Origin of the sequence: Coleofasciculus sp. FACHB-542, from assembly GCF_014695825.1 — a bacterium.
Classification (GTDB): Bacteria; Cyanobacteriota; Cyanobacteriia; order Cyanobacteriales; family FACHB-T130; genus FACHB-T130.
The window spans coordinates 115343-173013 of record NZ_JACJPB010000023.1; the positions used below are offsets into that span (position 1 = coordinate 115343).

Sequence of the window (57671 nt, forward strand, 5' to 3'; positions counted from 1 at the left end):
TTGCAGTGTTTCAGCAATCTCCAAACGCTGGGATAAAAATCTTTCGGTACTCGATTGAGTGCCCCATCTAGTTGTCGCTGTCGCAACCAACCCCCAGCAGTGGGTGCCTCTTCCTCATCGGGTTCCACCGGCACCACCCACTCAATCTCCTGTTCCTGCTGTTTGACGTGTAAGGATTCTTGCTGACGCAGCACTTGATTCATCCCCTCATACCCAGCCAATACTTGGCGCAGCCGCATTCTCACTTCAAAAGGACTTAACTGCATCAAGTGTTCGTAAGCTTCATCCTGAGTCAGGCGCAACTCGTGCGCTAATTCGCTAGTCAATAGCAGGATCAAATATCCCACCCGCAGCGTCAGCAAACCATCAAATAGCTGAGGTTCCCCCTTGATCAGCAGACCTAGGTAAATTAGGATTTCTTGAGTGAAGACGCGATCGCGAATATCCTCCCCACAGAACTCGCGGATCTTGTCCATAATTTCTGTATAAGACATCGGGCGTGCCATCAGCGACGCCTCAGTATACGCCTTGCCCACCGTAATCTGCTTGCCCCGCACCAGGATATCCGTCACCGCATCCGATAAGCCAATATCAACCTTATTCAGTAACCCAGCGGCATGACGTACCACCGTCCAGTGGGGGGACGCTTCGCTGGTGCCTGCCTTGGTGTAAACTTCATCCAGCAAATCCGCCACTGTCACTCGCTGTCCTGGACCTCCAAAGCCGGTATCAAAATCCAATCCCTGCAACCGCACCAAGGTATGCAACAACTCGATTTGTTCGTAGATGTTTTCCGACTCCCGCAGGCTAGAGAGCAATAACCCCAAATTGGTTTCGCACTCCAGCATAAATTCTTGAGTATTACCCAGCGGCCAATTTTTATCGGGATGGCTGGTCAGGTAGTACCGTCGTGTCGCGGCATCTTGAACCGGCGATTGGGTAAACTCAAAGTCGTGTAGAAAATCAATTCGTTGTGTCCCAGATGTCAGCATCAGCTGATTCAGCCGCCCCAATTTCACTCGAACCCCATTGCATAAACCATCTTTTAGCTCCTGCATCAGTTCTAGAAGCGCCTCTGAGCCGGTTTCCAGCATTGCGTGGGTCAGCAACAACGTCATCGTAGGACGCCCTAGCTCAAACCAATTGCGCTGAATATAAGCAAGTTCGCTCTGAATTTCAGCAACTAAGAAATGGTAGTCAAGGGTCAGGTAAAACTGCTGTTGATCCAAAAATGACGGTAAGAAGACAATCGTCTCGCTCCGGATGCGAAAAATCCTCGATGTTGTTAAAGTCCGCAACCGGCGCACGGGTCTGCCCGTGAGTCCCAGCTTATCGTTCCGCCCAATTTGGGTATAAACCGCCGAAAGTTCTGTTGCTTGACGCACCTGAATCGGCTCCAGTTGTTGCGGCGTCTGCGTTGCAATGCCGTGGACTGCTAATTCAGCCTGTAACTTTTCATCTTCTGCCAGCAGCGCAATTTGTACCATCGGGTTTCCTTCCCGACCCACACTCAGGTGCCGTCCCAGCGGGTCAATATCTCCCACCGCGATTAACTTTTCACTCAGCATTTCTCCTAGCAGGTACAAGCTTTGCGCCCACACCAAGGGGATATTTTCATTCGGCAGGCGCGGTTGGGTGTGGGGGTTCTGTCTCTCCGCCTCAATCTTTTCCGCCGGGACATAATAAAGCTCCGGTAGCAGCCGCAAACCGTCCTGCTCAATCAGCAGAAACTCCAGGCACTCTTGATAGTCCTTAACTTGTTCCATGTCTCCTCGAAACAAGCCATCCAGAACCAGGTAGGTGAAAAATAAAGGCCATTCGCACTCAATATGCTCAAATTGCTGCAATTCCCAAGGTTCGTAGTGCAAGCGGCTGGTATCTTCCAAAACAGTTTGGTGTCCATCTCGCAAAAAGCGTTTGCACCCGTAGCGTCCCTCCAGCTTGTCGATGATTTTCTGTCGAGTGCGTTCCATCAGCTCCATATTTTCCACCGCAAAGGCTGGGAAACTAATGACGCTTAAGCTAGCCGCATCCACTTCTTTGGAGCTAGATTCTCTTGGTAACAGGGATTTCAGGGTCATGCGGGCGCGAGCAATTTCATCCGGCAGCACGTGAATTACAGAAGCCTGAGAACCTCGCACTCCAAATAAATCCAGTCCGCTAATTGCTTCTAAAGCGGCTTTTGCCATCCCGACCGAACTGGCATTTAGTTCTGGATTCCCCCGGTTTATCTTATTTCCTCGCTCCCAAATCCCATAATCGGGGGTTCGGTAAGTTCTGCCAATGTAATAGACCAGATTTTGGACAAAGTTGACTTCGTCAATGGCGTAGATGATATGTAACCCCGATGCCGTCATCTGAGCCAGCATCAGCAGAAATAGCGAAGTCGCATCCAACTGCAAGTGTCCCCAAGCGTCATCGCCGACTACGACATCACCGCTGCTGGTGTTGTATTTGGCGTGCAGGCAGTCTAGGAGGGATTGGCTTTGTTTAAATTGCTCAACTTTGTGGCTCTGTCGCATCATACAGAACAACAGCCCGCGCATCAGCTTGACGACGCTTTGTTCTAGCTCGTAGGTGCGCCCTTTGTCTTCATCGACTTTGCGGTAAGCTAGCGCCAATCCCCAAACGGCGAGAATGCTGTAAACGTTGTCGCGTACCCAGGCATCGGTGTAGTCGCCGTGGGCGTTAATTGCAGTACTGGCGGGCAACAGACCCGTAATCGGATTTTGACGGTTGAGAATGACAGCCTTGATCTGGTGGTAGTAATCGTCTAGGCGATCGCTTAGCGGTTGTGAGGCGTTTAGCAACATATCATTCTCCTAAAGAGCGGGGGTGCTGGGGGGTCGTCCCTGGCAAAACGAAGAGAGTGTCAGAAATCCAGCCCAAGTGCTTTTTATTTTCGCACCAAAGCTAAAATTCATCTGCCTCGCGAAGCAGATTGTTGCACGTTTACAATTCTTTATTTACATTGTTTTACTGATGGTAACAAAAGTTTATTTTACAGAGTTAAGACTATGCAAACTCAAGACCGCAACGATGCAACCAAGATTGGCTTTACGCCCCAAGCTAAAAATTGGAATGGGCGTTTTGCCAGGATCGGCTTTTTCATTGCCATGATGATTGAACTCACCACAGGTCAAGGCGTGCTTCACTTCTGGGGTCTGATGTAATATATTTCAATTTTATAAATTTGGTCAATTTCAAAAGCTCGCTGGGAGTTTATCTAGGAACTCCCAGTTTTTTGTTTCCCAAATAATAGTAGGGGCAGGTAAAGAAACCCGCCCCTACTATTATTTATCTCGCTAAAAAGGATTGTCTAGCGAATGTATTCTTTGAGAATACTGTTGCGATTGGGATGCCGCAACTTGCGGAGAGCTTTCGCTTCAATTTGACGAATCCGTTCGCGGGTAACGTTGAAGATTTGACCGATTTCTTCAAGAGTTTTCATGCGTCCATCATCCAAACCGTAGCGCAGACGCAGCACATCCCGTTCGCGGGGGCTGAGGGTGTCGAGGACGCTTTCTAGATCTTCCCGGAGGAGGTTTTTAGAAACTTGATCTTCGGGGGTTTCACCATCTGCTTCGATGAAGTCACCCAGACGGGAGTCTTCTTCTTTACCGATGGGAGTTTCTAGAGAAATGGGTAACTGAGCTGATTTAGCAATGAATCGCAGTTTCTCGATGGTCATTTCCATACGAGTAGCGATTTCTTCTTCAGTGGGTTTGCGACCCATTTCTTGAGATAGAAGCTTCGTTGTTTTCTTGATCCGAGAAATGGTTTCGTACAGGTGAACGGGTAGTCGAATGGTGCGAGATTGATCTGCGATCGCTCTCGTGATTGCCTGACGAATCCACCACGTTGCATAGGTGGAGAATTTGTAACCTTTTTCGTGGTCAAATTTTTCAGCGGCTCGAATTAAGCCTAGACTGCCTTCCTGAATCAAGTCTTGGAAGGATAAGCCGCGATTCATATATTTTTTGGCAATCGAAACCACCAAACGCAGGTTTGACTGCACCATTTTGTCTTTAGCGCGGCGACCTACATAGAGGCGATGTCGGAACGCTGGTAGGCGCTTCTTCACCTCTTTAGACCACTCTTCTTGTTGGGGTTCTCGCCCTAGCTGAGTAGCGAGTTGTTCCCAGACTCGCTCAGATTTCAGCACTCCCTCAGCCCACTCTATATCCTGCGGTTCCCGCTCTAGATTTTCGATCAGTTGCTCGCGCAAACGCTCTAATTCTAATAAGTCGGCTATCTTGCGTGCGAGTTCAATTTCTTCATCGGCTCTTAAGAGACGAATCCGACCAATTTCTTGTAAATAGAGACGAATCGAATCCTCAGTGTAGTGTTTCTTTTTCGTTTGCACCCGACGACGGGATCTACTGACCTTACCAGGCTTACCTTCGTCTTCATCGGGCGTTACGTCTACAAAGTCGTCTTGATCCGCGTCTTCATCAATTAAGAGATCCAACTCGCTCTCAGGCGGAGTGATGATTTCGAGTACGTCGTTGGCCTGGGTCATGCCGAATTCCTCATGCTCCTTCAGTTAAAGACCAGAAGATGGTGTTAGTTAATCTACAAAACAAGTTAGCCAGTCGTTTACCTTGCCAGCTTTCAACGCTTGCTGACTGGCTCAATGAGAGAAAAGGGAGAATGCGCTTGCGTGCAACGCCAGCGTTTGATAACCGCGTTGAAATAGGTGTTAATGCTGGTAGTGTTCAAAACCTTTCCGATTGTAGCCTTTCTCACAAAACTTGCACGCTTTTGGTTTATTTAAACCTTCAAATATGAAGTTAATGTCAAGGCGGCTTTTCCCAATGGATAATCCGATTGGAATTGATACACCCACTCCGATCTCATCTCCTTCAACTAGCTTGTACAGGATTTACCAGCAACACTCGCTGGTTGATTTGGTGATGCCTCCAGCCAGTTGAGCGCTGTCTTTCTATAAATAGCCTATAGTTAAGCGTCAAAGGTTTGGGGAGAGTAGCACTAAGCAGTAATGAACGTTTAGGCAAAACTAGAGAAAATATTGCTTAATTTCGCATTTTGCTTAAATGCAACTCTATCCTACTGACGCTTGATGGGCGATGGGTTGCGACAAATGGCTGAATTCTATTCCGTCATTCTAATCAACAAGAGCCAAAATGTGACAGAGAAAACATCAATATATTTCCCTTTTAGGTTAAAGAGGTCAACTGACTTTGCTGCCACAGCGCATCGATGGTAACAAATTGATATCCTTGCTGCAATAGTTTAGGCACTAGCTGGGCGGTCGTTTCAGCCACATCTTGACCTCCATAATAGCCATCATGCAAAACAATGACCGAACCATTTTGGACTTGCCGCAAAACTCGCTGTACGACGACGCTAACCCCAGGCTGTACCCAGTCTTCCGGCACCACGCTCCACATGACAGGTCGATAGTTCCACTGCTGCAATAAATCTAAAGTCTGGGGTGTAAACAAACCATTGGGAGGTCGAACGTCACGAACAAATTGTGGATCGAGTTGACAGGCGTGTTGGATCGCCTGCTGTGTCTGTTCCATACTTTGTTTGAGGTCAGCTGGACTCAGCTTGGGAAAAGCGCGATGATCGTACCCATGTAGCCCAAGCCAGTGACCCCGCCGGTAGACTTCTTTCGCAGTCGCTGGTGCGCGGTTAACGCAAACACCCAGCCAAAAAAAGCTGGCGGGTATGCCGTAGTGGTCTAGCACTTTCAAGAGTTCGGGAGTGTATTGGGGATGGGGACCATCATCAAACGTGAGAGCGATCGCTCGTGAATTTCCAGTACCCGACCACAGACAACGGGGAAAGGCAGGCTGAAGAATTCGGTACACAATAGGAAATAGCGGAGCTAGCTGCATTTGCTCTTTGATGTCGTTTTTCTAATGGGTGTCAACAGACGGTGAGTCTCAAAGGTCAATTTAAACAACAAAGCCCATGTTTTGCCATACTGGCGGGAGCTTCTCTTTTATTTGCTCTCTCTGGGTGCAGCACCGTAACCACTAACCAGTATGAAGCAACCGCCCGGACAACTTTAACTTGGAAAGTCGGTTACTCGACTAATCCGGGTCGCAATCAAGAGCGAATCGAAACTTTTGGCTCTACTTCCTTACTCAACCGCAATGGGGAGAAGCCAGAAGGCGCGGTAATTGGCCCCGACGAACGGGAACTTTGGTGGTCTGCACTGCCACCACGACCCACGCTTGATGAAATTGAACAGCGGCTGCAACCTGCCGAAAAGGCAAGCCAGCCAGAGATTTTGCGAGATGTGAATTACCAAATTACTTATCGCAGCAACGGGCAGAGTGTTACCTTGCCGACGAATTACGATGTCTATCGAGAGGTTGTCAAGGCATATCCTTCCCAAACGCCTTTAGAGCTGACGCTAGGAGTCAATGATTCCTCTGTGGAGAAAGCGGAACCCAAGTTTGAGAATTAAAAGAGATATTAATAAGCAAAAATTAAGGCGGGGGGCGATCGCTTCCCTGTCTCTCGGCTCCGCTGCCCCCTGCTTAATTCTTCCTGCGGACTTTAGCCACAGAGCGTTTCAAAACAACAGGTGTCTTTAACGGTTGACTACCCTTAATTAACGGCTGGTTACTCTCCAATGCTTGCAGACCATCGAGAACCGCATCTCGAATCGCCGCTTCCGGTTCTTGATTCAGCATCAGCCGAAAGTATTCGGCAACACTACGTCGATGCTCCCGCTCTAACCGAGCCTCTGTAACTAAGGCACAAAGTCGGCGAACCGCAATCAGACGCTTCAGGGGGTCTACCTGCGTCAGCTCCGTTAACCAATGGTTCAGGTTAGCTTCATCCCGATTTAGTTGACGGCTAATAATTTGCCAGAGCAAGAGAATCAGGGTTGCCAGAGTGCCCAGACCTTGAAGAATTGCACCGGCAGCAATCCAGGGACTGTCAGAGTCTACCCAGATGGAAACTGCCATATAGGTGCTAAGGCTGGCAATGCCGCCACTGCCAACGGCAAGCGTTAATTGCCGGTTGGAACCACTAAAAAACCGTTGCAGGCTCGACCAGTGTACTTGCCAGTCCCACTCCTGCATTAGGTAACCCAGCAACATTACCAACACACCAGCGCCGGTAGCCAGTAGGAGCTTCCAGTTCCAGAACAGCATCACCACCACAACGGCGCTCACCACCAGCCAGCTGCCCGACCCCTGACCTGGGTACCGGGTAAACAGCTTGAGGACTGGCATTTTTAATTGTTTCTGCGACAGAGCCAATTGGATCTGGTTTACGAGTTGTTGTCGCCAAGACGACGCCTGTGCCACGAAAGTTTCCTGCTTAAGTCAGATAGATTATACCTAACGAGTTCACTATCGTAATACCTTTTAGTCTTTAGCCGGTAGCCCGTAGTCATTCGTTCTTCGTTTTAGCAAGTTGACCAATGACTACGAACCAATGACCGATGACCGCTCACAAACCAAAGCTCAAGTCATCGACGGTCAGACAGCCATCAAAAGCGTAGAAGGTGATCCGATAGATATTTGCTACTGCGACGCTCAGCTGACTGTTCGGAGGAATATTGGAATCCGTTCCGGCGAGATTTGGCTCTGTCAACTCCGAGCGCCCTAGGAGTTGGTTTTGCTGGTCGTAGGCAGATAAAATTGTTCGCTGAGAACTGGTGACAAAGCCACTGACAAAGCGAACCGGAAACTCAAAGGAAATTTCTATCAAGCCGTTTTTAGGGGCACCCATGAGGACGGTGGTGCCAGATCGAGGGGGGAAAGCGGGGTTGGAGGGATGGAGAGCGATCGCGTTTCTAAACGTGAGACCCCATTGCTGAAACTGGCGCTCCACCACGTCAAAGCATTTCAAGTCTTCCATGTTGAGGCGAACGCAGGTTCCCTTATTTAAGGGGAAGCCGGAGTCAGCGCTAGCTGGCTCTTCGCTAGGAGTAGCGACAACGGTGGACGCATCGATCGACTCAATTGTTGGTGCGGATGCGGATGCGTTAAAGTCGCTGATTTCATCCCACGGAAGACTGCATTGCTTTGCCATAACGTTCTGTGAATGTACTTTTTCAAGAACTGGATCGCCGTTTATTACTCCGACACAGATATCTCCAGACTTGACGGAGCTATCACTTGGGAGTGACGACCTGAAGCTACTAATCCCCCCTCTGTTCATTCAGCCTCCTTGACTTATGGGGCATCTTTTACGATCTGATTCCGAGTAATGCTTCTTCCCTCAGGCAAAAAATTCCGCATTTTTAATTTCTTGTGAGGGAAGTTTTAGAAGAAATGTTCCAGTCATCAACATTGGCTGATGACTGATTGCCATCGCGATCGTACACACCCTGTTACTTATATACGCAAAAACCCGGTGAGGGGTTTCACCCCCTACCGTTTGGATTATCTCTGATTTTTTCTAATTTGGCGGAAAAAAACCAGCGGCTGGATTAGCATAGCGGAAAGTCTTATCAACCGGCTGACGTACTTTTACCTTAATTTACATCTGCCTTTAGGGATAACTATTTGCAAAATCTTTAATTTCAAGACGGTTGTTTTATCGTTCCTTTAAATTGCGGATAAATTACAGGATCGTTGCTCCAGTTAGGCTGGGCGCATTTGGTGCTAGATCGTTTGGTCTGATGCTACCCGATGAAAAATTCTGAAACCACCGACATGTAAGCGTTTCATCGTTCAAAATCTAAAGCAAAAATCTAAAATAGTATCAGTCACCAGCTCAACTGAGCATCGCCGATTGAAACTGGGTGTTAGGAATCAACCAGTAGTCAGACGTTCTAACACTCAACAATTCGCGACAATGAGCGCTTGTGGCGATAACAATGAGGTTTATTCATGATTCAGCCACCCGGCTTTGAGATGCAATCGATTGTCACTTCCTTGGGAAGAATGGTGTACTACACCCCCAAGGGGGCACCTTGGCGCTCGGCGGATGCAGCCATGTCAGAGAATCTGCCCACGTTGGTTTTCCTACATGGCTTTGGTGGCGGGTCATCCGCCTACGAATGGTCGAAAGTCTATCCAGCTTTTGCAACCGATTATCGAGTGATTGCACCCGACCTAATTGGTTGGGGTCGGTCTGACCACCCCGCACGCAATTACCAGATAGATGACTACATCAACACAATTATTGAGTTCATCGAGCAGACTTGTAACGAGCCAGTACCCGTCGTGGCATCTTCTCTCACGGCTGCTTTTACAATTAGAGCTGCGATCGCTCGCCCCGATCTCTTTAAGTCCCTGATTCTCACCACACCGGCGGGTCTGTCTGACTTTGGGGAAAATTACACCCGTAGCTTTTTTGCCCAACTCGTTGCTACGCCCATTCTGGATCGCTTGCTCTATAGCACGGGCGTTGCTACGGAGGGTGGCATCCGTAGTTTCCTAGAACAGCGACAATTTGCTCGTAGCCGTCGCGTATATCAGGAAATCGTAGACGCTTATTTGCAATCTGCCCAACAACCCAATGCGGAATATGCAGCGCTCTCTTTTGTTCGGGGAGATTTATGCTTCGATCTATCCCTTTACATAACTCAGCTAAACGTGCCTACTGCCATAATGTGGGGGGAAAAGTCCGAGTTTACGGGTCCGGAAGTTGGCAGGCGGCTGGCAGCTTTAAATCCGCAAGCTGTCCGGGTTTTTCAGGCGCTTGATGATGTGGGATTGACGCCCCAACTGGAACTGCCTGCGGTGACAATCGGCTTCATCCGGCGATTTTTAGACTTGCTGGACTAGAAATGTCAAAGAAACCCATTATTTTAGAAAATAGTGGGTTTCTCTACCGCAAGATTAGTCTGGGAACCGGATATCAATGACTGTGGAATTGAAGTTATAACCTGAGCCGTCTAGTTCTACTGGAATGCCAATTTTGAGTTTGGTACCGCCGACAACCGGCCCATCTTTTGTGATTTGGGCTTTAGTACCGAAAGTCATCAGCATATCGGTACTGAAAGAATCAGGTCTAGGATCGGGGAGCGCTTTGACAGAACCATCCGGTTGCGGGACGGTCACGCTTCGGGGCAGGATCTTGATGGATTTAATCTCCATCTGTCCGGCGGGTTGATTGCGGATAATAATATTCGTTTTTTTGTCCTTCTGGAACTGGTCGATTAAAGCCTGGGGATCTCGCACATTTAAACCCCGGACAATCAAATCCATTTCTACGGGTTTTGTGGTAACGCCGACTTGGGCAACCGAACCGGAAGTGCCGGGAAAAAAGAAGATTCCTACAATAACTGAGAGAATCACTAAGGCAGCACCCACATCTAAGATGCTCACCTTGCCGAATAAGCGACCTTGAGAATCCAAAATCTTCATGCAGAATTGTCCTGGCTCTAGCTAAAAAACTGGGGAGATTCAGTAACCTCTAACTCTACAAATCACAAGGTAGATGATACTTAATCCGGCAGTCTTTTGTCAGAGTACCATGAGTGTCGCCTAGAGAGTGCTGGCAGATGGCTGGTTGTAAAGCCTTCCTGAAAAGACTGCCTAACTTAGTCTACGACACGGATGTAGCCTTGTTTCAGGCTGTCAAATACTCGGTTGACTTGGATCTGCTCTTCGGAGCTGAGAGCCGTCTTCGATAACAGCGCCGCCATCAGCCGTTGTTGGTCATGGCGAGTAATTCTGCGCGTAGTTAATAATTGCTCGACTAATTGAGCGATCGTTAGGGAGAGGCTTTGAGCTTGCATCTGGTTATCGGGGCACAGGATTCTATTTAAATTTTCGGTAAACTTGCCCTCCAGTTCATCAGGACATTCACCGAATCTGGTGATGAAAAATGGCTAAATTTTCAGGAGTACCGAATCAGTATTGTACGGGGGAGCGATCTTAGTTGGAGGCTCTGCCCAGGCTTGAGCGATCGCAAAATCTCTCGATTGTGGTTGAAGCTGCAACTTAGAATTCTCAAATCACGTCTGTTTGTTTCAGACTAATGAAAGTTGTTGTCACATTTACGGGGAGATGCGATCGCATTCTATAAGATTCTCTTTCTCTGGGCTGATGCTTGGGAAGAAGAACAAGAATCCGAAATTGTGACTTTTAAAATGTGGTGTTGCCTCGCCTGCTTTCAGGGTAGGGAGTGTTGAAATTGTCAAGACTGGTCGCCGATCGCAACTGTCGATTTGATTATCACTCGTATTCGCTATGAAGTTGAACCCCTTGTCATTTTTTTCTCGTCGTTCCTCCCGCCGCTGGTTCTATCCGTTCCTCTCATCTGTAGTGGCGCTGTTTATTTGTGTCGGTTTGCCTCAGTCTGGGCAAGCAATCTCGTTGTTTGACTTGATTTTGCGCGGCGTTCAGGTAATTCAGCTGTCGAGTATTTCTGATAAACAGGAAGTCCAAATTGGTCGGGCAATTAATAACCAGCTAGTCAGTCGGGAGATTCGGCTGTATCGCAATCCCCAAATTGTTCGCTACGTTGAAGAGATTGGTCAGCGGTTGGTGGCGAAGAGCGATCGCCCTGATATTCCTTATACGTTTCAAGTCGTTAACGATAAGGGTCTCAATGCCTTTGCAACAATGGGAGGCTTTGTCTACGTCAACACTGGCTTGCTCACAGCAGCAGAGAATGAAGCTCAGTTGGCGAGTGTCATGAGCCATGAAATCGGTCATATTGCCGGTCGTCATGCAATTGAGCAGATGCGGAAAAGTGCGCTAGCTCGCGGCGTAGCGGCAGCAGCAGGGTTGGATCGCAACCTAGCCGTTCAAATTGGCGTGGATTTGGCTCTACGGCGTCCGAACAGTCGGCAAGATGAATTCGAGGCGGATCAAAAGGGACTGCAAACCATGATTAGGGCAGGTTATGCTCCCTCTGGAATGGTGGCTTTCATGGAAAAGCTGCTCAGGGCAAATTCGGTGCCTACATTCTTAAGTACCCATCCGGCAACCTCGGATCGGATTAAAGCTTTGGAACGTGCCATTGACCCGGAAGATGCCAATGTCGGCGATGGGTTGGATGAGCAGGCGTATAAAGCAAAAATTCGCCCTCTGATTTAAGGTCTGAGCATCTGGCGGCGCATCCGACTCACCTGAGATGGATCGATTTGCGTCACTGCTTCTTTCAGGGGTAGTTTGCGAACACGACGCCGCGCCACATTGACTTGATAAACCAAACTGTTGGTGATGTCCAAGCCAGTCAACCAGCCACTTTTCTGGTGATAGGCACCCGTATCGATGTCAAGCCAGCCGTTGCCTTGAGCAAGTTTTCCTGGTGCAACTCCAGGCAGGGTAAAGGTGATGGTGTGACCTGTAACGATCAGTTTATCGGGGAAGTAGGGCTGGGGAATGCTGTGAAATTCTTCGCGAATCCAGCAAAATTCCTCAGCGGTTTGCTTCTCGAAGGGAATTTGCGGATGGACGCCTGCATGAACCAACCAGACATCGCCTAAGTCTAAATATGTGGGTAGCGATCGCATCCACTCGATATCCTCTGTTGGAATACCCGCTTCCCCATAACTGTTCACGGTTGCATGACCGCCACTGTAGAGCCATCCTTGCAGCGCTGGGCCGTAAATTTGTCCATCGCCCAACACGTCTAATAACATTTGCTCGTGGTTGCCCAACAAACAATGGTAGGAATTTTGCTTAACAAATTTAACAACCTGAGCGCTGTGAGGCCCTCGATCGATTAAATCCCCCAAAAAATAAACCGAGTCATTTGAGGAAGGAGCGATCGCTTCCAATAAGGTCATCAGGCCTTCGTAGTGGCCATGTACATCACCAATCACAATGCGACGGGGGGTCATTTTGCTCATCCTCAATCCGATTACTCACAACCTTAGATAGCGCCTCAAAGTAAGACACCGAATCACTGTCGATCAAAACTTATACACTCATGGACATCCCTAGTCATGTCGCCCAGGTTATAGCGCGGGTGGGGGAGTGACTTTCAAACGCGGCACAGTATCATCAAATTCCATGTCTTACCAATAAACCATTGGTAATATGTTTGTTGCGTCTGCTCCGTTACAGCTAGATGCAACTTATAGCCCGTTAAAACTGATAACCACGCTAAAACTGGGTTGATTAGTAAGTCAATCAAGTAGGAGAATGTCAAAAAAGGGAATGTCCTTGTATTAAGAGTTTCACGGAGCGGATGCACAGCCTGAATAGGGAACACCAAAAAAGCACTGGGAAAACCAACTAGAAATGGGAAGTTAAAAGTCAAAGGTATATTTTTAAAGCTGACTTTTAAGTTCTAAATTCTCTTCTAAGTGGCGGGATGTATCAAATTGTAAGTATGGTAGACTACATTATTAATCATATCTCGCCTAGCTTGAGTAGAACCTTCTGGGATCGGGAATCTCTCTGAAGGCGGTCGAGTGTTGGGTGAAACAGAGCGAGACAATCAATAGAAAAATTCTCTCGCTATCGTTAAATGTCAGGATTTTTTCCCTTAAAGTTCCTTGCCTCCTGTGTCTTCTAGTGTGTCTTCTGCTACGCTGCCAGTTATTATTGCTCTGAAACAAGCTAGTAGTATCGCTTGGGTAAATCAGGCGATCGCTAACGTGGATACTATTCTGCTCGATCATTCCCACTGCGAACGGAAAGCAGCAGGAGTTGCTTTGAATTTGATGTTTCGCTATCCTTCTTATACTCAGTTAGTGCGGCAGCTTACCAGGATCGCCTGCGAAGAACTGGAACACTTTGAGCTGGTTAATCAGTGGCTGGAACGTCGTGGCATCCCCCTCGCTGCCCTCTCTGCGCCTCCCTACGGTGCCGGGATGAAGGCGCAAATCCGCGCTAAGGAGCCGGATCGGTTATTGGATTCATTGCTAGTTTCTGGGTTGATAGAGGCTCGAAGTCACGAACGGCTGGGATTACTCGCCACCCACTTGCCCGATCCAGAGTTAGCCCAATTTTATGGCAGCTTGATGGCATCTGAGGCACGTCACTATGGCGTTTATTGGGTGCTTGCCGATACTTACTTTGAGCGTGCTGTTGTCAACCAACGGCTGGAGGAATTAGCCGTCGTTGAGAGTCAGTTGCTGGAAACGCTGCATCCAGAACCGAGAATTCACAGCTAAAGGCAAGAAGCAGATGAAGGCTCAATATCGGGATTTTGTGATTCGTGGCTGGGAAAAGCGCGATCGCACTTTTGCAGATGATGTCATTCATTCGGTGTTAACCGAGTATGGCTTGCCTTGGCAACCAGAGGAGGCAGATAGGGATGTTCTAGAGGTAGAAAAATTTTATCAAGATCCTGGGGGTGAGTTTTGGGTAATTGAAAGAGAAGGGAAAGTGGTAGGGACTGGCGCGTATTATCCAGTGAAACGCGGGAACAGAGCGGTAGAATTACGCAAAATGTATTTATTGCCAGCTGTGAGAGGGCAAGGACTGGGTAAGTATTTGTTAGAACAACTCGAAAATGCGATCGCTTCTCGTGGTTTTCAGGAAATTTGGATTGAAACCGCTAGCGTTCTCAAAGAAGCAGTCAAATTGTATGAAAGTAGTGGGTATGAACCAGCAACAGGTGTTGAGACGGCAAGATGCGATCGCGTCTACGTTAAATTCCTGTAAGCCTCACGACTGATTTAGACCATTTACATTTCCGTTTGCTACTAAAAAAAACAAAACATTCTCCAGCCCTTTCTCAAATCGCAATGTTTTGGCAAGATTGTCTCGCTTTGAAAGGATTGAATCGATGATAATCATATCGGGCTTGGCTGAGATTGCCTTTTCAAGACATTCCTGACCGTTAGAAGCTTCAACAACGCTGTAGCCTTTTGCCTGTAACACATCAGTAAGTATCTTGATTGTTGATTCATCTTCATCTACTACCAAAACTTTTTTCTTTGAGGTTTCTTGAGCCAGAAGCGATTCGATAGCATTTAGAAGTTCTTCCTGGTTAATTGGCTTTGCCAAATACCTGTCAATTCCTAAACAATAACCTCTATCTTTGTCTTCTATAATTGATAAAATGATTATCGGTATGGTTGTAGTTTCAGGGTCATTTTTCAGTACTGCTGCCACATCAAATCCATTCATAGCAGGCATCATCACATCCAGAATAATCAAATCAGGATGTTCTTTTTTAACCTGTGTAATGGCATCCATACCGTCTTTAGCTTGCCTAACAATATAACCTTCTGCTTCCAATTGCTGGGTGAGAAGTTCTCTAATAGATGCTTCATCGTCTACCACCAGAATTGTTTTCTTTTGTTTATTAGAAGAGGCTTTAGAAGTGATTACGTGACCTTTTAGTTGTTTTAAAAGGGTGTCCAAATCAACTTTCTCAAACTCAAAATTTCCGCCTGTACTGATAGGTAAGGTGAATGAAAATTTGCTTTCTTTACCCAATTTACTTTCTACCCAGATTCTACCCTGATGATGTTCTACGATTTGCTTGCAAATGGGCAGTCCTAAACCAGTTCCTTTAGGTTTGTCTGTTAATGTATCACCTACCTGCTTAAATTTTTCAAATACTTGCTCTTGGTCAGCCTCGGCGATGCCTATACCACTATCAATAACGCTGATAATAACCTCGTTGTTGATTTTTTTTGCTCTGCAAGTTATGCAGCCTTCTGGCGTGAATTTGACAGCATTGGAAATTAAATTAATCACAACCTGAACGAGTCTATCCTTATCACCCACTAGCTCAGGTAGTTCATTTTCGATATCCTTAATTAACTTTAGCGGCTTCGTTTCAAATAAGGCGGATGTAGCCGCTGTTGCCTGTGCAATTATTTCAGATATATAAATTGGTTCTGTCTTCCACTCAATCTTTCCTGCTTCTAACTTTGCCAAATCAAGGACACTATTGATTAAATTTGTTAGTCTTTCCCCTTCAGACACAATGATGTCAAGGTTTTCTTCTACTTGCTTGATGGTTTTCCGAACTTTCTTATCTTCACTTTGAACTTCAGGAAATATAACGGAATCTAGTTTTTTCTTGATAATTTTGGCGAATCCCAAGACGGAGGTAAGAGGTGTTCTTAACTCATGGGAAACAAGAGATAAGAAATCTGACTTGGCACAATTAGCAACTTCAGCGGCTTCTTTAGCTTGTTGTAACTCTTGTTGCGTCCGCTGGCGCTCGGCAATCTCGCTTTGCAAATTCTGAATAGTATGATTCAATTCAAGAGTACGTTCCTCTACTCGAATTTTTAACTCTTCCTCAGACTTTTTCAGAGTTTCTTCTACCAACTTTTTATCAGTGATGTCTTCATAGGTACCTAGAATACCTACAACATTCCCTGCATCATCATGGAGTGGAATCTTATTAGTTTCTGCCCAAGACTGTTTGCCATCTGCTTGAAATTGAGTTTCAACGATATGATATTGGGGCGTATCTGCCTCCATGATGCGATTGTCACACTCGCGGTACCAGTCCGCCTCCTCCTTATTCCAAGCCAAGTCGTAGTCTGTTTTGCCAACAATGCCTTCTGGCGCATTAACCCCTGCTACTCGCGCAAAGTTGTAATTGCAACCCAGATAAACAGACTTTCTATCTTTCCAAAAAATTAACTGCGGGATGTTGTTCATCACTAGCTGTAGCATTTGCTTACTCTCTCGTAGTGATGCCTCTGCCTCTTTAGTAGGAGTAATGTCTTCTACTGTTCCCACAAAACCGATGAGTTCGCCTTTATCGGAAAGCAAAGGAGATGACCGAATGTAAGCCCAACGTACAATTCCCTCTCGTGTTTGAAAGCGACATTCGTGGGAATATTCCTTCCGCTGATGCGTGTAGGTATACCATTGTGCAATAACGCGATCGCTATCTTCCGGATAAACTGACCGCAACCAACCATCTCCCAAGCTTTCCTCAAGTGTAAAGCCACAAATTGCTTGACAGCGCGGGTTTGTATAAGTGCATTTACCTTCAATATCTGTCATAAAAATGCCGACAGGCAAACAAGCACTGAAAGAACGAAATTGCTGGTCGTTTTTCTTAAGTTCTGCATTGACGGCTTCCAAGTCCAATGCTTGTTGTTTTACCTGTGCTGTATTCTTAAACAGGCCAACAAACATCGATACTTTCGAGAGTAATATTTCCGGTTCAATCGGCTTAACCAGGTAGTCTATCGCGCCTAGGGAATAACCTGTGAATATATTAGTGTCGCTTGTGCCGTATGCGGTTTGGAAAATAATCGGAGTCTGGCGCGATCGCTCTCTAGCTCGAATCAGCCTTGCTGTCTCAAATCCATCCAGTTCTGGCATCTGGACATCGAGCAAAATCACAGCAAAATCCTCATTTAGCAAACATCTTAAGGCTTCCATCCCCGAATTTGCTTTGACTAAATTCTGCCCTAAGCTACTCAATACTGCCTCTAACGCCAGCAGATTTTCTGGATGGTCGTCAACCAAAAGGATGTTTGCTTTCGGTTCTGACTGCATATTTTACCCTCAACGTTTAGTGACAAAATTTGATTAAAAAATTAATATTGCTAAATATTTTTGCGATTGATATTACAGGCGCTTGAGCTAGCTCTGTAGGCATTCAACGCCATTTTGATTTTTGCAAAAAGCTTGATTACAGTTACTACTGTGCTATGGCAATCCTACATCTTTTTCTTTTCCTAAGCCCAAAGTACGGGCTACGGCAAGGCGCTCTGATAGCGCGATCGCTAACGCCTAGGCTACACCTACCTACACTTACATAGTTCAATCACATCTATTCACAAAATTAAGCTTTCTCCATTTCTAGAATATTCGATGCTTTTGCCACTACCTCATCTGGATCGAAAGGCTTTGTCATATACATATCCGCCCCTACTTCATTTCCCTTCTGCTTATCAAATTCTTGCCCCTTAGCAGTCAGCATGATAATGTAAACGTCCTTAATCTCTAGTTCATTTTTAACCGCATTACATACATCAAATCCATTCATTTTAGGCATCATTACGTCGAGAAAAACAAGAGCTGGCTTTTCTGTTTTAATTGTCTCCAGGGCCTCTTCACCATTGGTTGCCGTTAGTAATTCCACGCCCTCATCTTCAAGATCCTCAAGGGTTTGTTCTAACAAAAGTCGAATGTGAGGCTCATCATCAACAATTAATATCTTCTGATTCATTCTTTTTCTTGCTATTTAATAAAGAACTTCAAAAACTTCTACAGCTTCTTTTTTTCCTTTTACTTGAACGCTCCCAATCTCCTTAAATTCAAATAGATGTTTTGTACTCTCATAGATAGAACGACTAACTAGGATCTGCTCACCCTTCGCCATAGATTGCAGCCTAGACGCTATATTAACTTTATCTCCTATTGCTGTATAGTCCATGTGTTGTGGAGATCCAACGTTGCCAACAACTACCTCTCCCGAACTTATTCCAATTCCGGTAAGAAAATTATCCCTAATCCAAGCAACGGGGATTGTTTTTATGCGTTTTTGCATCTCAATAGCTGTTTCAATAGCTCGTCGTTCGCTATCAACAAGAGTTGAAGGTGCGCCAAACATGGCAACAATCATATCTCCAACAAACTTGTTTACAGTACCGCCGTGGCTAAATATCACCTCTACCATGTGAGTAAAATACTCATTCAGATATTCTACAATTGCTTCTGGTGCTAACTCCTCGCATTTAGTGGTAAAGTTTCTAATATCAGAAAAGAGAATGGAAATGTCTTTTTTAGCAGGAACTAAGGAAATATCTTCTTGAGGATCTAAAATAGCTTCAACAACTTGTGCAGGGACATATCTTTCCAAGTTACTTTTAATCCGCGCTTCTCTAAGTTTATTTTCATGGAGCAGAGCGTTTTCGATAGCTGCTGCGGCTTGGGATGCTAAAGCAGTGAAAAGTTTTAAATCTTGTGCTGTATAATTGACTAATTCATCGCTACTCAAATTAAGCACGCCAAGAACTACGTTTTGTGTCTTAAGTGGGGCGCAAATTAGAGATTTTATCTTATTATTACCTGTAATAAATCTAGAATCCGACTCTACATCATTGACTATCTCTGCGTTTCCTAGATGAAACACGCTGCCAGCGATACCTTCACCTGGAAACAGGGTGGTTTTATGCTGATATTCTTGACCAAAAGCAGCAATGATTTCAAGCTTTCCTGTCTTTTCATTCAGTAGCATTGCTGAAGCATTGGTTGTTTTTATAAGTCTCCTAGCTTCATCAATCACTAATTTGGCAATCTCTTTAAGATCCAGGCAAGCTGATAGTTTTCCGGAAATATTATAGAGAAGGTTTATTTCTTTATATCTATCCAGTACTTCGCGGGCAAGCGTCTTTTTTTCAAGCTCTTTTCCAGCTATATAGGTAAGCAACGATGCAAGACTGGATGCTTTGTCTCCGCCAAATACCCATCCAATTACTTCCTCTGAAAGCTGTATAGGAAATTTATTTGGTGAAGAGAAAATACCATCACCGATTAGTAGACTACCGTTGACATCTATAATACTTACAGAGCTATCCACTGTCTCGATTAAGTTAACGATGAGCGAAGAAATTTCTTTTTTGGAAATCAGTTTTTTTAAACTAATTAGAGTCATAAGATTTTTTGTCTGCCAATGATAGGAATAATATAGCAACATTAAATGATTTATGAGGGCTAGATTCTCGATTTAGCGAAGAATCGGAGAGCTGCATCCCTGATTTTAAAATAAAATAACATTGCCATTCCCTAGCGAAAAGAATTTAAATCACAAAGTTTTAAGAAACATAGATAGTGCTTCTAATGCCGATTTGTCACCCTAAGCTTAGAATACCCATCAAGGCTATGAAAATTCAAAAGAGCATTTTTTTACATTCGTGTTCAGAAAAGTGCCTCCCTTGATACATCCGCCGTTTGCGCTAACCGTTGAATCACGATCGCCTATGGGATCGCTTCTTCAAGAACGCCGCTACGAGGAAGCCAGCAGCGCTAGGACAAAAATCTGCATCCAATGGCTAACCCACGCGATCGCATCCATCAAGCTGCCTCATCCTCAAATTTCTGAAGCTGCTGCTCAGCGAAAGATTAATAACATTTTATGTTTTCTTTAACGATCCTTGGGGCGGATGTGTAAACCTATGGTATGGCGTCATTTGCTCAGGGGATCGCTTGGCTACTGTTCTTGTGGAGAGGGGTATTTTTGCGCCAATGGTATTAGGAGTGTAGGAAATGAACCCTCATCAATTATTACCCTGGGATGACAGTTCTCAGGCAACAACTCCTCGCGGACAGTTAGAGCATTTTGAAGAGCTAGTTGCAGCATTAACAGATCAACCGATCCAGACGAAGGAACAACTCCAAAAAGAGATTCTCTCACGACAAAGGTTTGAAACAGCGTTAAACGAAAGTGAGAGACGATTCCGCGCTATTTTTAATCAAACATCCCAATTTATCGCGCTACTGCAATCAGACGGGATTGTCCTAGAAGCCAATCAGACGGCGCTAAACTTTGGTGGAATCACTGCAACTGATGTAATAGGTCGTTTTTTTTGGGAAGCGCCGTGGTGGAGCGTTTCGCCAGAGATCCAGGAACGTTTAAAATGCGCGATCGCTCAAGCAGCAGCCGGAGAAATCGTGAGTTACGAAGTTGAGATGCGGGGTGTTGGAGAGACTGTCGCCACCTTTGACTTCTCGTTGAAGCTTTTGAAGGTAGAAACAGAGTTTGTTGAGGCACAGCATACGCTACCTTTATTGATTGCCGAAGCTCAGAATATTACCGAGTGCAAGCACTCAGAAAATCAGCTCACCCTGTGTAATCTAGAACGGCTAACGCTATACAAAATTTCAGAAATCGCGCAGGGGACTCAATCTCTTCACGCCGCATTTCAAGAGATTGTTGAACAAATTAGTATTGATACTGGTTTTCCGATTATCACCATCGAACTTTATGACGAAGCAAGGCAAATGATGGTGTTTGCAGGGCTAAAAGGAGTTCCCTTGCTTGCGGATACAACTGTTCTGGAGGTGCCGGTAGAGCAGACACTTTCGGGGAGTGTGGTTCGCACGGGTCAACCTGTCGTGAAGACGGATCTTTCGCAGTCAGCCAAGAATAGTAACTTTAATAAAATATTCTCGCAGTCAGAGATTAAAACTTTCATTTGTATGCCGATGATCGTCAACCAACGGTCGATCGGAGTTTTAAGTTTAGCCCATCGGGAAATCGTTCAATGCAATGATTCATTCCTGAAATGGATTGGAAGTTTGGCTAATTCTATTGCTTCCCTAACCGAGCGCAAGCAGGCAGAGCAAGCACTACGGGAAAACGAAGCGAGGTATCGTCGAATTGTCGAAACCACCGTTGAAGGGATCTGGGTTCTCGATCCAGAGGGGAATACAGCTTTTGTGAATAACCAGATGGCACAAATGCTAGGACTAACAGCAGCTCAAATGCTAGGCAAGCCTTTGTTTGCTTTTATGGATGACGAAGGTCGCGCGATCGCAAAAGCCTTCATGGAGCGTCGCCGCCAAGGAATTAAAGAACAACATGATTTTAAATTCTGCCGTCAGGATGGCTCCGATCTATGGGCAATTGTTTCTACCAATCCCATCTTCGATCAAGTGGGAAAATATGCGGGAGTCCTGGGAATGGTAACGGATATCACCCAGCGCAAAGCCACTGAAGAGGCATTGTTGCAGCAGGCAAAGCGGGAGTCGTTGATTCGGGTAATTACTCACCAAATCCGTCAATCTCTGAAGCTGGAGGAGATTCTCAACACGACGGTGACAGAAGTGCGACAATTTCTTGCCTGCGACCGGGTAGTCATTTTCCGCTTTCATCCAGACTGGAGTGGCGTTATCGCAGTTGAGTCGGTCGATTCTCGGTGGACGCCAATTTTAGGCTCGACGATGACAGACCATTGCTTTGCACAAACTTATGTGGAGCCTTACAAAAACGGTCGGATTCTAGCGATTGAAGATATTTATACGGCAAAGATAAGTCCGTGTCACATTGATTTACTGGCTCAGTTTCAGGTGAGAGCAAACTTGGTGGTTCCCATCCTCCAAGGCGAGGATTTGTGGGGATTATTGATTGCTCATCATTGTTCGCAACCGCGACAGTGGCAGCAGCTAGAGATTAATTTACTCCAAGAATTAGCAACACAGGCGGGAATCGCGATTAAACAAGCCCAACTTTATCAACAGTTGGAGGAAGCGAATCAGGAGTTGCAGCGCCTTGCCGTTTTAGATGGCTTGACTCAGGTAGCGAATCGCCGTTGCTTTGACCAGTATCTGAATAGTGAGTGGCAGCGGCTGGTGCGAGAGCAAGCACCCTTATCATTAATTTTGGGTGATATCGATTTTTTTAAACTCTATAACGATACTTACGGTCATCAAGCGGGAGATGAATGTTTAAAGGCAGTGGCGAGTGCGATTCGGCGTGCAGTGAAGCGTTCGACGGATTTAGTAGCTCGTTACGGGGGAGAAGAATTTGCGATAATTTTGCCGTATACCGTAGTTGAGGGAGCAATCCGAGTTGCTGAGCAAATCCGCGCTGAAGTGAAGGCGTTAGCGATCGCGCACGTTAATTCTCAAGCTAGTCAGCAGATATCGCTCAGTTTGGGCATTGCTAGTGTAGTTCCGACTTTAGAATCCTCACCAGCAATGCTGATTTCCGCAGCAGATACCGCTCTCTATCAGGCAAAAGCCGCAGGGCGCGATCGCTATTACGCACACAATTAACGGCTCAGGGTACGAATGAACCGTTGTAAATTGGTGAACAATCCAGGTTTTTTCGGCGCTGCGGTGTCGCTGCTGCGGTTGCTGGGATTGGCGGCGTCCTTACCCTGAGTAGTTCCTGCCAGGATGTTGTCAAGTTCTTCGCCCACGGGTTTTGTAGAAACTTCGGCAATCAGCTGATAGTTGTCCTTTGTTTCCTGCCAAACTTGCCAGGGGGACGGGTAGCAGCGAAGCACCGCAGCACCGTCAAGGGGTCTGAGATAGTAACTAGATTCCAGGGTAGTCAGGAAGCGATCGCGCAATTGTCGTCCCGCGTAGCCAATGCCAATAATGGCGGCGTCTTCTAGATTAGGGTTGAGGAGAACCACCGGGCGATCGCCTGCTGCTTCGCACAGTTTTTCGACTTGCAAGACTTCTACTGCGGAAGGTTCAACGAACAAGAAAACACGATCTTCTGGGTGAATTTTCTCATCTACCGACGCTCGGCTACTGCCAATATCTGTAATTTTAAAGGGTACTTGTCCCCAGTCGCGGCGGGCAAGGGCAGCTGCCCCGGCGTCGGGAAAGAAAACTTTCAACTCCGATGCCATCTCCTCAAAGGCTTCGATAAATTGCAAGGCGACGGGCATCGGTTTGAGTTCTGGGAAGACTAACTCGACCTTGATGCGGGTGTAACCATTGGCGATCGCAGCTTGGGTTGCTTCACGGGATTGCGCGATCGCTTCTTCTAGTGATTTGGGAAGTTCTGCCATCTCGAAAATTGTTGAATTTAAGTGGATTCAGCCAAAATGTCAAATTGATTAAAAACCTCTCCCTAACCCTCTCCTAAGAGGAAAGGGGACAAGAGAAAGAATGTTTTAATTATGTCGGGATTGCTGCTTGCCTCCGTTAGGGAAGTGGCGCGGAACGCGCAGTACGGGAAGGAGGTTGGGGATTAGGTTTAATGTTGTCGTTGATGATTCCCACCTACTGATTACTGTGAGTCGTTAGCATTCAAAATTCTAAACTCAAAACTCGCTCCGGCTGAAAGCTATTCTTGGAAACAGGCATCAATCGCTCTAAAACTTGCTTCAGCACCATTGCCGCCCAGTCTACATCCGCTTCCTCTGTGTCCCGTCCCAGAGTGAAGCGAATGCCTCCCAAGGCAACTGCATCGCTGTATCCCATTGCCAGCAAGATGGGGCTGGGGCTGAGTTTGCCGCTGTGACAGGCGGAACCCGCACTGATGGCAATTCCAGCTAGGTTCATCTGCCGCACCAAGGTTTTTCCGGTGACTTTTTCACTTTCACCGATGACGCTGAAACTGACGTGGTGGGGTAGCCGATGAAGTCTGTCGCCAGTAGGGATGAGGTGGGGAACATCCGCTAAATGGGAAAATAAGCGATCGCGCAATTTTATCAATCTCGGTGTCTCTGTTCCCAATTCTTGCGCCGCCAACTCAGCCGCCACGCCAAAACCAGCAATGACAGGAACAGCTTGAGTTCCGGAACGCAGTTTTATTTCTTGCCCTCCCCCGCACAATAAAGGCGCTAACTCTACACCAGGGCGGACGTAAAGGGCACCCGCGCCCTGAATGCCATAGATTTTGTGGCTGGAAAGAGATAGCATATCCACTGGCAGCTGCTGCACGTCAATCGGCAAGCGCCCAGCCACTTGGACGGCATCAGTCTGAAACAACACCCCGTGGGAGTGGGCAATCTTGCCCAATTCCTCAATCGGTTGCAGCGTGCCGACTTCGCTTTGCCCGTAAATAATCGAAACTAAGACAGTATTCGGTTGCAGTGCCTTTTCTAAATCGGTGGGATTCACCCTCCCTTTGGTATCTACCGGCAACCGCGTCACCTGCCAACCCCACAACTCTAATAAACGCGCCGGTTCTGATACAGCTGAATGCTCGACGCTGGAGATAATAATATGCTGGGGCGTCCTGTAGCTGCGGGCAACCCCCATAATCGCCAGATTGTCTGCCTCGGTGCCGCCAGAAGTGAAGATAATCGACTCAGCCGGTGCGTTAATGAGTCCAGCGACTTGAATTCTTGCCTGTTCCAGAACCGTTGCAGCCCGTTGCCCCCACTCGTGCAAGCTGGAAGGATTCCCCCACTGCTGGGTGAGGACAGTTTGCATGGTTGCGATCGCTTCTGGGCGAGTGGGCGTAGTAGCACTATAATCCAGATAAATTTGCATGGTTGATTAAGCGACAGGCTGTCTCTTCTTTCAGCATATAGCGCCTCTCGCTAGAGCGTCTCTCACCTAACTACCCGGTTTACAGACGTTATATTCTTCGTGAGACATGACTTCTTCTGGTACCAGCTTAGTCCCGCAGTCGCGGCAAATCATCCGGTAGTCGCGGCTCAAAGGGATACTAATAATCAAGCGGTTGTGGCGCATCCGCTTGCCCCTAAATTCGATATAGTTCCGGCTACCCTCCAATCTAGCGATGATGGCACGCGCCTTCACTACCAAATGAGCGGGAAGATGTCTTAAATTAATCGGATCGAGTGAAAAAGATTCTTCCCACTCCTGTTTTTCCTGTTTTCTTTGAATCCAGGTGGCGCGTTCTTGAACGCAGCGATGGCAGGTTTGACCATGACCTTTGTGACCGCACGAAAACGTTTTTTTTCTGGTTGGCATAAAAAATAGTGGTGTGGCTTGGTGCCTCCCACCCCCACAAAGCTTTTATCCTGTGGAAACTCTCCGCCGTGGGCGGTTGGACAAGATCGAATATTTTGTCCGCTTGCAGTTTATGTTAATGCAAGAGGGGCAAGTCTTTGAGAATCGTTTTCGCTTGCTGACGAAAAATCGGTGATGACACCACGAATCCGTCAGGTTATCGTGTGGGTGATGAAAGAAATTTATGCTTCGATGACGTAAAAAAGGGATGGCGAGTTCGCCTATCCTCTCTTATCTATCAGCGAATCCAACTTCCCGTGCATCTTCTTTTTTCCCCGCCGACAATCCGTCTGGGCTTCACGTTACTGCTGGCGCTAACTCTCGGCGCGTGTCAGCGAGTGCAGTCGCAGAATTCCCGTCTCACGCCTCTGCCGCAAGATCCTTTTTTCCAGGTATATTTCAACCACGCCCAAACAGCAGAATATACTGAGCCGTATCGCCAGCAACGACGACAGGGAGATGATTTAGAGCAACAGATTGTCGATGCGATCGCGTCTGCGAAATCCAGCGTTGATGTGGCGGTGCAAGAGTTGCGCTTACCAAAGATTGCCACAGCGCTAGTGGATCGCAAGAAAGCTGGGGTAAAAGTTCGGGTAATTTTAGAAAATACCTACAGTCGTCCTCTCAGTGCGATCGCTCCAGCAGAGTTGGCGAAACTGCCAAAAAGGGAGAGCGATCGCTATCAAGAATTTCTCAAATTAGTAGACCGCAACGGCGATAATCAGCTCAGTCCAGCGGAAATTAACCAAGGAGATGCCTTGGTAATGTTACGTAACGCCGGTATCCCGACAATCGACGATACGGCTGACGGTTCTAAAGGCAGCAGCCTGATGCATCACAAATTTGTTATCGTCGATAACGCAAAACTTATCGTGACTTCCGCTAACTTCACAACATCGGATATTCACGGTGATTTTGCCAAGCCTACCAGTTTGGGCAATGCCAATAACTTGCTGAAAATCGATAGTCCTGAGTTGGCAACCCTTTTCACCCAAGAGTTTAACGTGATGTGGGGCGATGGGCCAGGAGGCAACCCTGATAGTAAATTTGGCATCAAAAAGCCCTATCGACCCCCACAGCAAGTCAAGTTGGTCAATACCACCGTCACCGTCCAGTTTTCTCCAACTTCGACCACTCAACCCTGGAATCAAACCAGTAACGGCTTAATTGGCAAAACCTTAAGTACCGCCGCCCAAAGTGTTGATATGGCGTTGTTTGTCTTCTCCGATCAGCATTTAGTGAATATTCTAGAAACCGACCATCAAAATGGGGTGCAGGTAAGGGCTTTAATCGATCCCGATTTTGTCTATCGCTCCTACAGTGAAGCTTTGGACATGATGGGGCAAGCCCTAAGCAATCAATGCAAGTATGAAGCTGATAATCGCCCCTGGCAAGAACCGATTACCACAGTTGGCGTGCCTGTGCTGCCAAAGGGCGATTTATTGCATCACAAATTTGGGGTAGTGGATAAAAAAAACGTCATCACTGGCTCCCACAACTGGTCAGAAGCCGCCAATAGCGGCAATGATGAGACGGTGTTAGTCATTGAAAGTCCGACTGTTGCTGCCCATTATGAGCGCGAATTTGACCGCCTTTATAAGAATGCTGTGTTAGGTGTTCCTGATGGGATTGGGCAGAAAATACAGGCACAACAGAAACAATGTTCCCAGCAAACAACAGCTTCTCAACCCTCCCAAACCACTCCAACTGCCAATCCAAAAGCCAAACTTCCGATCCAAAAGGCGCAACCACCGAAAAGTCTCTCTAATTCTCCTCAATCCTCGATTCCTAGCCCTAAGTCCGGTCCCTATCTGGTCAACCTCAATACTGCAACTCAAGAAGAAATCGAGGCATTGCCCGGAGTCGGGCCAAAATTAGCGCAACGCATTATTGAGGCGCGTCAGCAGAAACCCTTTACCTCGTTACAAGACCTTGACAAAGTGCCAGGAGTTGGCCCCAGCTTACTCGAAAAATTAAGCGATCGCGTGACTTGGTAGCAACTACTCCTTCTTTCCGGATCGGGACAATTTGCCGACGCTAACGACAATTGGACTAGCATCTGACAGGATAGTGCTGGTCTTAATGTACTGGGGTGTTATGCCATGAAGCTGATCCGCCTTCTCCTCAAAAATTCTTGGGTAACAGTCATTTTGGCTGCATTGACAGGTCTTCTCAGTGGTGGGAGTAGTGCGGGTCTAATAGCCCTGATTAACCTCACCTTAAGAGATATTCAACTACCAACAACGACCCTGGCTTGGAGCTTTGTTAGTTTGTGCTTTCTTCTGTTTGTGACGATGACTGCGTCCCAAGTCCTGATTGCCCGATTAGCAGAGGAGGTCATCTTCAATCTGCGAATGCTCTTAAATCAACGCATTCTGGCTTGTCCCTTGCGTCACTTAGAAGAAATTGGTTCCTCCCGGCTTCTCGCGACCCTCACAGAAGATATTGAGGTAATTTCTAGTGCCTCTATTTCCGTTTCCGGACTATTTGTAAATCTCGCCATTTTAGTGGGGTGCCTGCTCTATTTGAGCTGGCTATCTGTACCTCTTTTCTTTTTCATCCTAGGTTTCATGGCGTTAGGAATCTTGAGTCATACTCTACTGGTGACGAAGGGTAGGGATTCTTTCAAGCTTTCCCGCGAAGTGCGAGATAGGTTATACGAGCATTTTCGGACTACCACGGAGGGGACGAAGGAACTCAAGCTGCACCACTCTAGACGCCAAGCGTTTCTCTCTCAAGACCTCCAGGCTGCCGCTGCATCTTCGCGCCATTACCGAGTTGCGGCAATGAGTATTTTCGCTTTTGCTGGAAGTTGGGGGCTACTGTTGTTCTTCGTTCCCATTGGGTTGCTGATTTTTGGTTTACCTTTACTAAGAAATATTCCGGTTTCTGTTCTATCCGGCTACGCTTTAACAATCGTATTTATGATTACTCCGTTGCGGGGGATTTTAAACACTCTTCCCGATTTAAGTAGAGCGAATGTTGCTTTAGATAAGATTGAATCGCTTGGCTTATCGTTGGTAGCCCAGAGAACTGAAGAGCATCTGACGACGACCCTAGATTCACAATTTGAGTGGAGTTCTTTAAAATTAGTGGGGGTGACTCATGCTTACCGTGGGGAACGGGAAGAACATCGCTTCATTCTAGGGCCACTCGACGTAACTTTTCATCGTGGAGAATTAGTGTTTATTGTCGGTGGTAATGGGAGTGGCAAATCTACTCTTGTGAAGCTGCTAGTTGGACTTTATATTCCAGAATCGGGAGAAATTCAGTTTGACGGTAAAGCGATTACAGATAAAAATCGCGAGTGGTATCGCCAACAGTTTTCAGTTGTTTTCTCTGACTTCTATCTCTTCAACCGTCTTCTAGGATTAGACACTCCATCACTAACTGACCAAAACCAAAAGTATTTAGAAAAGCTGGAATTAGATCGTAAAGTGCAGGTAAAAGACGGTATTCTTTCCACTACTGCTTTATCCCAAGGACAGCGCAAGCGTCTTGCTTTATTAACGGCGTATTTGGAAGATCGTCCTATTTATATATTTGACGAATGGGCGTCAGACCAAGACCCTGTATTCAAAGAAGTTTTTTACACTCAACTGTTGCCAGAGTTAAAAAGTAGAGGCAAGACGGTTTTAGTTGTTAGTCACGATGACCGGTACTTTGAAGTTGCCGATAGGATTGTGAAGTTAGATTATGGGAAGGTGCAATATGATAAAAACTTACATCGTTAATGATATGTTTTCTTGAATTCTTACTTATAATTCGGAACCCCACCCCAACCCTCCCCGTGAACGGGGAGGGGGAAATATGCTTCTTTCTCGTTTATGAGAGAATTGAAAGAATTTTCGTAAGTAAAGATGAGGGTAAATTTTTTTATCCTTTATAATTACTGATTAACAATTCCTCTTTGTTTGATAGTGTTCTCTGTGTTCTGAGATAAATCAGGCCAAGGTAAAAAATTCAGCCGGAGAATACGTTTATTCGGAACGTTGTCCCAAGCGCTAAAAACGCGCTTCCAATCATCAAGAAATTCGGGTTGAACTTGCCCTAATGTTTTTACTAAAGAGTGATAGACGCGATCGCTTACTGCTTCATCGGATGTGACGCCTTGCCGAACTTCCAAATCGAACTCTAGATACTGTTGATCTTCTTCGTAAACAATTCGGGCGCGGTATAGTCCGGTGAGAATATCGTTGAGTTCTTCGCATTTTACCGCTGCATCCAACATATATTCGGTCAGATTAGTCCCTAAAAGAATTAAACAACTATCTGAGCGACCCGTGACTGCTAAAATATTTGGAAGCCAAGGGCTAGATTTTGCAATAATCTTAACTAAAGCTTCATCCTTAGAATCTAGCTTGTCCGAAGTAAGAATTGCTTTTCTTAATTTGCTCCAACTATATAACGCAACACGGTCGTAGAGAATGTAGCGCACTAGCGGAATTCCTTGCCAACGAGTCACGCAAAAGTGACCATCAACAAGTTCCACAAAAGTGTCAGAAGCAATGAAATGAAAGAAGTGAGGAATGGGAGATTCTAGACCTAGCGAATTAGCAAGTTTCTGGTTACGATACAGTAGTTTTCGCAAAGCGATCGAAGCGAGAGATTCAGTTCCCAGTCCCCCAGTATCGGCGCTGGCGTACATGGAAAACATAAATGGAATATCTTCTGCTATCCCCGCCCGATTTTGCAAAGAAGTGCGGATACTTTCTGGAAAAGGTTCACCAATTACGATGTATCTTAATTTTTCTAATGGAAGCGATCGCTTTTGCTCACTTGCCTTTAGATGAAGATGCGCGATCGCAGATGGTACAATCAATAGAATAATCTGATCTACCAATTGGTTCATCTTGCAGATCATTTCAATAATATCATCTTGCTGGATACCTGGGCAGAATACCCAGAAAGGATAAGGCGTATTCGCTGCCATATTATTTAACGCCCAGGAAAACGATACTCCTCCGAGAGAACTTCCTAAGCTAAGTCCAACAATTGCCAGCGTTTTTTTCTTGTGTACAGCAAAGGTTCGTTCCAGAAATATCCGGGTTTTAAGACCGACAAAACGGCTATTTGATTTTAGAATAGGCCAATAAAATGAGTTTCCGGATGATCCGGAAGAACGAGCGATCGCATAAATTTTATCAGCATCATCTGCCAGCAATTCCTCGAATGGGTAAGCTAAAGCATAGGATTTTTTGTCTGACAAAGGTAGCTGGTTAAATGGAACTCGTGCTTTAATTCCTTGAGTTTCTAAAAACTGTTTGTAAGCGGGTACGCCTCGTTGGGCACGTTGATACACTCTTTCGGCTAATCTTTTCGACCCTAAAGAGTTTTTTATAAATGATTGAAATTTCATAGGGTAGTGCTAAAGAAGTTGGAAAATTTTCTTTTTTTACGAACCGCGAAGGCGCGAAGGGCGCGAAGGAAAGAGAGGGAAGAGAAGAAGACTCTATAAATAAGTCTTAAATTTCTAACCCTAAACGCAGGCTACTATAAGACGAACTAAAGGTTGAACAATTTTTAGATGTTACTTAATGAAATATTGAATGACTTAAATTAGATTGAAACAAAAATTTACTAAACTAAGTCATAAATTCCAGAGCTTTGCAAATTCTTAGTGTAATAAAGAAATAGGAACCCCAAACTGATTTTAGGGGTGGATGGAGGGGGGGAACTTCCCTATGTCAAGCTTTCTAGATCGGCACATTCACGCAGGCGTGAAGTTTTGAACGTTACTACTATATAAATTATGGTGAATCTTAATTTGCAAGCGTCTAATTCTCTTCGCAAAACCAGGACTTTTAACAATCCCGATTGTTTCATTGAGGGATGGTACTGGGCAATTCCCTCTCGAAATCTCAAAGTGGGTGAGGTAAAGCCTGTAACCCTTTTGGGGAGGGAACTGGCGATATATCGGGGGGAGGACGGGAAAGCGATCGCTCTCGATGCATATTGCCCGCACGTGGGCGCACACCTTGCCGAAGGAAAAGTCGAAGGCAACGGGATTCGCTGTTTTTTCCACAATTGGAAGTATGACCAAGTGGGAAAGTGTATCGATATTCCGTGTTTGGAAAAGCCGCTTCCAGCGAAGGTGCAAAGTTGGCCTACGGCGGAAAAGTACGGAATGGTATGGGTTTGGACGGGGGAAACGCCAGGACAGCCTTTACCGTGCCCTCCGGAACTCAAAGACGAAGAATGCGATGCAGCGATCGCGTCTCGCTTCGTGAAGAACTGTCACCCCAATGTGGTGATGATCAACGCTATCGACGCCCAACACTTCAATACCGTTCACAACCTGCCACTGAAAATTGTGTTTGAGAAGCAGGAAGACGAAAACGCGATCGCCTTCAGTAACACCACGCGGGGAGGGGACGAATCTCTGTTTGTAAAACTAATCCGCCCCTTATATAAAAATGAAGTTACTTATAGTATGTGCTACTGGTACGGCAGCACTGGCACGGTGACACTTGGGCCAGACTTTCTCCACTTCTATATCATGTTTGCCCTTCGCCTCACCGAAGCCGGAAAAACTGAAGGACAGACTTTATTAATTACTAAGAAACGTCCGGGTGTACTCGGCTGGATGTTTAACCGAATCGTGCTTTGGCTGACGAAAATGGTGGGGAATTACTTTGCCAAAGGAGACACCCAAGTTTTCCAAACGATTAAGTTTGACTTTCAGACTCCGACGAAAGAGGATAAGTCGATTATCCAGTTCATCCAGCACGTCGAGAAACAGAGAGCGATCGCGTGGGGAACTTGGGAGGCGGCTTTGCCGGAGGAGGAGCATCGGCAATATGATTTGAATAAGGCAGACCTAACCTCCCAACCCCCTTCCCTGCAAGGGAAGGAGGTACAAGACTCCCCTGTTCTCGCAGCAGAAGGTCAGGGAAGCCGAGAGGTAAAGGAGAATTCTTCCTCAGTCCTCAGTCCTCCCTCCTCAACACCCAGTCCTCAGCCCTCAGTCCTCAGTCCTCCCTCCTCAGTCCTCCCTCCTCAGTCCTCAGCACTCAGTCCTGTCTCCCTAACCACGGAGGCGAGATGAGTTCTGTATTGATTACAGGCTGTTCGTCCGGCTTTGGTCGGGCTATGGTTGATGAGTTTCTTCGGCGGGGTTGGCACGTCATTGGTACGATGCGGAACGCACCGCAGCGACGGGAAATCCTCACGGAATCCCTAGAGAAATATAGCGATCGCTTGACGATTCTCAGCCTGGAAATCACCGAACCCAGTCAACGAGATGCCGTAGTTGAGGCAGTTCGCCAAACTGGTCAGTTGGATTGTTTGGTAAATAATGCAGGTTATAGGTTCTACGGCGCTTTGGAGGATCTGAGCGAGGAGCAAATCCGCCGTCAATTTGAGGTAAATTTTTTTGGTGCGGTGTTCCTGACTCGCGCTTTGCTTCCGTTGATTCGCGAAGCGAAAGGAACCCTGATTTTTATCTCCTCCACTTTCGGCTTTACCGGCTTTCCCTTAACCTCGGCTCATTGCGCCAGCAAGTATGCTCTGGAAGGCTTAGCAGAGAGTCTTTATTACGAGCTTGAGTCCCACGGGGTTCGTGTCGCCTTGGTAGAACCTGGAGCCAGCAAGACGACGAATAATGGCAAGAATATGAGTTGGGGGGAAGGAAACGCTGAAACTTATCGAATCCAGACGGAAAACTACCGGAGGCTGAATCAGCGAGTTATCTCAACGGCTCAGGATAATACGCATCTGGTCGCCAAACGGGTTGCTGATATTGCCGAAGGAAGCGATCGCCAACTCCGCCGTCGAGTCGGCTGGGATGCCCATTTTACCCATATTTATCAACAAATCTTGCCAGATAGGTTGCGCCTACCGTTATCAAAAATGATTTATCGACGGCTATTTATGGGGAGACAAAGCCGATGAATCAATACCAAAAAACAGCAGGCTTCGATTTGCCCCATATCCCATCTGACGACAAGCTGCATCGCGTACTCTCCTCAGCCTTGAAGAGTCGGCTGGGTGACGATCCGATTTCCCCAGAATTTATGAGCAATTCCTACTGGGACGCCGCTCACTTTGGTCTTGAGAAAGTCAAGATTTTCCAAGATTCTAGCCAACAAGAGCAAGCAGAAATCCTGCGGCGATGCAGTAGCGGGCTTCTAGAAGAAGCCTATTTCATCGAAAAAGCCGGAGTCGGTTACATGGCAAAAATGGTGCTGCTGGCAGAAACCACCGAGGAGCGAATGCTCTACGCACTCTTCAGCTCCGACGAAGTGACTCACCTTGCCCAGATTAGTCGCTTTTTGCCGGAAAAAGACCTCGTGGGGACAGACGACCCCTTCTTACGCTTCCTGGCAGATTTGGTGGAAACCCAGGATAAAACAGTCCTGCTGTTTGTGCTTCAGGTAGTGCTAGAGGGGTGGGGTTTGAGCCATTACAGAAGTCTCGCCAAAGACTGTGTAAATCCTCAGCTAGCTGGGATATTCGAGGGATTTTTGCAAGACGAGAGCCGTCACCACGGCACCGGAGTCACTCTGTTCAACCAGATGTCTGTCTCCCAAACAAGCCGAGCCACCATCATCGAAACTCTAGCCCTATTTTTGCAGATGGTTCGGGTAGGGCCTCAGAGTGTCGTCGCCGCCATCGAGCAAGTGAAGGGTCATTTGTCCCCCCAGCAGAAGCTGAATATCTTCCAGGAACTCGACACAGAGACTCATAGCGGAATCCGTCTCAATCTCCTGCGTTCCCTGATGCGGGGAGAAGAGGCGGGAATTATCGTTCAAGAACTAGAGGATCGGGGGGCGTTCCAGCCTTTCCCCGCAGAAAAATGCGTATGAATAAAACACTAAACGAACCCAAAGACAACATGCTTCTAGAAGACCCAAAGGTTGACCAGCAACTTCAGATTAACGAACCCAAAGGGAATACCCTTCTAGAAAACCAGAAAGTCTACCGCAAGCTTCAGATCAACCACACGCGCAATAAACAGCAGGATCATACCCAACTGCTCGACGAAGCCGCAGCATCTTTCCGATATGAAGACTGCAAAGATGACTATTGGAATCCGGAAGAATATTCCTTACTCTACGGAACTCCACTGTGGGAACAAGCGAGCGTAAGCCAAAGGATAATCTTAAACCAACTTTATTGGGTGGCTTACTATTCGCAGATCGTTTCCGCAGAAATTGCCACGATTTACTTTAATCAGACTAGCGCCGCCGGACTTTACGCCCAAGAAGACTTTCGCCTAGTTTGCGATACGCTCGACTTAGAATCTGCTCAGGAAAGGGCACATATCAGCGCCTTCAGAAAAATCTCTAGCGAGGTAGAAGCACAGCTTTTTGGCAAGCGCGTCTTCAGCTATCCTATGCGCGGGCCGTTTGCAGAGACAATGATTTTTGCTGACACCAACGCTCTCAAGACGTGGTGGAAAAAACTCCAGTTGCAAAGCTTTGGAATGCTCTCAGCAGGCAATACTTTCCTCGCTTGCCAATACTTCACCGTTCGGGGTATCCGGACGCTAAACGGTAAATTAGTGCAGCATAAGCTCAGCAACTACTACCAAAAGCATCCCAACCCAGAGAACGCTCCCATTCCCTCGAAAATTTCCTTTTATCACTTCATGGATGAGAGCTTTCACTTTAACAGCTCTACGATTCTTTCCCATGACGTAGTGAAGTGTCTCAAGCCGCCAACTGCTTTTGAGAAGCTAGTGGCAAACTTGGGAATACGCGGCTGTCAGAGAGATCACTATCACTTTTCAGTCGCGATTAACGGTATCTTTTGGTACGACCCCGCCCTCTATTCGGCAATTTACGAGGTATTGCGATCGCCTATTTTTGGAATGAGCGACCCAGAAGCCAAAGAAATGATGCGATTGTGCTTCACAGAGGAATCTGAAGGGCTGCACCTCAGCTACCAAACCCGTACAGAGGCGATGGAGTCCTACAAAGTTTATCTCGAAAAAGTTGACTACGCTTGGGCAAGTAACCGGGAAATGTCCATCATGGCTGCTAATTCTATTCCCCAGTACCTCGCTACTCAAAAGAAGGCAATTGGTAATTGGTAATTGGTAATTGGTAATTGGGCTTATGAAAAATTTTACCCATTACTGACTTGACAAATAACCGTGCATATTTCCTACTTTTTCATATGAACGAGTCTCAAAATCTAAACACGCAACCCCTTTTGAAAATGAAAATATTTAACAATTGGGATGTTGTTGCCAAAGGCTGGTATATTGCTTGCCCTAGCCGAGAACTTCCTCAAGGCAAAGCAACATCCTTGGAAATATGCGGACAAAAAATTGTTGTCTTTCGCGGACAAAATGGGAAAGTTCGCGCTTTAGATGCTTATTGTCCTCACCTGGGAACCGATTTAGGAATTGGGCGCGTTGATGGAAATCTCATGCGCTGTTTCTTTCATCATTGGGCGTTCGATGGAGAAGGCAATTGCCAAGATATTCCCTGTCAATCGGCGATTCCTGAAAAAGCTCGCCTTCAATCTTATGCTACTGATGAAAAATACGGTTTGATTTGGGTGTATCCAGATTCAAAAGCACCAGAAGGTGTAGCAGAATTTGATGAACTTAAAGGCAAGTCAATTGTAACAGTATACGACAAAGCATTTGAGCGGAATTGTCATCATCACATTTGTATGATGAATGGCATTGATGCTCAACATTTACAAACTGTTCACAAAGTAGATATCAATATGAATCTATCCTTGCATCAGAATCAATCTGGCAATGTGATAGATTTTACCCTTCAAGGGGAGTTTCCTAAAACGACTCGGAGAGAACGGCTGGGACGAAAAATTGTCGGCGATACTTATGAGTATTCTATGAGATATGCCGATAGCTGCATCGGACTTTTGACGATGATGAAGAATGTTCGGCTTTTTCCTTCACTGCACATGATCTATGCCTATACTCCAGTTGCGCCTGGAAGAACCCGCATTCAACCGATTTATGTAGCAGAGAAAAGAAAAGGAATGTTTGGGTGGTTGGTGACGCAACTATTACTCTTATTCACACGTCTAGCATACTATGCCTTGAAAGGGGAAGATGGGCAAATTTATGACAATATTCGTTATAATCCCAACGCACTTCTGAGTATTGATACGCCATTGGTTAAGTATATGCATTATGTGAATCAACTTAAAGTTTCTCTATGGTCTAAAGATTTTAATATTACAAAATAAACGGTTTTAAATATAGTAACTTTGTTAGCTACAACAACATTTTGTTTACGAACCGCCAAGGACGCGAAGTACGCGAAGGAAGAAGAAGAGAAAGAAGAGGTTAGTTATTATTTTTATTGTTATCAAATTAAGCTTTAATCCCAAATTTTGAATTAAATATGAATGAGCAATGCTGTATCATCCGCTTTCCAGGGACAGATTATTCTCCCCTAACCTTGGAGAAGCACTCTAATCTTTCGGAGCATCTGACGGTGCAAAATTCTCCGGTACTCTTTGGATGTCGTACCGGGATTTGTGGGACGTGCCTTGTAGTTATAAAAGGGAAGATTCCTGCTCCAAGTGAAGATGAAAAGGAGGTGTTGGAAACTCTAGCGCCAGGAAATAATCAAGTAAGGTTGGCTTGTCAGTTGGATCTCAGCAGTGACCTTGAAATCTTTGCTTTTGATAATAAAGAATGAAGCCAAAAAATCTTCTATTTCTTATTGTTAATTTTTAATTTATTGTGGAGGATTAGTGAAATTTGAAGATTTCTGGTATGTTGTGGCACTCAGCGAACAACTAAAGCCGAATACTGTGCTAGAACGCACGGTTTTGGGGGAATGGCTGGCAGTTTTTCGAGGAAATGACGGAAAACCAGTGGCATTGCGCGATCGCTGTATGCACAGAAACAGCCGTCTCTCTAAAGGAAAAGTCTGTCAGGGAATGCTCCAATGTCCCTACCACGGCTGGGTTTACGACAAAACTGGGAAGGTAGTCGCTGTCCCCGCAGAGGGAGAAGATTTTAAGGTGACTCATGCTCGTCGCACTCAGCATTATGACACTAGAGAGCAGGATGGATACGTCTATGTGAGGCTGGCACAAAAGCCGAGTGAGGAGTTTGAGCCTTTTCAAATGCCTTACTACGGAAAGCCTGGATGGGAGACGGTACGGGTTATTAACCGTTTTCGGAACAACGTTACCAACTGTGCGGAAAATTTTATCGATATTCCTCACACCGCCTCGGTTCACCCTGGGGTATTTCGCACCTCTCGCAAGCAAAAGCTGGAAATGATGGTAGAGAGGCGAAGTGGCTCAGTTTTCGCAGAATACCGCAACGAAACGACAAATCTCGGCTGGTATACCCGCTTTCTAAATCGGAAAGGTTACGAGATCCGGCACACAGATAGCTTTCATATGCCAAACGTTACCAGCGTGGAATACGATATGGCACCAAAAAGAAGGCTTTTTATTACTAGCCAATCGATTCCGGAAGCGGAGGACTCTACTCTCGTTTATACAGACGTAACTTTTAACTACGGCATTTGGAACAAGATTGCGCGTCCCTTTGTTCGCTGGACTGCCCAATATATTATCCGTCAGGATGTGGAAGCGCTTGGTATTCAGCAAGAGGTAATCGAAAAGTACGGCACCCAGTTTGCCAATACGCCAGCTGACACAATCCACGTCCTAGTTGAATCGATTCGGAGCAAGATTGAAGCAGGAGAAGATCCTAGAACTCTCTTGGATAAGTCTGTTCAAGTAACCTTCTGGGTTTAATTCGGTGGAAGTATATCAATGCTTGTAAAAACATCACTTGGCATCCGGAACCCCACCCCAACCCACCCCGTTAACGGGAAGGGAGAGATCGTACTTCCCTCCGTTAATGGGAGATAAGGGGGGTTCTGTGCAAATTTTCACAATTGAGATGCTCCCAATCCGATTTTGAATTTTGGATTGGGAACTATAAGAGAGCGATCGCGTTTTTTCGGAAGTCATCTCAAATTCGTCGAAGAACCTCACCCCGCCTCCGGTACCCCTCTCCGTTAACGGAAAGGGGTTGGGGGTGAGGTTCTAAATAATGAAGATTCAAACGAATTCAATATCAGGCAACATTCCCTAAATTGAGTGATTAGCGATGGGAGTATTCTTTACTTTTGCGGTCTTAATGACGCTGACTGTGGCGAATCAGCGCAGTTTTACCGCCTTGCGAATGAGAACCTATGAGGACTGGATTTTAGATGCTGTTGGTCTGTTTTTTCAGGGTGTTCTCATCCCAATTCTTCAGCTCACAGTAGTTTACCATCTGTACCACTATCTTCTACCCAGCGATCGCGCCTTGCTTGCTCTGCCTCCAGTCGCGGCATTCTTGCTGAGCTTCGTGTTTGTGGATTACATCTACTACTGGAACCATCGCTTGCTCCATAGTCGGTGGCTCTGGTCTCTCCACGCGGTTCATCATACCAGCACCGAAATGAATGTCTTGTCTACTTCTAGAAATACTCTGTGGACGAGCTTTTTGATCGTCTACTTATGGGTTCACGCTCTATTTATTTATCTGCTGCAAGATCCTACATGGTACATCGCCGGTGTCAGTCTTAGCTCAGCTTTAGACTTGTGGCGTCACAGCACCATAACTCCAACACCAAACTCTTCGCTATATCGCTGGCTATCGGCTTGGCTGATAGTACCCCAAGATCATGCTTGGCACCACGCCAGCAGCTCAGTTTGTGGGAACTACGGAGCCAACTTTAAGCTTTGGGATTGGATGCACGGAACGTATTACAAAAGCGATCGCGTACCGGATTCTTTGGGGGTCAAAATCAACCTCACCTTAACTCAGAAGCTACTGTGGCCTTGGAAGAATTAGCAACTAAAAATTAAAAGATTGAGTTCTTCATTTTTAATGCAAGCATTTTTAATTTCACTATGACTTTCCTCGGCACAATCCTCTCCTGTTTTCCCGCCTTAGTTATCCTGATTGCGATCGCGTCTTTTCTGGGGATCTGCTTCTTTCCAGGAATCTTCAGCATCTCGGCTCTTTTCCTTTCTCTGTACGGGTTTCCCCTGTTGGCGTATCGCCTCCACGAGCGTTTTTACCCAGTCAAGGAAGGGATCAGCTATCTAGGCAGCAAAGAGTATTCACCCTGGTGGGGAAGTCACCAAATCCAAGTTATCTACATTGCGTTTCCAGCGCTGGAAACTCTGCTACGCCTGATTCCCGGTGCTTTTTCTCTATGGCTGAGACTGTGGGGAGCCAAGATTGGTAAAAGCGTTTACTGGACACCGCAGTTAGAAATTGCCGATCGCGGACTGATCGAGATAGGCGATCGCGCGGTTTTCGGTCACGGAGTTGGCATCTACTCCCACATCATCAAACCTAGAAAACAGGACTTGATGCTGTATGTCAAAAAAGTGAAAATCGGCAGCAATGTCTTCCTAGGAGCCTGGAATCACATTGGCCCCGGAGTTGTAGTTGAGGAAGGAACCTACGTTCCGGTTGCGACCCACATTTATCCCAACAAGAAATTCAAGTGATATCCAACCTGAGACAACGAACACACCGCCTCCGGCTCCCTTTTTGACTCCCGAAGCCCCTCTTGACTTCCGGCTCCCCTCTCCGTCAACGGAGAGGGGCTGGGGGTGAGGTTCCAAATTAATCCTCCAAACAAATTTGATATGATGCGCCCTATTGTCAAGCTTTTCGGACAACTTCTTTCCCCCTACGCCAAGGGCTTCTTGCAAGCACTAGAAAATCCCCAAAGAACCCAGCAATCCGTTCAAGAGGAAATTGTAGACAATCTTGCTAAGAGTGAATATGGCAAATTTTTAGGTATCCGATCGGTTGCAGATTGGCATCGCATTCCGATAGTTAACTACGACGATCTCAAAGAGTGGATCGAGCGGCAAAAAACAACCCGGCAGCCAATCTTGACACCAGAATCGATTCTCTTTTACGAAAAGACTTCTGGAAGTAGTGGCTCGGCAAAATCCATTCCTTACACCAAATCTCTTCGAGCTACCTTTAACCAGATGTTCTGTGTTTGGGCGCATGACCTAATTCAGCATGGCCCAGGGTTTTCTACGGGTAAGATATACTTCTGCATCTCTCCCCGGCTTGATACTGCAAGCCCAAATAGCATTCCCGTCGGATTGGAGGATGATTCGGAGTATCTGGACGAATGGTTAATGTTATTTCTTCGTCCTTTTCTGGTTTCTCCTCCCGGATTGAATCGCCTTCGCAATGCAGAGGAATTCAAGGAGAAACTTGCCCACGCGCTCCTACTCGAAGAAAATCTGGAAGTTATCTCGATTTGGAGTCCAAGTTTCCTTCGCGTACAACTCGACTACATCCAGACGCATCGAGTACGACTGTGGAAAGAACTCAAAAACAAAATGTCAGCAAAGCGCTCTAAACTCCTCTTGGAGCCAGAGATTCCGTGGAAGCTGCTTTGGCAAGAATTGAAGCTTATTTCCTGCTGGGATAGCGCGAATGCTGCGGATGGTGCAGGGTTTTTGCGATCGCTGTTTCCGGGTGTCATGGTGCAGGGAAAAGGCCTCCTCGCTACCGAAGCACCGATGACAATTCCCCTGATTCAGGCACAGGGATGCGTTCCGATGCTCGATCAGGTGTTCTTTGAGTTTGAGGATGGAGAGGGGAAAATCCACCGACTCCACGAGATTGTGGCGGGGATTAACTACGAGATAATTATTTCTCAGAAAGGGGGATTATACCGCTACCGAATTGGCGATTGCGTGCGCGTCAGCCACTTTTATCAAGGAACGCCGTGTCTGGAATTTTTGGGGAGAAATCAGGCGACAAGCGATCTCGTGGGTGAGAAGCTGCATTCTGAATTCGTGCGTTCTGTCCTTGAGGATTTGGCGCTAGAAAAAACGTTTTTCAAGAGTTTGGTACCTGTCAGAAAGCCAGTGGATCGTTATATTCTTTTGCTCGACACTGCCAAAGAGTCACCCGATGCGATCGCTCAACGATTAGATGATGCTTTGATGCGATCGCACCACTACCGCCAAGCTCGACTTTTAGGACAGCTGGCTCCAGCGCGGGTGCTGGTCTCAAGACAAATCCCGGAAATTCTCACCCTGTATGGAATGCGAGCTGGCAAGAAATGGGGAGACTTGAAACATCCTCTGTTAGCGATCGCACCCCTTGAGGAAGAATTGCTCGTCGAACTAGAAAAAGCCTCTCAGAACAGTTGTTTTCGCTGACATCTTCTCTAGAGATTTTGAGCCAGGAGTTGCATACAAAGAAAGGAAAAACCGAGTGCTTACACTCGCGCTACGCGATCGCGCCCCTCTTTTTTGGCTGCATAAAGTGCCGCATCAGCCGCATTAATTAGATGTTGCGGCAACAGTTCTAAATTGGGTACACTACTCGCCACGCCTAAACTGACGGTTACATAGCCGCACACTTTAGACTGACTGTGGGGAAGCGCCAAGTTACTGACTGCCTGTCGAATCGCCTCTGCTACGAAAACCGCTCCTTCAATATCAGTATTGGGAAGAATTACGGCAAATTCTTCTCCACCATATCGCGCCACTAAATCCGCGGGACGCCGGACAACACTTTTAATCGCACCAGCTACCTGTCGCAAACAATCGTCCCCTGCCAGATGACCGTAAGCATCGTTGTAGCGTTTGAAAAAATCCACATCTAACAAAATCAAAGACAGCGGTGCTTGTTCCCGTCTTAGTCGCTTCCAGTCAGTATTCAGACACTCATCAAATCGGCGACGATTCGCAATCTGAGTTAAGCCGTCTAGGTTAGCGAGTTGCCGGAGTTCCCGATTGGCAGACTGCACATATTGGTAGAGTTGGGATTGATGAATTGCGATCGCTACCTGATTTGCCAACTGAGACAACAAATCCACTTCAAATGGCTGCCAGTCACGAGGAGCGGCACACTGGTGAGCAATCAGTAACCCCCACAGACGCTCTTCTTTCAAAACCGGCATTGCTACAACAGCTTTGACCTGATAGCGTTGAAAAAACTCAATCCCATCACCTGTAAAATTAAACTTTTCAATGTTGTCCAAAACGATTGGGAATCCCTGAAAAAAAGTGCTAAAACCTTCTTGAATCCAGGATGGATCCACAGTCTGTCCTAACATGTGAGGGTAGTTTTTACCAACTGATTCTGCTACAAAGGTGCCGTTATTGTTAGCGGCGAACTGGTAGATAGCTACCCGATCCGAAAGCAAACACTGTCGAATGCTGTTGACTGTCGCATCCAGAATCTCGTCTAAATTCAGCGATTGGCGAATTTGTTGAGTAACTTCAGCAATTAGCCGTTCCCGTGCTGCTTGTTGTCGCAACACTTCCTCTGCTTTCTTGCGCTGAATCATTGAGCCTAATTGGGTCGCGACTGCATTGACGAGTTGGAGCGATCGCTCATCCGGCGTGATTTCCTGCTCATGAAAAAATATCAAAACTGCCAACACTTGATGGTCGAAGGCGATTGGAATTCCTAAGACTCCTTTAAGTCCCGCTTGCTTGGCAATTTGACTCCGCAGAAAAAGGGTCGAGTTCTCCTGCGTTATGTCTGCAATCCATTCCACTTGTTGGGACAGCCACACTCGTCCTGGCAATCCCTCCCCAAGAGAAAAACGAAACGCCTCACTCTGGCGTCGAAATTCATCAAAACGGATATCCTGGTACCAACATCGACAATATTCAAGTACAGTCCCCTTCGAGGAAGGCATCCATACTTCCCCAATATCCCAACCGAGATTTTGACAAAGATTGATTAAAATGACTTCTAATGCTTCTTCTACATCAGCAGCAGAACTAATTGCTTGAGTTGTAGTCAGTAAAAGTTGTAATTGTGTATTCTGAGTTTGCATCTGTAACTGAAACCGCCGCAGCCGTAATTGATGTTCAATTCGTACTAAAACCTCAATCGGCTCAATCGGTTTGGTGACGTAATCTACTGCCCCTAATGTAAAAGCATTCACCTTATCAAAGGTTGCATCTAAAGCACTGATGAAAATAACTGGGATACTACAGGTTTGCTCTGAGGCTTTCAACTGTCGGCAAACTTCATACCCATCCATATCCGGCATTTTGATATCGAGCAAAATCAAATCGGCAGGGCTTGCCTGAACTGATTGCAGCGCTAGCTTACCACTCAGAGCAACACGCACTTTATATCCATGATTTGACAAAATTTTAGTTAACAAACTAACATTTGCTGGAGTATCGTCTACTACCAGTATTTTCTCTTTTAATTTTAAATCTTGACCCTGATCCATAAAGTGTTTTTATCGTTATTTTTGACCAATCAGCAGATAAGTCATCATCTCCCCCTTCCCTTTTATTGAAATAGTCCCTCGTTCTTGGAAAAGGAACTGTTCTTTTAAGCGTTCGTAAACGGCAGCCGTTACCTGAGTTTGACCAGGAATCCCACTTGACTCCATCCGGGAAGCCACATTCACGGTATCTCCCCATAAGTCATAGCTGAATTTTGTTAAACCAATTACTCCAGCAACTACAGGCCCAATATTAATTCCTATACGAAGACTGAACTTTTCATTAATTTGGGTATTGAATCTAGCAATAAAACTTTGCATATCCAACGCTATTTTGGCAATTGATGAGGCATGATCCGCTCTCGGTATTGGTAGTCCTCCTACTACCATATATGCATCTCCAATTGTTTTTATTTTTTCTAATCCATGTCGATTAGACAATAAGTCAAATTCAATAAAAATTTGATTGAGAATTTCTACAAGTTCAGTTGGAGTTTTTGTGGATGCAAAGTTAGTAAACCCTACTAAATCAGCAAATAAAACACTAACATCAGAAAAACTATCGGCAATAACTTGCTGCTTTTGTTGTAACCGCTCAGCAATTGGTTTAGGTAATATATTTAATAAAAGTTTTTCTGTTTGCTTTTGAGCCAATTTTCGCTCTGTGATATCAGAAACCGTCCCCTCATAATAGAGAAGTTTTTCTTTTGAATCGCAGACTGAACGCGCGTTTTCAGAAATCCAAATAATTGTCCCATCTCGGCGATAAACTTGAGACTCAAATCCCCTGACAGCATGATTAGAATTCATTTCTTCTATAAATTCACGCCGTCGATTCGAGTTAACATAAAGTTGTTCTTCAACATTTTGACTACTGTTTATTAATTCTTCTGGAGATTCATACCCATAAATTTTCGCCAGTGCTAAGTTAGCGCTCAAATAACGCCCGCAAGGTGTTGTTTGATAAATTCCTTCTACTGCATTTTCAACAATACTGTGATAGCGTTCTTGAGTAATTCTGAGAATTTCTTCAGTTTGCTTGTGATAGATTAAAGGACTTAATTGTGTAGCTACTGCGGTTACTAAATTAATGGTATGTAAATTAATCGGAACCGAACCTTTTTTATAGAAAACCAGAATAGCTAATACTCGTTCGTTTAGTATAATGGGAACTCCAAAAGCAGATGCTAAGCTAGCATTTCCTATTTCCTCGCCTAAAATCGGCAAATCTCCGGAATTTAGAATCTTTTCTACCCATTCTGGTTTTTTAGAAACAAATATTTTACCTGGTAACCCTAGATTAGAAGCCAAGGTAACTGTTCTATTTTGTTTTTTAAAATCCCAGAAACTAGCGTGGCTAGAATACCAATTTTGACTGCATTCTAAAATATTATTATCTTCGGTGGGCAACCAAGCTTCACCATAATCCCATTGAATTGTTATCCCAACTAAGCGCAGTACAGCTTGTAACACGGAAGGCACATTATTTTTGCGACTAATCGCTTGAGTCGTTGCGAGTAAAAGACGAAGTTCAACTTCTGCTTTTCGCCGTGAATCTAGGTGTTCTTGCAATAACTTATTTTGCTCTATCAGTTGCATTTTTAGCTCTCGAATGCGTAGCTGATTCTCGATTCTGGCTAATACTTCTAAGCGTTTAAAAGGTTTTGTGATATAGTCAATCCCACCAACTGTAAAGGCGTTTACTATGTTATTTGTATCATCTAAAGCACTAATAAAAATAACTGGAATGTCGCGAGTTTTTTCAGAAGCTTTTAGACGTTGGCAAACTTCATGTCCATTCATTTCTGGCATATTGATATCAAGCAAAATCAAATCAGGAGGATTTGAATTGCAAGCGTTGAGTGCGAGTTGGCCGCCAGGTGCAACTCGCACTTTGTAAGACTTTTCAGATAAGATGTGGAGGAGAAGTTTTAAATTTGCAGGATTATCATCAACTACTAGGATATTAGGTCTAGCGATAGATACTTCCATTGGATTATAAGTCTTTCACAGATTGAATCAATATCAACAATTGCTCAAATTGGTATTGATTAACTAATGTCATTAAACTTTTTGACAAAACATCATTTTTGGGATGCAATTCCTCAATCAGTGTAGCGATAATTTCTAAATCTCCCTCAACAAGAGCCTGATATAAATCTTCTAACCAATTTTTAGGTAAATCAGCCAAGTCGGCAGTATTTAAGACTGGCAGTTCCAGTATTTTTTTCTCAGATGTAGCAGCCATTTCCTCATAAGTAAAAGAGACATCCAAATGCTTATGGATAGCATTAAAAATATCTTCTTCTCGAAAAGGTTTGCGTATAAAATCATCACAGCCAGCTTCAATAACAGATGCTTTATCTTCATTTAAGGCGCTGGCAGTCAGGGCAATAATCGCAGTACGAGAATTGGCTAATGTCTTTTGAACTGAAGGTTTCTGATTCTCTCGCTTTCTAATCTGTTTAGTGGCTTCATAGCCATCCATTATCGGCATTCGTATATCCATCCAAATTAGATGAGGTGAACTACGTTCCCAGATTTCTAATGCTTCTTTGCCATTAGAGGCTTCTAGTAATTCAAAGCCAAGAGGCTGGAGGAGCTTAAGCAGCAGTTGGCGATTAAAATCGCTATCATCTGCGATTAGTATTTGATAGCGAGGTTGCTGGGGCGCGAGTGCAATAACGCGGCGGTTTTGGAGGGGGATTGCAATCTCGCTGGCAGCGATAATATTTGCTTGAATGTTAAATTTAAACGTTGTTCCCTTTGCAAATAAAGCACTTGTATCGTCACTAAATTCCCTGATGGGGGTTCCAGGAGTGAAAACTTTGCCACCACTAATGAGGGTGATTTCACCTCCCATTAAATGGATAAATTGACGGCTAATTGTCAATCCTAAACCAGTTCCTTCTTGTACTTGTTGACCAGCGGCTGTTTGCTCGAAAGGTTTGAATACTTTGTCAAGTTCTTCGGAAGCAATACCGGCGCCCGTATCGGAAACTTCAAAAATAATTGAGGAAAGGGTAGAAAAAGAAGGAAATTCGGAATTTGTTGTCCCTAATTTCACTTTAACTAAGACTGTTCCGGAATCGGTAAATTTAACGGCGTTACTTAGTAGGTTAATCAACACTTGACGCAACTTTACTTCATCTGTGCGGAGGTATCGGGGAACATCAACACCACAATCAAATTTTAGGTTTAAGTTCTTTTCTGTAGCTTTCAAAGAAAACATCGCTTCGACATCATTTAGCAAGCTGTAAAGGTCGAAGTTATTTTCACTCAGCGTCATGCGTCCAGCTTCAATTTTGGACAGGTCAAGGACTTGGTTAATCAGTGTCAGCAGATGTTCTCCACTGCGACGAATGATCGTGAGATTTTCTTGCTGTTCTGTTGAAAGATTGGGGGCACGACTCATGAGGTGGGAAAAGCCTAAAATGGCATTGAGGGGGGTTCGGAGTTCGTGACTCATGTTGGCGAGAAAGATGCTTTTGGCGCGGTTAGCAGCCTCAGCAGCTTCTTTGGCTCGTTCAAGTTCAGCTTCTACTATTTTACGAGTGGTAATATCGACTCCGATTCCTAAAACGCAGATTTTATCACTTGCAGGTGGATGCAGAGGAATCTTTTGCCACTGAAACCACTTATCTTGGTTATTTGCGCCTGTCACTTTTTCTTCGGGAATAAATAAGGCTTGACCCGTTTCAATGATAGAGCGGGTTTCTTGGAGGAAATGCTCAACATCCTCTAAGAATGGATGGAAGTCTACATCCCGTTTACCCACCAGTTCTTCGACAGTCGTGTTGTAGAGCTTGGCAGCAGCTTTGTTAAGCAGCACAAAGCGTCCTTCCCAGTCTTTTACAAAAATGGTGTTGGGGTCATTATCAATTACCTTTCGCAGGAATTCTTGTTGCTGCCGAAGAGCTTCTTCAGCAATTTTGCGATCGCTAATATCTAGAAGTACCCCCCGCCAAATTATGCTGCCATCAGCTTGGGATTCCGGGCGAGAACTGGCAGCTAGCCAACGAATGGCACCATCTGGGTGGAGATAGCGCCACTCATAATAGAAAGGCATTAAATTGTTGAGGCTGATTTTTAAAGCGGCGTTATAACCAGGGAGGTCTTCTGAGTGATATCGAGCTAATATGGCAGAGAAATTTTCCATCGCCTCGTGAGCGGAAATCCCTAAAAGTTCGCCACACCCTTCACTGATGTAGTCTAGAAAATGTCTGCCGTCAGCACAGTAAGTGTAGGTGAAAACCGCACCGGGAAGGTTATCGGCAAGGCTTCGCAAGCGAGCTTCGTTCTCCCGTAAAGCCTCTTCTATTCGTTTGCGATCGCTAATATCGATAGCATGACCGACAACTCGAAGTGCCTGTCCGTCTGCGCCTCGCACAACCACCCCATAATCCACCATGTGAGTGTAGCGATCTTCTCGGTGACGGAACCGATATTCAAGCATATACTCATTTTGATGAGCGATCGCCTGGGAAAACGTTCGCGAAACCTGCGGCAAATCCTTCGGATGGACGCGATCAACCCACCACTGACCTGTGAGTCCGGCTTCTTCGGGACGATATCCACTCGTTTCATAGAGTCCCTGCGTCCGCAGAACAATATTCTGCTTCAGATCCCAGTCGTAAACATATCCTTTAATTGCCGATGCCGCTAGCTGAAAACGTTCGTTGCTCTCTTTGAGCGCTTGCTCTGCCCGTTTGCGCTCGGTGATGTCAATCGCCACACCTCCAACAAGGCGTTCTCCAGAGAGGTTCGCCAGCGGAAACTTGTATACCAGAAAATCCCCGATTGTGCCGTCCGTTCTGGGAGCTTGTTCGATCGCCTCTACTGACTGATTCGTTTGGATGACTTTCCGAATGTTTTCCAGATACTGTTGCGCGAATTCATCACTATAAAGCTCTGTAACAGTTTTTCCAACTACATAGCCGTCTGGGATTTGGAGTATCTGGCGGTAGGTTTTGCTAGAGAAAACAATTCGCCCATTTTCATCCGTGATCCAAGAAGCCGCCGGACTGTTATCCATGAACCCATGAAAACGGGCTTCGCTTTCTTTTAATGCCAGTTCTGCCTGTTTGCGAGCCGTAATATTCGCGAATGAAGATACCACTGCATACGGCAGAGATTCGCCAGCCCGAAATAGAGGTTGGGCGTTAATAGAAATCCAGGTTAAGCTACCATCTGGCTTGTAAACTCCCATCACTACATCAGAGCAAGGTTCGCCAGTTCGTAGCGTCACCATTGCTGGGTGTGCCTCTCCTGGGAAGGGCGAACCATCTTCACGAATGGCTCGCCAGCTGGGATCGAGGGAAGTTCGCCCCATCATTTGCTCGCGAGACAAGCCGAGAATTCTGTTAGCACTGGCATTACAGGTATGGATAACACCGTTGGCATCCTGCAAAACAATGCCTTCTGCCATCGTTGTCACGACTGAACGATAGCGTTCTTCGCTTTCCTCTAAAGCAGCCGTGAAACGTTGGCGTTCTGTGATATCTCGCACGATACAAACCACTTCATCAGCACCACTTTTGACGATGCGTGTCTCGTAGTTGTGAATGCCATCGGGTTTTTCCACCTCGTGTTCGTAGGTTTGTCGCTCTCCGGTTTCAACTGCTACCCGAAAATACTCTAGCAGGTCATTTTTAACCTGTTCGGGCAACGGTAAATCCCATAAGTTTCTGCCAATTAAAGCTTCAGGCAGCATCTGAAAGGCTTCTTCGCCTGCTTTTACGTCTAAATAAGTGCCGTCTATCCGGTGCCGGAACATTGCATCGGGAATCGCGCTCAAAAGCGCCTGCATTCGTTCTTCATTCTGATGCAAGGCTGCTTCTACCTGCTTTCGTTCGACAATCTCCTGCTCTAGCTGGGCATTGGTTTGGGCTAGTTTAGCAGTGCGCTCTTGTACTTGGCTTTCTAAAGTACGGTTGTAGTCGGCTAGCAGATGTTCTGCTTGCTTGCGCCAGGTGATGTCAACGAGCAAGCCATCCCAAATAATGTCACCATTGGCTTGCTGTTCCGGGCGGGAAGTGGCTTGCACCCATTTCAAGTGACCAGAAAGCGAGGTAATGCGACCTTCCCAGTACCAAGGCTGCAAGTCTCTAGCAGAAACTAGGATGGTTTCATTTAGCAAAAGCAGGTCATCGGGATGCACCGCATTCCAGGCAATCTGAGGATTTTGGACGATCGCTTCTGGTTCATATCCATAGATATCACGAGCGCCAGAACTCATGTAAGTAAACTCATGGCTGCCGTTTGGATGGAGGATGTACCGGAAAATTACGCCCGGTACATTTTCCGCGAGATGGCGAAACTTCGCTTCGCTTTCCCGCAGCGCGGCTTCTGCTTGTTTGCGCTCCAGGTTTGCTATGTGCTGGTCTTCCAGACTGCGATAAGCGATAAGCGCAACCGCAGAGCCAGTCATGCCGATTAGCGGGGCAACGACAGGGAGCCACCAGCTAGCTAAAAAAGCGAGGTAACTGCCACCCGTCAGAATTCCCCCGATTAGGCAAATGCTAACCCCAGAGACGATCCATCTGGCAGCAACATTTTGTTTAAAGGGGTTGAAGCGAAGTAACGTCCAACTCACTCCACCACCAATGAAACACCAGATCAAAATCCATAAGGCTTCTTTTGGTTGAGACCAAACCTGGATCAAAGGACGACCCTCTAAAGCACCACTCAAAATTTGACTGATTAAATTGGCATGAATGACGACGCCCGGTAATCGTTTGGGAGTCGCAAAGAGACTACTACTATAAGGGGTGAAGGAAAGGTCATTGAAGCTAGAGCCGATTGCGCCGATTAAGACAATGCGATCGCGTAAAAGATTGGGCGGGATGCGGTTCTCTAGAACATCCGTCATCGATACCGTGGAGAAATTTTCTAACATCCCCCGGTAGTTCAACAAAATCTGGTAGCCACCAGAATTAGCACGAACGTAACCGCCTTCATTTCCCGTAAATGGGGTAAATACAGCGTTCCCTAATCGCAATTTATTAGCACCAATGCTCTGGAGGCTAATCTTTTCTTTTTCCAGATACATTAAAGCCAGCTTTGCACCTAAGCTCAGATGGGTTTTACCATCAGATGTTCTAATAGACAGCAACCCTCGACGGACTTTGCCATCTGCATCTAACACCAAATCCGCGAGTCCCACTTGGTTGAGACGATTCAACGCTGGGGGTGGAGCAACCGGATTTCCTACCGCTTTTTCGACACCCACTAGATTAGGCGTAGATTCAAATACTTTCACCAGTGCTTGATGACCAGGAGGGACTGGCAAATCTCGATAAATATCCAAGCCAATGGCTCTGGGTCGCTGAACTTTCAGTTTTGCGATCGCTTCAGCTAACAGAGCATCAGAAATAGGCCATCGTCCCACCTTTTCAATATCTGATTCATCAATAGTAATAATTACAATACGGGGATCGATTGGTTCACGAGGTCGCCAGCGAAAAAATTGATCCAATATCGCCAAGTCAAATATTTGCAGTACGCCTAAAGAACTTGTAGCGATGACTGTGCAAGCCACAATCGGAGCTGTAATCAGTAGCCCGCGCCATTGCCGAACTTGGTTTTTAAGTTTTTGTACCATTAATTTATGAGCATCAAAAATAAGGGGAAGGGGAAAAGGAAAATGCTTCTTCTTTCCCTATTTCCCTTATCGATTTTGGCAATTGATTGATGCTTGAATTTAATTAGGCAGCATCCGACTCAACTCGCCTGCTTTCCGTCCTACGTATATTTGCTGAACTAATTCAATTCTTTTCTGCCCTACTCTTAAATCCTCAAAACCTTAGATTTTCCCATAGCCTAGTTTAAAAGTGGCTTGGTAGCGATCGCTTGTAGCCCAATTGAGTTTAACAATTCCTGCCATGTTGAAGCCAAAGTTGCTTCACTCGGCTCTAAGCGTCTAGCTTCAGCTAAACTTGCTACGGTATCGAACCAAATCCCGTGTTTTCCATACAGAGCAGCACGCTCTAGTAGAGGTTGATTCTGAAGCTGGCTCATTACCTCGGAAGTGAGTTTAACTCGTCGAATTTCTCCTTGTACCCCAGGACTACCGGGTCTGAGTCCTTGTTCGCCAATGATGATAAAAGTCCACCGATACTTCTTGTCAATTTCTAGAGGTGGCGCATTATCTGGAAGTTTGAAACTAAGAATGCCTTCTTGACTCGAAATCGGAATTTTTGCTTGGTAATGAAAATTGTTATTTTCGTCTACTAATCCAAAAAATATTTCCTTAGCAGAAGTTGGAGGTACATAAACCAAGAATGTTGGATGCTCTGCTACTGTCAACTTGCTTGTAGCTATTGGCACCAGCGGAGTCACGCACTCGCCTGTAGCGATTACTGCTTGAGGACATTCATCACCACGAGATGCACCTCCTGCGGTGTCATCTGGTTGTCCACTTCCTGGAGGTTCAAAGGTTACGCGACCTATCGAAGTACCGGCTAGAGTTTGAGATTGGTTAACCGACTCGGATTGGGCGATCGCTTTAGTCAAAAAGCTAGGAGCAATAATCAGTCCTAGTGATAAAAAAAATGCAACTAGCGTTTGAGTGGTAAAAGATTTGTGCTGTACCATTTTCTTACCTCAAAAAAAATATTGTACTGAATTTACACCTAATTATTACTGTAATAACACGTAGATTTCTTCAGTAGAAATACTTGGTTGTTGTAAGAAGTTCCCCAGCGAACAGTAATCATGTTTATGGACTTTTAGAGTTTCTATCGAAAGTTAAGGCTAAAAATAGGCAGATAAAGGGTTCGTAATGCGAAATTCCTGACTTGGTTAAGAAGTTCGGAATCTGAACCGCTAGCTCATAACTCCAATAGGATTGCCATCAATACGGTTCGATTAGTAGAAATATGCAATAATTTTCGCTGCATAGGAACAAGAGTTATAGAGGCTTTTTAATCTATTGCTGTTTAAGGAATCATCTTATCCGAACCGTTTTGCGATTGCTATGTTACCTGGGGGTAACTCTCTGTTAGCCTCCTAGAAACAGAACCTCCAAAAATTGCGAAGTAAGTGGACTGAAAACTCCTACCTATTCAAAGCCAACTTCCTACTAAAATAAAAGATGACCAGTAAAAAGGATGAGCATATTTTGGCTGTTTTAGCAGAGCTATCTGTGCCTGACGAAGGGCTTTAACTTTGCTTTCTCCTTGTAAGAGTTGCTGATAAAATTCGCCCATAAGCTTAGCAGTGGATTCATCTTGCACTGACCAGAGAGTTGCTAAAGTACTGCGTGCGCCAGACCGCACGGCTACTCCTGCTAATCCTAATACCGCTCGCTTATCACCAGTTGCAGTTTGGCAAGCACTCAGAACTAATAGTTCAATCGGATTAAAAGTACCCGGATCTCTAGAACGTAATAAATTCTCGAATTCTTTGACATTTATCCTACCATTCCACGTCAGGATAAATGTAGAATCTGAGCTAGAGCTAAACTGCCCGTGAGTAGCTAAATGAACAACCGTAAAAGAATTTTTATTCAGATAGTTTTGTAAGTTTAATTCGGTAAAATCCTCATTTATAAATACTTTGGAAGGAACTTCAGACGCGATTTGGCTGACTTCAGCTCCTACTCCTGGCAATGCTGGAAAACCTTGTCGAGCTTCGGTAATTCCGCCTGCTAAAATTTTGTTTCGCTTTTGGGCAAGTAACTGGCTTAACGACGCACTTCCCACTCGTGGTGTAACCAACTGTAAACCCGGAGCTACTACTATATTGTATTTTTCAATGAGATATTGTTTACCGTCGTACAGCGCTGCCATTGGTAAACTTCGCAACGAACCGTCTAGCACAAATACTAAAGTGGCGATATTACTTTTGGTTAATTCTGTTTCAACAGGTTGGATTAACCAGCGATAAACTTGCTGAGACAGACGCAAACGAGCTTCAGTTGAAAAAAATGGATTAAGAGATTCTAATAACTGCTCCAGCGTTTCTTCAATATCATTTTTCACTAGCCTAGTCGAGTAATGGCTGAGAGGTTTTCCGGGTAAAGATAAGATTACCTCTAAACGATTTGACAAAATAATGGGGTAGATGACTGCTGCTTGAGGATCGAGTTGATCGATTTGCTGGGGTTGAACATCTAAACAAGCTTCTCGAAAAAAGTTATCTAATTCTGCTAGATGTAGCGCTTCAATGACTTCGCGAGCTTGTTTAATATTGGTTTGGCTGGGATTAAATTCTAACAGTAACTCTACTAACTCACGATAAATGGGTTCGACGTTTTCGCGAAAGGAAAGTTGAACGTCGGGATTCAGCGCGATCAAGTCGCTGCGGAGGGATTGTAAGGTATTAACAGCTTTGGTGTAAGCAGCGATCGCATTCGGAATATCGCCTTGCTGTTTGAGAAGTTTGCCGAGTTGTCCTTCCCAACGAGCCACAATACTAAAAGCATTAATTTCTTGCGCGATCGCGAGTGCTTGTCTCGTCAGCTCCTCCGCTGGTTTCCATTGCTGCGTTTGTTCGTACAGGTATCCGAGTTGACCCAGCGCGTAAGATTCAGCACGCGAGTCTTTAAGCATTCGCGCTTGTTCGACAGCTTTTGCTAATATCTGAGCAATCTCTTGAGAATTGACCATCTGCGATCGCTCTTCCCGATTTCCCAATTTTATGAGAGTTCTAGCCAAGTTCACTCGACTGTAAACAGCAGCGCGACTAGGTAAGATACTTTCTAATTGAGACTGGATTTGGGGTAATAATGCTTGGGCTGCGGCTGGTTGTCCAGTTTCTACTAAAAGGCTTAATCGGTTCAGTTGGACTTCTAAAACTAAAAAATTGGGAGAACTCTCTACTATCTTTCGGTAGATTTCCAGCGCTTCTCTCGGTTTTTGTAAAGCTCTAAGAGTATTTCCCAAACTAAATAAACTGGCATTAATCTCTAAGGGAAAGTTTAGCCTTTGGGCGAGTGACAAACTTTGTTCTAAAACCTGCTGGGACTGAGTTAAATCTCCGACTACTTGTAAGGTAACTCCCAGACTTCGCAATCCTGATACTTTAAGCGAGGAATCTGGCAAGTTTTGCAACTGAGTATTTAATTGTTCTAAGTTTGTTTTAGCTTGTCGGTAGAGTCCTAATGCTTGCAAAGCTTGAGCTTGGTTTATCAAACTGCCTAATTTCCCAACGTCGTCGCCTGCTGAAGCGTAAGCTTTTTCAGCTTGTTTCCATGTATCTAAAGCCGCTTCAGTTTGCCCCATTGCTAGCTGGAGACTTCCTTGAGTATTCAAAACTTGGGCAAGAGTGGCTGCATCGGGTTGGGTTTGCAATAAATTGAGACTTTGAGCGATCGCGTTTTTCGCTTGCTCCCATTGACCCAATTCTTGATAAGCGTTCGATAGATAGCTTAAAACGAGGGCAGCGTGGAGGCGATTGCCCTGCGCCTCAAGGTTTTCGAGCGCTTGTTGCCAGAATGCGAGCGCTTCATCAAATCGTCCTGCTTCATACAGGGTTCTGCCTTGTTCTAGTACAAAGGCATCATTCTGTTTAGATTCTGAAGGAGCATCAGAATCCGGAATATTTTTAACAATTGATACCAATTGTGAATCAAAATAAGAAAATTTAAGATTAGTCTGCGCTAGTGCCGGTAAAAATGCTGTCACCAAAAAAAGTGTCAACAAGCTTAGCAAAATCCGATAATGAATACTTTTTATAAGCCACCTTATTTTTAGCATAAAAGTTTTTGCAAAATTAAAGGGTTATTCATATTTCTCTGTTTTTATCTGCGGTTCAAAAGATAAAAATTCTTTTGCAATAATTCTCTAGCAATCTAAAGTTAGTTTTAAAATTTAATAAACCGCAAAGGACACTAAAGAAAAGAGACGGAAGATTCCATGAATAATTGAAGATTGTTATATTACTTAGAAACACTGCAACTAGCAATTTCATCCCAGGAACTTTGAGCCACACCATTGATAGATTTGGAAACCAACTCTACCTCACCATTAGAATTTTTTACCCATCCAGTTGCCTCCACCATTGGAGTACGTGCAGAGGCAGTCTTGGAAACGGAGACAGGTAAGGAGGTATTACCCCTAGGGAGGCGCAAATCCCGCCATACTGTACTTCCTAACAAAGTTTCATTGGGATCTGCTGGCAAACCGCCGCGTCCAGTGACAACAAAACTATTCCCCCTAGAAGCCAAACAACCTTGGGAAATTTGTTTGCTAATGTCAGTAAAATTTTCTGGTAGTGCAACTAAGCCAGAAGAAGGGTTCACATCAGCAGTATTAATTTGGACAATCCCACTGAACTGAGTTCCTCGACTAGAAGTGGCGGTGATATCGCTATTTGAAGTTTTAAAGATGCCGCTAGCATTGATTCTTACTTGACCCCCAAAGCTTTGTTGAGCATTGGCAGTAATATCGCTATTTTCTAACGCGACTAACGTTTTTGTATTAATAATGATGTTGCCACCATTGGTACTGATATCATTATTTGCAATTGTCTGACCCGTATCAAACAGGATGATGTTACTGGCATCAGTCGTAATTAGGCTGTTGCGCCACAATCGCAAATCTTGAGATTCAATCGTAATATTTCCCTGTTCCGCCTGTCGCTGAGTCGCTCTAATAATCGAGTTATTATCTAGCTCAACTATGGCAGCGCGAATATTAATATTACCAGCATTGCCTTTCCCAAAATTAGCAACATTAATTGTTGCCCGCTCCCGAAAGCTCAATCTGTTAGCAATTACTGTTACGTTACCCGAATTTCCCGTCAACGGCGGTGGAGAACTCGCAATATTGCTTAAGCTAGTCCTAGCATAAAAACCGCTACCAATTCCCCCAGTTGCAGAAGTTCCTCGTATTTGCACGTCATTGGCTCGAACTGTTATGTTGCCACTTTGGCCTGCGCCAAAGGTAGACACAGAGATCACCGCTCCATTTTCAAGAGATAGTTGTTTAGCATCAATAATGACATCACCGCCAACTCCAGTTGAGGCAAAAGTAGGATTAGAAAAAATACCCGTCAGACGCGATCCATTTGCTGAAAGACCGCCCAAGAGAACATTCCTCGCTTGCACTCGTAAGGTACCAGAATTCCCTGAAGCGTTAGTCCCCATACCAATGGATGCTCCATCTCTTAGTAGCAACCTATCTGTTGTAATTGTTAAATTGCCGCCTTTTCCCTCACCATTCGTCTGAACAAAAAAGCCGCTACCGATTCTGCCATCGGCTGTTCTACCAATCAGTTCTACAGTATCCAAAACATTGATGGTGGCGCTTCTCCCCGGTTGAGATCCTTCTGTGAGGGATACGATGAGCGAACCTTGTTCTAGTTTCAGATTTCGGCTTTGTATCTGAAACGAACCTCCCTGTGCGCCGCTGCTATCCACTGAAGCAGCACCCGATAAATTAATACTTCCTAATTCTGCAAGTTGTTGTTCATTGTTGAAGTTGATTTGTTCGCTGCTGACTTGCATTGGCAATGAGCCACGAGTAACTGACCAAAGCTCAATTGCTCCCGACTCAGCCTTTAAATTACCGCCCTCTAAGGCAATTTCTCCCCCGACTAAAGCTAAAGTTTTCCCAGGTTGCACCGCTAGACCCTCGGTTTTCGTATTCGGCTCTAGTCCACCTGTCTGTCCGAACCTGAAATTGTGTCCCGATCCTTGAACGCGAATAACTCCTGCGTTTGAATCGTTAAATTGTAAGCCTATCGGAACATTTATCGTTAGCAATGGGGGGGCGCTAGGCTTAGTAGCGCTAAACTCAGTTCCATTGCTAAATCGAATGCTGTTAGCAGTCGAAGCGAGAAAGGAACCACCTATATTAAGTTTGGCATTTGGACCAAAAGTAATGCCGTTGGGATTGATAAAAAACAAATTAGCTGTGCCGTTCGCTTGAATCAATCCATCAATATGAGAAAGATTGCTACCTGTAACGCGACTGAAGATGTTTTGAGTCTCTACGGCGTTGTTGAAGAAAGCTTCAGTATTTATAGGAATGGAAAATTCTGTAAAGCTATGAAATAGATTGCCGCCTACTTGCGTGCCGCCCTCAATTCGGATGGCGTTGCCTTCGGGGATAGCAATGGTATTATTTTGCAGCGTAGCATCCGGAATAATTTGTGCTAAGGTGCAGCTAGAATTATTTAACCATAAAAGGAAAATCGTACCAGTAACCCAGAGGAAATGACCAGGCTGGCTCACAGTTTTTAAACTCAAAGGTAGCGCTTGCCTACAGTATACGCGATCTACAACTTGCCCTAGGGAAAATACACC

The 57671-nt window shown here is 45.5% G+C and carries 41 protein-coding genes and 1 pseudogene (1 of these 42 cut by a window edge); 20 read left to right on the top strand and 22 right to left on the bottom strand.

Features of this window, described 5'->3' with window-relative positions; all coding sequences use genetic code 11:
* Positions 1-2813, bottom strand: the 5' portion of a protein-coding gene (locus H6F52_RS06765; RefSeq protein WP_190533038.1) for a glycoside hydrolase family 15 protein. The gene continues 415 nt to the left of window position 1, outside the view; only the first 2813 of its 3228 coding nucleotides appear in the window; it begins with the start codon at positions 2811-2813; the stop codon falls past the left edge of the window.
* Between the two features lie 204 nt (positions 2814-3017).
* Here H6F52_RS06765 and H6F52_RS06770 point away from each other — a divergent pair, with 204 nt between their 5' ends.
* Entirely contained in the window at positions 3018-3173 is a 156-nt protein-coding gene (locus tag H6F52_RS06770) for a chlorophyll A-B binding protein (protein ID WP_190533041.1), read from the top strand.
* Positions 3174-3319: 146 nt separating this feature from the next.
* On the opposite strand, the gene rpoD is transcribed toward H6F52_RS06770, so the two are convergent.
* Both rpoD and H6F52_RS06780 read right to left on the bottom strand, forming a co-directional pair.
* Positions 3320-4522 carry an RNA polymerase sigma factor RpoD gene (gene rpoD / locus H6F52_RS06775; protein ID WP_190413446.1) on the bottom strand — a complete coding sequence of 401 codons (1203 nt, stop codon included), beginning with the start codon at positions 4520-4522 and terminating at the stop codon, positions 3320-3322.
* A gap of 658 nt (positions 4523-5180) precedes the next feature.
* Positions 5181-5867 (bottom strand): polysaccharide deacetylase family protein, encoded by a 687-nt coding sequence (locus tag H6F52_RS06780; RefSeq protein ID WP_190533044.1) that lies wholly within the window; start codon positions 5865-5867, stop codon positions 5181-5183.
* Positions 5868-5956: 89 nt separating this feature from the next.
* On the opposite strand from H6F52_RS06780, the gene H6F52_RS06785 reads away from it, so the two are divergent.
* Entirely contained in the window at positions 5957-6445 is a 489-nt protein-coding gene (locus tag H6F52_RS06785) for a hypothetical protein (RefSeq protein WP_190413766.1), read from the top strand.
* A 73-nt stretch (positions 6446-6518) separates the two neighbouring features.
* On the opposite strand, the gene H6F52_RS06790 is transcribed toward H6F52_RS06785, so the two are convergent.
* Both H6F52_RS06790 and H6F52_RS06795 read right to left on the bottom strand, forming a co-directional pair.
* A complete protein-coding gene (locus H6F52_RS06790; protein WP_190533046.1) occupies positions 6519-7298 on the bottom strand; it encodes a hypothetical protein in 780 nt (259 codons plus the stop codon).
* A gap of 145 nt (positions 7299-7443) precedes the next feature.
* The gene (locus H6F52_RS06795) at positions 7444-8028 is read right to left on the bottom strand and encodes a hypothetical protein (RefSeq protein WP_190533049.1); all 585 of its coding nucleotides are present in this window, start codon (positions 8026-8028) and stop codon (positions 7444-7446) included.
* A gap of 803 nt (positions 8029-8831) precedes the next feature.
* On the opposite strand from H6F52_RS06795, the gene H6F52_RS06800 reads away from it, so the two are divergent.
* On the top strand, positions 8832-9731 hold the full coding sequence (locus H6F52_RS06800) for an alpha/beta hydrolase (protein WP_190533050.1): 900 nt from the start codon (positions 8832-8834) through the stop codon (positions 9729-9731).
* Positions 9732-9785: 54 nt separating this feature from the next.
* Here the strand turns inward: H6F52_RS06800 and H6F52_RS06805 are convergent, their stop codons facing one another.
* Both H6F52_RS06805 and H6F52_RS06810 read right to left on the bottom strand, forming a co-directional pair.
* A complete protein-coding gene (locus tag H6F52_RS06805; protein WP_190413433.1) occupies positions 9786-10313 on the bottom strand; it encodes a DUF4330 domain-containing protein in 528 nt (175 codons plus the stop codon).
* 176 nt (positions 10314-10489) lie between these two features.
* On the bottom strand, positions 10490-10687 hold the full coding sequence (locus tag H6F52_RS06810; protein WP_190413431.1) for a hypothetical protein: 198 nt from the start codon (positions 10685-10687) through the stop codon (positions 10490-10492).
* A gap of 454 nt (positions 10688-11141) precedes the next feature.
* Between H6F52_RS06810 and H6F52_RS06815 the strand changes: the two genes are divergently transcribed.
* Entirely contained in the window at positions 11142-11993 is an 852-nt protein-coding gene (locus H6F52_RS06815) for a M48 family metallopeptidase (protein ID WP_190533053.1), read from the top strand.
* Here the strand turns inward: H6F52_RS06815 and H6F52_RS06820 are convergent.
* On the bottom strand, positions 11990-12751 hold the full coding sequence (locus H6F52_RS06820; protein ID WP_190533056.1) for a metallophosphoesterase: 762 nt from the start codon (positions 12749-12751) through the stop codon (positions 11990-11992). The two genes, H6F52_RS06815 and H6F52_RS06820, sit on opposite strands and share 4 nt — an antisense overlap.
* A 672-nt stretch (positions 12752-13423) precedes the next feature.
* Between H6F52_RS06820 and miaE the strand changes: the two genes are divergently transcribed.
* On the top strand, positions 13424-14023 hold the full coding sequence (gene miaE, locus H6F52_RS06825; RefSeq protein ID WP_190428813.1) for a tRNA isopentenyl-2-thiomethyl-A-37 hydroxylase MiaE: 600 nt from the start codon (positions 13424-13426) through the stop codon (positions 14021-14023).
* Between the two features lie 13 nt (positions 14024-14036).
* Positions 14037-14516: a GNAT family N-acetyltransferase gene (locus H6F52_RS06830; RefSeq protein WP_190533059.1), complete on the top strand. Its 480-nt coding sequence runs from the start codon at positions 14037-14039 to the stop codon at positions 14514-14516.
* Between the two features lie 3 nt (positions 14517-14519).
* On the opposite strand, the gene H6F52_RS25665 is transcribed toward H6F52_RS06830, so the two are convergent.
* The 3 genes from H6F52_RS25665 to H6F52_RS06845 all read right to left on the bottom strand — a co-directional run bounded on the left by H6F52_RS25665 (position 14520) and on the right by H6F52_RS06845 (position 19437).
* Positions 14520-17333 carry a response regulator gene (locus tag H6F52_RS25665; RefSeq protein ID WP_190533062.1) on the bottom strand — a complete coding sequence of 938 codons (2814 nt, stop codon included), beginning with the start codon at positions 17331-17333 and terminating at the stop codon, positions 14520-14522.
* A 289-nt stretch (positions 17334-17622) separates the two neighbouring features.
* Positions 17623-18009 (bottom strand): response regulator, encoded by a 387-nt coding sequence (locus tag H6F52_RS06840; protein ID WP_190435667.1) that lies wholly within the window; start codon positions 18007-18009, stop codon positions 17623-17625.
* A gap of 15 nt (positions 18010-18024) precedes the next feature.
* Positions 18025-19437, bottom strand: coding sequence for an adenylate/guanylate cyclase domain-containing protein (locus tag H6F52_RS06845; RefSeq protein WP_190533065.1), 1413 nt, complete (start codon positions 19435-19437; stop codon positions 18025-18027).
* Positions 19438-19762: 325 nt separating this feature from the next.
* Here H6F52_RS06845 and H6F52_RS06850 point away from each other — a divergent pair, with 325 nt between their 5' ends.
* Together H6F52_RS06850 and H6F52_RS06855 are read left to right on the top strand one after the other, a co-directional pair.
* Positions 19763-19930, top strand: coding sequence for a hypothetical protein (locus H6F52_RS06850; RefSeq protein ID WP_190533068.1), 168 nt, complete (start codon positions 19763-19765; stop codon positions 19928-19930).
* Between the two features lie 118 nt (positions 19931-20048).
* Positions 20049-22559 (top strand): diguanylate cyclase, encoded by a 2511-nt coding sequence (locus H6F52_RS06855; RefSeq protein WP_190533072.1) that lies wholly within the window; start codon positions 20049-20051, stop codon positions 22557-22559.
* On the opposite strand, the gene H6F52_RS06860 is transcribed toward H6F52_RS06855, so the two are convergent.
* The 3 genes from H6F52_RS06860 to H6F52_RS06870 all read right to left on the bottom strand — a co-directional run bounded on the left by H6F52_RS06860 (position 22556) and on the right by H6F52_RS06870 (position 25187).
* Positions 22556-23308, bottom strand: coding sequence for a DUF1995 family protein (locus tag H6F52_RS06860; RefSeq protein WP_190413407.1), 753 nt, complete (start codon positions 23306-23308; stop codon positions 22556-22558). The genes H6F52_RS06855 and H6F52_RS06860 overlap by 4 nt on opposite strands.
* 241 nt (positions 23309-23549) lie before the next feature.
* Positions 23550-24740, bottom strand: coding sequence for a cysteine desulfurase family protein (locus H6F52_RS06865; protein ID WP_190533076.1), 1191 nt, complete (start codon positions 24738-24740; stop codon positions 23550-23552).
* A 66-nt stretch (positions 24741-24806) separates the two neighbouring features.
* Positions 24807-25187, bottom strand: a complete 381-nt coding sequence (locus tag H6F52_RS06870) for a hypothetical protein (protein ID WP_190413403.1) — start codon at positions 25185-25187, stop codon at positions 24807-24809.
* A 296-nt stretch (positions 25188-25483) separates the two neighbouring features.
* Here H6F52_RS06870 and H6F52_RS06875 point away from each other — a divergent pair, with 296 nt between their 5' ends.
* Entirely contained in the window at positions 25484-27223 is a 1740-nt protein-coding gene (locus H6F52_RS06875) for a DUF655 domain-containing protein (protein WP_347276191.1), read from the top strand.
* Between the two features lie 105 nt (positions 27224-27328).
* Positions 27329-28960 (top strand): cyclic peptide export ABC transporter, encoded by a 1632-nt coding sequence (locus H6F52_RS06880; RefSeq protein ID WP_190533079.1) that lies wholly within the window; start codon positions 27329-27331, stop codon positions 28958-28960.
* Positions 28961-29115: 155 nt separating this feature from the next.
* Here the strand turns inward: H6F52_RS06880 and H6F52_RS06885 are convergent, their stop codons facing one another.
* Positions 29116-30585 (bottom strand): hypothetical protein, encoded by a 1470-nt coding sequence (locus H6F52_RS06885; protein ID WP_190533082.1) that lies wholly within the window; start codon positions 30583-30585, stop codon positions 29116-29118.
* Positions 30586-30978: 393 nt separating this feature from the next.
* Here H6F52_RS06885 and H6F52_RS06890 point away from each other — a divergent pair.
* The 7 genes and pseudogenes from H6F52_RS06890 to H6F52_RS26360 all read left to right on the top strand — a co-directional run.
* A pseudogene (locus H6F52_RS06890) lies at positions 30979-31995 on the top strand (aromatic ring-hydroxylating dioxygenase subunit alpha); the annotation flags it as partial.
* A gap of 275 nt (positions 31996-32270) precedes the next feature.
* Positions 32271-33119 (top strand): SDR family oxidoreductase, encoded by an 849-nt coding sequence (locus tag H6F52_RS06895; protein ID WP_190533089.1) that lies wholly within the window; start codon positions 32271-32273, stop codon positions 33117-33119.
* Positions 33116-34033 carry a ferritin-like domain-containing protein gene (locus H6F52_RS06900; RefSeq protein ID WP_190533091.1) on the top strand — a complete coding sequence of 306 codons (918 nt, stop codon included), beginning with the start codon at positions 33116-33118 and terminating at the stop codon, positions 34031-34033. Before H6F52_RS06895 ends, H6F52_RS06900 begins: the two co-directional genes overlap by 4 nt.
* Positions 34034-34062: 29 nt before the next feature.
* The gene (locus H6F52_RS06905) at positions 34063-35265 is read left to right on the top strand and encodes a P-aminobenzoate N-oxygenase AurF (RefSeq protein ID WP_199300468.1); all 1203 of its coding nucleotides are present in this window, start codon (positions 34063-34065) and stop codon (positions 35263-35265) included.
* A gap of 125 nt (positions 35266-35390) precedes the next feature.
* Positions 35391-36398 carry an aromatic ring-hydroxylating dioxygenase subunit alpha gene (locus H6F52_RS06910; RefSeq protein ID WP_190533094.1) on the top strand — a complete coding sequence of 336 codons (1008 nt, stop codon included), beginning with the start codon at positions 35391-35393 and terminating at the stop codon, positions 36396-36398.
* Positions 36399-36556: 158 nt separating this feature from the next.
* On the top strand, positions 36557-36856 hold the full coding sequence (locus H6F52_RS06915; protein WP_190435637.1) for a 2Fe-2S iron-sulfur cluster-binding protein: 300 nt from the start codon (positions 36557-36559) through the stop codon (positions 36854-36856).
* A gap of 55 nt (positions 36857-36911) precedes the next feature.
* Positions 36912-37934, top strand: coding sequence for a Rieske 2Fe-2S domain-containing protein (locus tag H6F52_RS26360; RefSeq protein WP_190533096.1), 1023 nt, complete (start codon positions 36912-36914; stop codon positions 37932-37934).
* Between the two features lie 33 nt (positions 37935-37967).
* On the opposite strand, the gene H6F52_RS06925 is transcribed toward H6F52_RS26360, so the two are convergent.
* Positions 37968-38153, bottom strand: coding sequence for a hypothetical protein (locus tag H6F52_RS06925; RefSeq protein WP_190413389.1), 186 nt, complete (start codon positions 38151-38153; stop codon positions 37968-37970).
* Between the two features lie 139 nt (positions 38154-38292).
* Between H6F52_RS06925 and H6F52_RS06930 the strand changes: the two genes are divergently transcribed.
* The 3 genes from H6F52_RS06930 (at position 38293) to H6F52_RS06940 (ending at position 41381) form a co-directional block, all read left to right on the top strand.
* A complete protein-coding gene (locus H6F52_RS06930) occupies positions 38293-39024 on the top strand; it encodes a sterol desaturase family protein (RefSeq protein WP_190533099.1) in 732 nt (243 codons plus the stop codon).
* A gap of 59 nt (positions 39025-39083) precedes the next feature.
* On the top strand, positions 39084-39692 hold the full coding sequence (locus H6F52_RS06935) for an acyl transferase (protein ID WP_190533102.1): 609 nt from the start codon (positions 39084-39086) through the stop codon (positions 39690-39692).
* Positions 39693-39836: 144 nt separating this feature from the next.
* Complete coding sequence (locus H6F52_RS06940) at positions 39837-41381, top strand: GH3 auxin-responsive promoter family protein (RefSeq protein WP_190533409.1); 1545 nt, start codon at positions 39837-39839, stop codon at positions 41379-41381.
* Between the two features lie 59 nt (positions 41382-41440).
* On the opposite strand, the gene H6F52_RS06945 is transcribed toward H6F52_RS06940, so the two are convergent.
* The 6 genes from H6F52_RS06945 to H6F52_RS06970 all read right to left on the bottom strand — a co-directional run bounded on the left by H6F52_RS06945 (position 41441) and on the right by H6F52_RS06970 (position 57614).
* A complete protein-coding gene (locus H6F52_RS06945; protein WP_190533105.1) occupies positions 41441-43423 on the bottom strand; it encodes a diguanylate cyclase in 1983 nt (660 codons plus the stop codon).
* A gap of 15 nt (positions 43424-43438) precedes the next feature.
* Entirely contained in the window at positions 43439-45412 is a 1974-nt protein-coding gene (locus H6F52_RS06950) for an adenylate/guanylate cyclase domain-containing protein (RefSeq protein ID WP_190533108.1), read from the bottom strand.
* Positions 45413-45416: 4 nt separating this feature from the next.
* A complete protein-coding gene (locus tag H6F52_RS06955; protein WP_190533111.1) occupies positions 45417-51023 on the bottom strand; it encodes a PAS domain S-box protein in 5607 nt (1868 codons plus the stop codon).
* Between the two features lie 218 nt (positions 51024-51241).
* A complete protein-coding gene (locus H6F52_RS06960) occupies positions 51242-52015 on the bottom strand; it encodes a DUF928 domain-containing protein (protein ID WP_190413370.1) in 774 nt (257 codons plus the stop codon).
* Positions 52016-52485: 470 nt separating this feature from the next.
* On the bottom strand, positions 52486-54984 hold the full coding sequence (locus H6F52_RS06965; RefSeq protein WP_347276192.1) for a CHAT domain-containing protein: 2499 nt from the start codon (positions 54982-54984) through the stop codon (positions 52486-52488).
* Positions 54985-55301: 317 nt separating this feature from the next.
* Positions 55302-57614, bottom strand: coding sequence for a filamentous hemagglutinin N-terminal domain-containing protein (locus tag H6F52_RS06970; protein ID WP_190533117.1), 2313 nt, complete (start codon positions 57612-57614; stop codon positions 55302-55304).
* Positions 57615-57671 lie beyond the last annotated feature (57 nt).

Bases quoted from the DNA above. Each gene is read 5' to 3' on its own strand.
- H6F52_RS06770 (WP_190533041.1), top strand. From the start codon at position 3,018: ATGCAAACTCAAGACCGCAACGATGCAACCAAGATTGGCTTTACGCCC.
- rpoD (WP_190413446.1), bottom strand. From the start codon at position 4,522: ATGACCCAGGCCAACGACGTACTCGAAATCATCACTCCGCCTGAGAGC.
- H6F52_RS06780 (WP_190533044.1), bottom strand. From the start codon at position 5,867: ATGCAGCTAGCTCCGCTATTTCCTATTGTGTACCGAATTCTTCAGCCT.
- H6F52_RS06795 (WP_190533049.1), bottom strand. From the start codon at position 8,028: ATGGCAAAGCAATGCAGTCTTCCGTGGGATGAAATCAGCGACTTTAAC.
- H6F52_RS06800 (WP_190533050.1), top strand. From the start codon at position 8,832: ATGATTCAGCCACCCGGCTTTGAGATGCAATCGATTGTCACTTCCTTG.
- H6F52_RS06805 (WP_190413433.1), bottom strand. From the start codon at position 10,313: ATGAAGATTTTGGATTCTCAAGGTCGCTTATTCGGCAAGGTGAGCATC.
- H6F52_RS06810 (WP_190413431.1), bottom strand. From the start codon at position 10,687: ATGCAAGCTCAAAGCCTCTCCCTAACGATCGCTCAATTAGTCGAGCAA.
- H6F52_RS06815 (WP_190533053.1), top strand. From the start codon at position 11,142: ATGAAGTTGAACCCCTTGTCATTTTTTTCTCGTCGTTCCTCCCGCCGC.
- H6F52_RS06820 (WP_190533056.1), bottom strand. From the start codon at position 12,751: ATGAGCAAAATGACCCCCCGTCGCATTGTGATTGGTGATGTACATGGC.
- H6F52_RS06830 (WP_190533059.1), top strand. From the start codon at position 14,037: ATGAAGGCTCAATATCGGGATTTTGTGATTCGTGGCTGGGAAAAGCGC.
- H6F52_RS25665 (WP_190533062.1), bottom strand. From the start codon at position 17,333: ATGCAGTCAGAACCGAAAGCAAACATCCTTTTGGTTGACGACCATCCA.
- H6F52_RS06840 (WP_190435667.1), bottom strand. From the start codon at position 18,009: ATGAATCAGAAGATATTAATTGTTGATGATGAGCCTCACATTCGACTT.
- H6F52_RS06845 (WP_190533065.1), bottom strand. From the start codon at position 19,437: ATGACTCTAATTAGTTTAAAAAAACTGATTTCCAAAAAAGAAATTTCT.
- H6F52_RS06850 (WP_190533068.1), top strand. From the start codon at position 19,763: ATGGGATCGCTTCTTCAAGAACGCCGCTACGAGGAAGCCAGCAGCGCT.
- H6F52_RS06855 (WP_190533072.1), top strand. From the start codon at position 20,049: ATGAACCCTCATCAATTATTACCCTGGGATGACAGTTCTCAGGCAACA.
- H6F52_RS06860 (WP_190413407.1), bottom strand. From the start codon at position 23,308: ATGGCAGAACTTCCCAAATCACTAGAAGAAGCGATCGCGCAATCCCGT.
- H6F52_RS06865 (WP_190533076.1), bottom strand. From the start codon at position 24,740: ATGCAAATTTATCTGGATTATAGTGCTACTACGCCCACTCGCCCAGAA.
- H6F52_RS06870 (WP_190413403.1), bottom strand. From the start codon at position 25,187: ATGCCAACCAGAAAAAAAACGTTTTCGTGCGGTCACAAAGGTCATGGT.
- H6F52_RS06880 (WP_190533079.1), top strand. From the start codon at position 27,329: ATGAAGCTGATCCGCCTTCTCCTCAAAAATTCTTGGGTAACAGTCATT.
- H6F52_RS06885 (WP_190533082.1), bottom strand. From the start codon at position 30,585: ATGAAATTTCAATCATTTATAAAAAACTCTTTAGGGTCGAAAAGATTA.
- H6F52_RS06895 (WP_190533089.1), top strand. From the start codon at position 32,271: ATGAGTTCTGTATTGATTACAGGCTGTTCGTCCGGCTTTGGTCGGGCT.
- H6F52_RS06900 (WP_190533091.1), top strand. From the start codon at position 33,116: ATGAATCAATACCAAAAAACAGCAGGCTTCGATTTGCCCCATATCCCA.
- H6F52_RS06905 (WP_199300468.1), top strand. From the start codon at position 34,063: ATGCTTCTAGAAGACCCAAAGGTTGACCAGCAACTTCAGATTAACGAA.
- H6F52_RS06910 (WP_190533094.1), top strand. From the start codon at position 35,391: ATGAAAATATTTAACAATTGGGATGTTGTTGCCAAAGGCTGGTATATT.
- H6F52_RS06915 (WP_190435637.1), top strand. From the start codon at position 36,557: ATGAATGAGCAATGCTGTATCATCCGCTTTCCAGGGACAGATTATTCT.
- H6F52_RS06925 (WP_190413389.1), bottom strand. From the start codon at position 38,153: ATGACTTCCGAAAAAACGCGATCGCTCTCTTATAGTTCCCAATCCAAA.
- H6F52_RS06930 (WP_190533099.1), top strand. From the start codon at position 38,293: ATGGGAGTATTCTTTACTTTTGCGGTCTTAATGACGCTGACTGTGGCG.
- H6F52_RS06935 (WP_190533102.1), top strand. From the start codon at position 39,084: ATGACTTTCCTCGGCACAATCCTCTCCTGTTTTCCCGCCTTAGTTATC.
- H6F52_RS06940 (WP_190533409.1), top strand. From the start codon at position 39,837: ATGCGCCCTATTGTCAAGCTTTTCGGACAACTTCTTTCCCCCTACGCC.
- H6F52_RS06945 (WP_190533105.1), bottom strand. From the start codon at position 43,423: ATGGATCAGGGTCAAGATTTAAAATTAAAAGAGAAAATACTGGTAGTA.
- H6F52_RS06950 (WP_190533108.1), bottom strand. From the start codon at position 45,412: ATGGAAGTATCTATCGCTAGACCTAATATCCTAGTAGTTGATGATAAT.
- H6F52_RS06955 (WP_190533111.1), bottom strand. From the start codon at position 51,023: ATGGTACAAAAACTTAAAAACCAAGTTCGGCAATGGCGCGGGCTACTG.
- H6F52_RS06960 (WP_190413370.1), bottom strand. From the start codon at position 52,015: ATGGTACAGCACAAATCTTTTACCACTCAAACGCTAGTTGCATTTTTT.